Annotated in this window: 55 protein-coding genes and 2 pseudogenes (2 of these 57 running past the window's edge); 34 read left to right on the forward strand and 23 right to left on the reverse strand. The window is 69.5% G+C overall.

Going from position 1 to position 56,127, the window contains the following annotated elements; genetic code table 11:
- The 5 genes in view from ACFYPJ_RS07095 to ACFYPJ_RS07115 are tightly spaced (at most 40 nt apart) and all read left to right on the forward strand, a layout consistent with a single transcriptional unit that may run on beyond the window.
- Positions 1–264, forward strand: the end of a protein-coding gene (locus ACFYPJ_RS07095) for a TlpA family protein disulfide reductase (RefSeq protein ID WP_389011782.1). Its footprint begins 327 nt before the window's first position; the window shows 264 of its 591 coding nt (coding positions 328–591); the start codon falls outside the window, past its left edge; its stop codon occupies positions 262–264.
- A 1-nt stretch (position 265) separates the two neighbouring features.
- On the forward strand, positions 266–1,039 hold the full coding sequence (locus tag ACFYPJ_RS07100; protein ID WP_389011785.1) for a cytochrome c biogenesis CcdA family protein: 774 nt from the start codon (positions 266–268) through the stop codon (positions 1,037–1,039).
- A 3-nt stretch (positions 1,040–1,042) separates the two neighbouring features.
- Entirely contained in the window at positions 1,043–2,773 is a 1,731-nt protein-coding gene (locus ACFYPJ_RS07105; RefSeq protein WP_389011787.1) for a cytochrome c biogenesis protein ResB, read from the forward strand.
- Positions 2,770–3,870, forward strand: coding sequence for a c-type cytochrome biogenesis protein CcsB (gene ccsB, locus ACFYPJ_RS07110; RefSeq protein WP_389011790.1), 1,101 nt, complete (start codon positions 2,770–2,772; stop codon positions 3,868–3,870). Before ACFYPJ_RS07105 ends, ccsB begins: the two co-directional genes overlap by 4 nt.
- Positions 3,871–3,910: 40 nt before the next feature.
- Complete coding sequence (locus tag ACFYPJ_RS07115; protein ID WP_389011793.1) at positions 3,911–4,351, forward strand: SRPBCC family protein; 441 nt, start codon at positions 3,911–3,913, stop codon at positions 4,349–4,351.
- Between the two features lie 46 nt (positions 4,352–4,397).
- Here ACFYPJ_RS07115 and ACFYPJ_RS07120 read toward each other — a convergent pair whose 3' ends face one another.
- Together ACFYPJ_RS07120 and ACFYPJ_RS07125 are read right to left on the reverse strand one after the other, a co-directional pair.
- Positions 4,398–5,363, reverse strand: coding sequence for an isopenicillin N synthase family dioxygenase (locus ACFYPJ_RS07120; RefSeq protein WP_389011796.1), 966 nt, complete (start codon positions 5,361–5,363; stop codon positions 4,398–4,400).
- Entirely contained in the window at positions 5,356–5,823 is a 468-nt protein-coding gene (locus ACFYPJ_RS07125) for a nucleoside deaminase (protein WP_389011799.1), read from the reverse strand. The genes ACFYPJ_RS07120 and ACFYPJ_RS07125 overlap by 8 nt, the downstream gene beginning before the upstream one ends.
- A 287-nt stretch (positions 5,824–6,110) precedes the next feature.
- Between ACFYPJ_RS07125 and ACFYPJ_RS07130 the strand changes: the two genes are divergently transcribed.
- Positions 6,111–6,878 carry a CDP-alcohol phosphatidyltransferase family protein gene (locus ACFYPJ_RS07130; RefSeq protein ID WP_389011802.1) on the forward strand — a complete coding sequence of 256 codons (768 nt, stop codon included), beginning with the start codon at positions 6,111–6,113 and terminating at the stop codon, positions 6,876–6,878.
- Between the two features lie 75 nt (positions 6,879–6,953).
- Here ACFYPJ_RS07130 and ACFYPJ_RS07135 read toward each other — a convergent pair whose 3' ends face one another.
- Complete coding sequence (locus ACFYPJ_RS07135) at positions 6,954–7,346, reverse strand: PLD nuclease N-terminal domain-containing protein (protein ID WP_389012929.1); 393 nt, start codon at positions 7,344–7,346, stop codon at positions 6,954–6,956.
- 88 nt (positions 7,347–7,434) lie between these two features.
- On the opposite strand from ACFYPJ_RS07135, the gene ACFYPJ_RS07140 reads away from it, so the two are divergent.
- From ACFYPJ_RS07140 to ACFYPJ_RS07175, 8 genes are all read left to right on the forward strand, one after another.
- Positions 7,435–8,892: a menaquinone biosynthesis decarboxylase gene (locus ACFYPJ_RS07140; RefSeq protein ID WP_389011805.1), complete on the forward strand. Its 1,458-nt coding sequence runs from the start codon at positions 7,435–7,437 to the stop codon at positions 8,890–8,892.
- Positions 8,893–8,971: 79 nt separating this feature from the next.
- Positions 8,972–9,874: a menaquinone biosynthesis prenyltransferase MqnP gene (mqnP, locus tag ACFYPJ_RS07145; protein WP_389011807.1), complete on the forward strand. Its 903-nt coding sequence runs from the start codon at positions 8,972–8,974 to the stop codon at positions 9,872–9,874.
- A 122-nt stretch (positions 9,875–9,996) separates the two neighbouring features.
- The gene (locus tag ACFYPJ_RS07150) at positions 9,997–10,680 is read left to right on the forward strand and encodes a UbiX family flavin prenyltransferase (RefSeq protein ID WP_389011810.1); all 684 of its coding nucleotides are present in this window, start codon (positions 9,997–9,999) and stop codon (positions 10,678–10,680) included.
- Positions 10,681–10,808: 128 nt separating this feature from the next.
- On the forward strand, positions 10,809–11,264 hold the full coding sequence (locus tag ACFYPJ_RS07155) for an Lrp/AsnC family transcriptional regulator (protein ID WP_389011813.1): 456 nt from the start codon (positions 10,809–10,811) through the stop codon (positions 11,262–11,264).
- A gap of 57 nt (positions 11,265–11,321) precedes the next feature.
- Positions 11,322–12,485, forward strand: coding sequence for an aminofutalosine synthase MqnE (gene mqnE, locus ACFYPJ_RS07160; RefSeq protein ID WP_389011816.1), 1,164 nt, complete (start codon positions 11,322–11,324; stop codon positions 12,483–12,485).
- Positions 12,486–12,572: 87 nt separating this feature from the next.
- Positions 12,573–13,097 (forward strand): GNAT family N-acetyltransferase, encoded by a 525-nt coding sequence (locus ACFYPJ_RS07165; RefSeq protein WP_389011819.1) that lies wholly within the window; start codon positions 12,573–12,575, stop codon positions 13,095–13,097.
- Positions 13,098–13,224: 127 nt separating this feature from the next.
- A complete protein-coding gene (locus ACFYPJ_RS07170; RefSeq protein ID WP_389011823.1) occupies positions 13,225–13,536 on the forward strand; it encodes a DUF4229 domain-containing protein in 312 nt (103 codons plus the stop codon).
- 148 nt (positions 13,537–13,684) lie between these two features.
- Complete coding sequence (locus ACFYPJ_RS07175) at positions 13,685–14,437, forward strand: TetR/AcrR family transcriptional regulator (RefSeq protein WP_389011825.1); 753 nt, start codon at positions 13,685–13,687, stop codon at positions 14,435–14,437.
- Here ACFYPJ_RS07175 and ACFYPJ_RS07180 read toward each other — a convergent pair.
- Both ACFYPJ_RS07180 and ACFYPJ_RS07185 read right to left on the reverse strand, forming a co-directional pair.
- On the reverse strand, positions 14,425–15,258 hold the full coding sequence (locus tag ACFYPJ_RS07180) for a MaoC family dehydratase (RefSeq protein WP_389011828.1): 834 nt from the start codon (positions 15,256–15,258) through the stop codon (positions 14,425–14,427). The two genes, ACFYPJ_RS07175 and ACFYPJ_RS07180, sit on opposite strands and share 13 nt — an antisense overlap.
- A complete protein-coding gene (locus ACFYPJ_RS07185; protein WP_389012932.1) occupies positions 15,258–16,580 on the reverse strand; it encodes a 3-oxoacyl-ACP reductase in 1,323 nt (440 codons plus the stop codon). Before ACFYPJ_RS07185 ends, ACFYPJ_RS07180 begins: the two co-directional genes overlap by 1 nt.
- Before the next feature lie 126 nt (positions 16,581–16,706).
- Between ACFYPJ_RS07185 and ACFYPJ_RS07190 the strand changes: the two genes are divergently transcribed.
- Together ACFYPJ_RS07190 and ACFYPJ_RS07195 are read left to right on the forward strand one after the other, a co-directional pair.
- A complete protein-coding gene (locus ACFYPJ_RS07190; RefSeq protein WP_389011830.1) occupies positions 16,707–18,026 on the forward strand; it encodes an acetyl-CoA C-acetyltransferase in 1,320 nt (439 codons plus the stop codon).
- 230 nt (positions 18,027–18,256) lie between these two features.
- Positions 18,257–20,203, forward strand: a complete 1,947-nt coding sequence (locus ACFYPJ_RS07195) for an AMP-dependent synthetase/ligase (RefSeq protein ID WP_389011833.1) — start codon at positions 18,257–18,259, stop codon at positions 20,201–20,203.
- Between the two features lie 245 nt (positions 20,204–20,448).
- On the opposite strand, the gene ACFYPJ_RS07200 is transcribed toward ACFYPJ_RS07195, so the two are convergent.
- Positions 20,449–20,652, reverse strand: coding sequence for a cold-shock protein (locus ACFYPJ_RS07200; RefSeq protein WP_003974443.1), 204 nt, complete (start codon positions 20,650–20,652; stop codon positions 20,449–20,451).
- A gap of 285 nt (positions 20,653–20,937) precedes the next feature.
- Here ACFYPJ_RS07200 and ACFYPJ_RS07205 point away from each other — a divergent pair, with 285 nt between their 5' ends.
- The gene (locus ACFYPJ_RS07205; RefSeq protein ID WP_389011836.1) at positions 20,938–21,783 is read left to right on the forward strand and encodes a menaquinone biosynthetic enzyme MqnA/MqnD family protein; all 846 of its coding nucleotides are present in this window, start codon (positions 20,938–20,940) and stop codon (positions 21,781–21,783) included.
- Positions 21,784–21,993: 210 nt separating this feature from the next.
- Here ACFYPJ_RS07205 and ACFYPJ_RS07210 read toward each other — a convergent pair whose 3' ends face one another.
- Entirely contained in the window at positions 21,994–26,556 is a 4,563-nt protein-coding gene (locus tag ACFYPJ_RS07210) for an FtsK/SpoIIIE domain-containing protein (protein ID WP_389011839.1), read from the reverse strand.
- Positions 26,557–26,897: 341 nt separating this feature from the next.
- Here ACFYPJ_RS07210 and ACFYPJ_RS07215 point away from each other — a divergent pair, with 341 nt between their 5' ends.
- Positions 26,898–27,200, forward strand: coding sequence for a WXG100 family type VII secretion target (locus ACFYPJ_RS07215; RefSeq protein ID WP_376530006.1), 303 nt, complete (start codon positions 26,898–26,900; stop codon positions 27,198–27,200).
- Positions 27,201–27,464: 264 nt separating this feature from the next.
- Here ACFYPJ_RS07215 and ACFYPJ_RS07220 read toward each other — a convergent pair whose 3' ends face one another.
- The 8 genes from ACFYPJ_RS07220 to ACFYPJ_RS07255 all read right to left on the reverse strand — a co-directional run bounded on the left by ACFYPJ_RS07220 (position 27,465) and on the right by ACFYPJ_RS07255 (position 33,480).
- On the reverse strand, positions 27,465–28,055 hold the full coding sequence (locus ACFYPJ_RS07220) for a hypothetical protein (RefSeq protein WP_389011841.1): 591 nt from the start codon (positions 28,053–28,055) through the stop codon (positions 27,465–27,467).
- The gene (locus tag ACFYPJ_RS07225) at positions 28,052–28,690 is read right to left on the reverse strand and encodes a hypothetical protein (protein ID WP_389011844.1); all 639 of its coding nucleotides are present in this window, start codon (positions 28,688–28,690) and stop codon (positions 28,052–28,054) included. The genes ACFYPJ_RS07220 and ACFYPJ_RS07225 overlap by 4 nt, the downstream gene beginning before the upstream one ends.
- Complete coding sequence (locus ACFYPJ_RS07230) at positions 28,677–29,060, reverse strand: hypothetical protein (protein WP_389011846.1); 384 nt, start codon at positions 29,058–29,060, stop codon at positions 28,677–28,679. Before ACFYPJ_RS07230 ends, ACFYPJ_RS07225 begins: the two co-directional genes overlap by 14 nt.
- A 49-nt stretch (positions 29,061–29,109) precedes the next feature.
- A complete protein-coding gene (locus ACFYPJ_RS07235; RefSeq protein WP_389011849.1) occupies positions 29,110–30,462 on the reverse strand; it encodes a hypothetical protein in 1,353 nt (450 codons plus the stop codon).
- Positions 30,459–30,767, reverse strand: a complete 309-nt coding sequence (locus tag ACFYPJ_RS07240) for a hypothetical protein (RefSeq protein WP_389011852.1) — start codon at positions 30,765–30,767, stop codon at positions 30,459–30,461. Before ACFYPJ_RS07240 ends, ACFYPJ_RS07235 begins: the two co-directional genes overlap by 4 nt.
- A gap of 173 nt (positions 30,768–30,940) precedes the next feature.
- Positions 30,941–31,942, reverse strand: coding sequence for a hypothetical protein (locus ACFYPJ_RS07245; RefSeq protein WP_389011855.1), 1,002 nt, complete (start codon positions 31,940–31,942; stop codon positions 30,941–30,943).
- 29 nt (positions 31,943–31,971) lie between these two features.
- Complete coding sequence (locus ACFYPJ_RS07250; protein ID WP_389011858.1) at positions 31,972–32,628, reverse strand: hypothetical protein; 657 nt, start codon at positions 32,626–32,628, stop codon at positions 31,972–31,974.
- Between the two features lie 555 nt (positions 32,629–33,183).
- Positions 33,184–33,480, reverse strand: a complete 297-nt coding sequence (locus ACFYPJ_RS07255; protein WP_389011861.1) for a hypothetical protein — start codon at positions 33,478–33,480, stop codon at positions 33,184–33,186.
- 160 nt (positions 33,481–33,640) lie between these two features.
- Between ACFYPJ_RS07255 and ACFYPJ_RS07260 the strand changes: the two genes are divergently transcribed.
- Positions 33,641–33,931: a GntR family transcriptional regulator gene (locus ACFYPJ_RS07260; protein WP_389011864.1), complete on the forward strand. Its 291-nt coding sequence runs from the start codon at positions 33,641–33,643 to the stop codon at positions 33,929–33,931.
- Between the two features lie 63 nt (positions 33,932–33,994).
- Here the strand turns inward: ACFYPJ_RS07260 and ACFYPJ_RS07265 are convergent, their stop codons facing one another.
- From ACFYPJ_RS07265 to ACFYPJ_RS07290, 6 genes are all read right to left on the reverse strand, one after another.
- Positions 33,995–34,735: a hypothetical protein gene (locus ACFYPJ_RS07265; protein ID WP_389011866.1), complete on the reverse strand. Its 741-nt coding sequence runs from the start codon at positions 34,733–34,735 to the stop codon at positions 33,995–33,997.
- Between the two features lie 38 nt (positions 34,736–34,773).
- Positions 34,774–35,685: a hypothetical protein gene (locus ACFYPJ_RS07270; RefSeq protein ID WP_389011869.1), complete on the reverse strand. Its 912-nt coding sequence runs from the start codon at positions 35,683–35,685 to the stop codon at positions 34,774–34,776.
- Between the two features lie 105 nt (positions 35,686–35,790).
- Positions 35,791–37,041, reverse strand: coding sequence for an enoyl-CoA hydratase/isomerase family protein (locus tag ACFYPJ_RS07275; protein WP_389011872.1), 1,251 nt, complete (start codon positions 37,039–37,041; stop codon positions 35,791–35,793).
- Position 37,042: 1 nt separating this feature from the next.
- On the reverse strand, positions 37,043–37,342 hold the full coding sequence (locus tag ACFYPJ_RS07280; protein ID WP_389011875.1) for a hypothetical protein: 300 nt from the start codon (positions 37,340–37,342) through the stop codon (positions 37,043–37,045).
- Between the two features lie 73 nt (positions 37,343–37,415).
- Positions 37,416–38,240, reverse strand: a complete 825-nt coding sequence (locus ACFYPJ_RS07285) for a hypothetical protein (RefSeq protein WP_389011877.1) — start codon at positions 38,238–38,240, stop codon at positions 37,416–37,418.
- A gap of 209 nt (positions 38,241–38,449) precedes the next feature.
- Entirely contained in the window at positions 38,450–39,043 is a 594-nt protein-coding gene (locus ACFYPJ_RS07290; RefSeq protein WP_389011880.1) for a hypothetical protein, read from the reverse strand.
- 575 nt (positions 39,044–39,618) lie between these two features.
- Here ACFYPJ_RS07290 and ACFYPJ_RS07295 point away from each other — a divergent pair.
- The 14 genes and pseudogenes from ACFYPJ_RS07295 (at position 39,619) to ACFYPJ_RS07360 (ending at position 53,644) form a co-directional block, all read left to right on the forward strand.
- Positions 39,619–40,338 (forward strand): hypothetical protein, encoded by a 720-nt coding sequence (locus ACFYPJ_RS07295; RefSeq protein ID WP_389011883.1) that lies wholly within the window; start codon positions 39,619–39,621, stop codon positions 40,336–40,338.
- Positions 40,339–40,355: 17 nt separating this feature from the next.
- Positions 40,356–41,234 (forward strand): annotated as a pseudogene (locus ACFYPJ_RS07300) (hypothetical protein); the annotation flags it as partial.
- Positions 41,235–41,404: 170 nt separating this feature from the next.
- A complete protein-coding gene (locus ACFYPJ_RS07305) occupies positions 41,405–42,712 on the forward strand; it encodes a CpaF family protein (protein ID WP_389011886.1) in 1,308 nt (435 codons plus the stop codon).
- A gap of 89 nt (positions 42,713–42,801) precedes the next feature.
- Entirely contained in the window at positions 42,802–43,797 is a 996-nt protein-coding gene (locus tag ACFYPJ_RS07310; protein WP_389012934.1) for a type II secretion system F family protein, read from the forward strand.
- Positions 43,794–44,714: a type II secretion system F family protein gene (locus ACFYPJ_RS07315; RefSeq protein WP_389011889.1), complete on the forward strand. Its 921-nt coding sequence runs from the start codon at positions 43,794–43,796 to the stop codon at positions 44,712–44,714. The genes ACFYPJ_RS07310 and ACFYPJ_RS07315 overlap by 4 nt, the downstream gene beginning before the upstream one ends.
- A 149-nt stretch (positions 44,715–44,863) precedes the next feature.
- Positions 44,864–45,115 carry a hypothetical protein gene (locus ACFYPJ_RS07320; RefSeq protein WP_389011892.1) on the forward strand — a complete coding sequence of 84 codons (252 nt, stop codon included), beginning with the start codon at positions 44,864–44,866 and terminating at the stop codon, positions 45,113–45,115.
- A 155-nt stretch (positions 45,116–45,270) separates the two neighbouring features.
- On the forward strand, positions 45,271–45,732 hold the full coding sequence (locus ACFYPJ_RS07325; RefSeq protein ID WP_389011895.1) for a TadE family protein: 462 nt from the start codon (positions 45,271–45,273) through the stop codon (positions 45,730–45,732).
- Entirely contained in the window at positions 45,733–46,146 is a 414-nt protein-coding gene (locus ACFYPJ_RS07330) for a TadE/TadG family type IV pilus assembly protein (protein ID WP_389011898.1), read from the forward strand.
- Positions 46,143–46,604 (forward strand): TadE/TadG family type IV pilus assembly protein, encoded by a 462-nt coding sequence (locus ACFYPJ_RS07335; protein ID WP_389011901.1) that lies wholly within the window; start codon positions 46,143–46,145, stop codon positions 46,602–46,604. Before ACFYPJ_RS07330 ends, ACFYPJ_RS07335 begins: the two co-directional genes overlap by 4 nt.
- 276 nt (positions 46,605–46,880) lie before the next feature.
- The gene (locus ACFYPJ_RS07340; RefSeq protein ID WP_389011903.1) at positions 46,881–49,865 is read left to right on the forward strand and encodes a BTAD domain-containing putative transcriptional regulator; all 2,985 of its coding nucleotides are present in this window, start codon (positions 46,881–46,883) and stop codon (positions 49,863–49,865) included.
- Positions 49,862–50,731, forward strand: coding sequence for a prepilin peptidase (locus ACFYPJ_RS07345; RefSeq protein WP_389012937.1), 870 nt, complete (start codon positions 49,862–49,864; stop codon positions 50,729–50,731). Before ACFYPJ_RS07340 ends, ACFYPJ_RS07345 begins: the two co-directional genes overlap by 4 nt.
- Positions 50,732–51,191: 460 nt before the next feature.
- On the forward strand, positions 51,192–52,391 hold the full coding sequence (mqnC, locus tag ACFYPJ_RS07350; RefSeq protein WP_389011906.1) for a cyclic dehypoxanthinyl futalosine synthase: 1,200 nt from the start codon (positions 51,192–51,194) through the stop codon (positions 52,389–52,391).
- A 34-nt stretch (positions 52,392–52,425) separates the two neighbouring features.
- A complete protein-coding gene (locus ACFYPJ_RS07355) occupies positions 52,426–52,872 on the forward strand; it encodes a hypothetical protein (protein WP_389011909.1) in 447 nt (148 codons plus the stop codon).
- 76 nt (positions 52,873–52,948) lie between these two features.
- Positions 52,949–53,644 (forward strand): demethylmenaquinone methyltransferase, encoded by a 696-nt coding sequence (locus tag ACFYPJ_RS07360; protein ID WP_389011912.1) that lies wholly within the window; start codon positions 52,949–52,951, stop codon positions 53,642–53,644.
- A 169-nt stretch (positions 53,645–53,813) separates the two neighbouring features.
- On the opposite strand, the gene ACFYPJ_RS07365 is transcribed toward ACFYPJ_RS07360, so the two are convergent.
- The gene (locus ACFYPJ_RS07365; protein ID WP_389011915.1) at positions 53,814–54,125 is read right to left on the reverse strand and encodes a PASTA domain-containing protein; all 312 of its coding nucleotides are present in this window, start codon (positions 54,123–54,125) and stop codon (positions 53,814–53,816) included.
- Between the two features lie 278 nt (positions 54,126–54,403).
- Positions 54,404–54,883 (reverse strand): annotated as a pseudogene (locus ACFYPJ_RS07370) (GNAT family N-acetyltransferase); the annotation flags it as partial.
- A 47-nt stretch (positions 54,884–54,930) separates the two neighbouring features.
- Between ACFYPJ_RS07370 and ACFYPJ_RS07375 the strand changes: the two are divergent.
- On the forward strand, positions 54,931–56,127 hold the 5' portion of the coding sequence (locus ACFYPJ_RS07375) for a geranylgeranyl reductase family protein (protein ID WP_389011918.1). It continues 138 nt past the right edge of the window; the window shows 1,197 of its 1,335 coding nt (coding positions 1–1,197); its start codon is at positions 54,931–54,933; its stop codon lies beyond the right edge, outside the window.

The following is a 56,127-nucleotide window of genomic DNA, read 5'->3' on the forward strand; positions in this document are numbered from 1 at the left end:
GTCCAGTTCGTCGGGATCAACACCCGGGACACCAGCACCACTCCGGCGATCGCCTTCGAGAAGGACGAGGGGATCACCTATCCCAGCCTGTACGACCCGGACGGCAGACTGATGCTCCGGTTCAAGAAAGGCACGCTGAACCCCCAACTGATTCCCTCCACTCTCGTCCTCGACCGGGACGGGAAGATCGCCGCTCGTGCCTTGCAAGCCCTCGACGAGGGGAACCTGCTCAAGATGATCAAGCCGGTCCTCGCGGAGAAGTGACGTGAGCGCGCTCCTGACGCTCGCCGAGGAGACGGGCCGGAACCAGACGGTCCTCAGCGGGGCCCTGCTCATCGCCGTGCCGATCGCGGTGCTCGGGGGCCTCGTTTCCTTCTTCTCCCCGTGCGTCCTGCCCCTCGTCCCCGGCTATCTCTCCTATGTCACCGGGGTCACCGGAACCGATCTCGCCGAGGCCCGACGGGGCCGGATGGTGGTCGGAGCCTCGCTGTTCGTTATCGGCTTCACGGCCGTGTTCGTCTCCGGCGGAGCGCTGTTCGGCTTCTTCGGACAGACGCTCCAGGAATACAAGGGCACCCTGTCCAAGGTGCTCGGGGTGTTCATGATCCTGCTGGGCGTCTTCTTCATGGGGATGATGCCCTGGCTGACCCAGCGTGAGTTCCGCTTCCACCGGCGGCCGGCCGCGGGCCTGGTGGGCGCACCCGTCCTCGGCGCTCTGTTCGGGATCGGGTGGACCCCCTGCATCGGTCCCACCCTCGCCTCCGTCGTCGCCCTCTCGTCCCAGCAGGCGAGCGCCGGGCGCGGCGCCATACTGACGATCGCGTACTGCCTCGGCCTCGGCGTGCCGTTCGTACTCACCGCGGTCGCCTTCCGCAAGGCGCTCGGCGCCTTCGGCTGGGTCAAACGCCACTATGTCTGGGTGATGCGCATCGGCGGCTCGATGATGATCGTCACCGGTGTGCTCCTGCTGACGGGCGCCTGGGACCGTCTGGTGCAGGAGATGCAGACCTGGACCAACGGCTTCACTGTGGGGATCTGATCGATGAGCACGACTTCGAAGACCGAGCCCGGCGACTCCCCGGGCGGACCGGAGGACCAGGGGCTCGGGGACGCCGGCGCCCAGTTGTCCACCGCGCCGCGCGACGAACCGGTGAACCTGCCCGGTCTGGGCGTCATCGGCTGGGCCCGCTGGTTCTGGCGGCAGCTCACCTCCATGCGGGTCGCGCTGCTGCTGCTCCTGCTGCTGTCCCTCGGCGCGATCCCCGGTTCGCTGATCCCGCAGAGCGGCGCTGACGCCAGCAAGGTCGAGGACTTCCGTAAAGCGCACAAGACGCTCGGGCCGGTCTACGACAAGCTCGGCCTCTTCCACGTCTACAGCTCGGTGTGGTTCTCCGCCATCTACATCCTGCTGTTCGTCTCCCTCATCGGCTGCATCGTGCCCCGCACCTGGCAGTTCGTGGGCCAGCTGCGCAGCCGGCCGCCGGCCGCGCCCAAGCGGCTGACCCGGCTGCCCGCCTATACCACCTGGCGCACCACGGCCGACCCCGAGCAGGTCCGCACGGACGCGCTCGCGTTGCTGAAGAGTCGCCGCTTCCGGGTCCATGCCGTCGGGGACGCGGTCGCCGCCGAGAAGGGCTACGCCCGTGAAGTGGGCAACCTGATCTTCCACATCGCGCTGATCGTGCTGCTGGTCGCCTTCGCCACGGGCCAGTTGTACAAGTCGGACGGCACCAAGCTGGTCGTCGAGGGCGACGGGTTCTCCAACTCGATCCTCCAGTACGACGACATCCAGTCCGGCAGCCTCTTCACCAACGACGACCTGGTGCCCTTCAGCTTCGACCTGAAGGACTTCAGGGGCACCTACGAGCTGACCGGTCCGAACCGCGGCACCCCGCGCACCTACGAGGCGAAGATCTCCTACAACAAGGGCGCCTACGGCAAGGAGCGGTCGACCACCGTCCAGGTCAACAAGCCGCTGGACATCGACGGCGCCAAGGTCTACCTCGTCAGCCACGGTTACGCGCCGGTCTTCACCGTCCGGGACGGCAATGGCAAGGTCGTCTTCCACGACGCGGTCCCCCTCCTGCCGCTGGACGGCAACGTCACCTCGTCCGGTGTGGTCAAGGTCATGAACGGCTACAAGAACCCGAAGGGCGTCAGCGAGCAGCTCGGCTTCCAGGCGTTCTTCCTGCCCACCTACGGCGGCAAGGGGAGCACGATGCTCTCCCGGTTCCCGGCGCTGCTCAACCCGATGCTCGCGCTGAACGCGTACCACGGCGACCTGGGCGTCGACTCGGGCATTCCGCAGAGCGTGTACCAGCTGGACAAGAGCCATATGAAGGAGTTCAAGGACTCCAAGGGCGGTCTGCTGAAGCAGCAGCTCACCCCGGGGCAGACCATGACGCTCCCGGATGGTGCCGGCTCGATCACCGTCGACAAGGACATCAAGGAGTGGGCCGGCTTCGAGATCGTCCAGGAGAGCGGCGGCAGCTGGATGCTCGGCGGTGCCTTCGCCGCGATCTTCGGTCTTGCAGGGTCCCTGTTCATCCAGCGCCGCCGCGTCTGGGTGCGGGCCGTGCCCGGCCCCGACGGCGTCACCGTCGTCGAGATGGCCGGCCTCGGCCGCAGCGAGTCCGCCAAGGTGCCCGAGGAACTGGGCGACCTCGCCGGCCTCCTCTATGACCAAGCCCCCGGGGCCCCCGAACCCTCCGACGATCCCTCCCCATCTCCCGACTCCCCAGCCGTACTTGCCGAAGGGGCTGAGAAGCAGTGACTTCCGCCGCCGCAATCGATCTCGCCGTCGCGACCAACGAACATCTCGCGAGTCTCAGCAATACGCTGATCTACTCGTCGATGGCCGTGTACACGCTGGCTTTCTTCGCCTATATCGCGGAGTGGCTGTTCGGCAGCCGCAGCAAGGTCGGCCGCACGGCCGCCGCGCTGACCGCCGACGCCTCGAAGCAGGCGGCCGCACCCGCCGTCACCGTGCAGAGGGCCGGCGGTACCGCCGTGCTGGAGCGGCCGAAGGTCGTCGTCCGGGCGGCGGCCGGTGCCCGGGACGTGCCGGACGGCCCGGGCGCCCACGGCGGTGACGAGCAGGGCGATCTGTACGGGCGGATCGCCGTCTCGCTCACCGTGCTCGCCTTCCTGGTGGAGCTGGTCGGGGTCATCACCCGCGCGGCCTCCGTGGAGCGGGCGCCGTGGGGCAACATGTACGAGTTCAACATCACCTTCTCCACGGTCGCCGTCGGCGTGTACCTCGGCCTGCTGGCGCTGCGGAAGAACGTCCGCTGGCTCGGGCTGTTCCTGATCACCTCGGTCCTCCTCGACCTCGGCCTCGCTGTCACTGTCTTGTACACCGCCAGCGACCAGTTGGTTCCCGCCCTGCATTCGTACTGGCTGTACATCCACGTCTCCACCGCGATCTTCTGCGGCGCGGTGTTCTACGTCGGCGCGGTCGCCACGATCCTCTACCTCTTCAAGGACTCGTACGAGAACAAGCTCCAGACCGGCGGCAGGCCGGGCCGGTTCGCCACCTCGGTGCTGGAGCGGCTGCCCGCCTCCGCCTCGCTCGACAAGTTCGCCTACCGGATCAACGCGGCCGTCTTCCCGCTGTGGACGTTCACGATCATCGCGGGCGCGATCTGGGCGGGCGACGCCTGGGGCCGTTACTGGAACTGGGACCCCAAGGAGACCTGGTCCTTCATCACGTGGATCGGCTACGCCTGCTACCTGCACGCCCGTGCCACGGCCGGCTGGAAGGGCCGCAAGGCCGCCTACCTCGCGATGATCGCGTTCGCCTGCTGGCTGTTCAACTACTACGGCGTGAACATCTTCGTGAGCGGCAAGCACTCGTACGCGGGCGTCTGACCCGCGTGCGGAACCCTTCCCGCCGGTCCAGGCTGGTGTCATGGCCGGATCCATCGAACAGGGCAGCAGCCAGACCTGCGGGAACAAGCACATACTCCACTTCCTGGTACGGCTTCCGGGGCCCATGGAGACGGTCTGGCCCGCGCTGACCACGCCGGACGGCCTCGCCCGCTGGCTGACCGCCGCCGACGTCCTCGAACCCCGGCTCGGCGGCGCGGTCACGCTGCGCGGCCTCGGCACCGGCCGGGTGAGCGCCTGGGACGTGGACCGGGTCGTGGAGTACCAGGTGGAGGGCCGCGGCCGGATCCGGTTCCACCTGGAGCGGGGCGGGCCCGACCGGAGCGTGCTCCGCTTCACCCACGAGTACCGGGGCGGGACGGCGGAGGAGTCGCGCTGGCGGGCCCGCTTCGAGCGCCTGATCGAGGTCCTGGCGTCGGCCCCGCAGCGGAGCGGCGACCTCACGGAGGGCCGCGGCCGGTAGGAGAGGCGCAGCGGGGGAGGCGGGCCGGCGGTGGTGGCCGGTCCGCTCAGCCGACGGTGATCGAGTCGAGCTTCTCCCGCAGGTAGACATGGGAGTCGACGGGCGGGTACGCCACCCGCCCCACCGGCGCGGGCACCGACTCGACCAGCGTGCCCGGGGTGCACTCACCGAAGTAGACCAGCGACGTCAGCTCCTCGGCGGGCGCGTCCGCGGGCGGCGGCAGCACCCGGTGCCGTCCCGACCGCCACCGGTCCCCGGTCCACCGGGCCATCAGGTCACCGATGTTGACGGTGAACGCGGCGGGGTCGTAGGGCGCGTCCGCCCAGCCGTCGTCGTCCGTGCAGACCTGCAGTCCGCCCCGGCCCGCCTGCCGGTCCAGGACGGTGACCGTCCCGAAGTCGGTGTGCGGCCCGATGCGGAACTGCCCCGGCAGCGGCTCGCCGGTCACCTCCCGCCCCGGATACCAGTTGATGTTGAAGCCGTACGTCGGATGGTCCAGGTGCCGGGTGAAGAAGTCCGGTTCGAGGCCGAGGGAGTGGCCGAGCAGCGCCAGCAGGTGCCGCTGCAGGACGGCCATCCGCGCGAGGTACTCCTCGCACAGCGGCCGCAGCCGCGGGACCTCGGCGGGCCAGACGTTCGGCGCGTACCACTCGGCGTTGACGGCCGGGTCCGCGAACGGCTCGTGGGTCGCGAAGGTCAGCGACTCCTTCAGGTCCGGCGGCGTCTCGGTCCCCTCGGAGTACCCGTTGGCCTCGGCGCCCGGCCCGAGCCAGCCGCGCCCGCCGACCCGCGCCGCGTAGGCCCGCTTCGCCTCGGCGGGGAGCAGGAAGAACGCGCGGGCCGCGGCCCGGATCCGGGTGCGCAGCCCCGGATCCACGCCGTGCCCGGTGACGAGCAGGAAGCCGGCCCGTTGCAGGGCCCGGTCGACGGTGCGTGCGAGGTCCGCGCGGGCCCCGGGGTCGCCGGAGAGCCAGGGCAGCAGGTCGATCGTGGGGATGCGGGCGTCAGCCACCGATGTCCTCGTTCCACAGAGCCGGATGCTCCCTGATGAAGTCGCGCATCAGCCGTACGCACTCGGCGTCGTCCAGCAGCACGATCTCCACTCCGTGCCCGGCCAGCCAGTCGTGTCCGCCGTGGAAGGTGACGGCCTCGCCGATCACGACCCGCGGGATGCCGAACTGGCGCACCAGACCGCTGCAGTACCAGCAGGGCGACAGCGTGGTCACCATCGTCGTGCCCCGGTACGTCCGCTGTCGTCCCGCCGCGCGGAAGGCGGCCGTCTCCGCGTGCGTCGAGGGGTCGTCGTCCTGCACGCGGCGGTTGCGGCCGCGGCCGAGGAGGGTGCCGTCGGGGCCGTAGAGAGCGGCGCCGATCGGGATGCCGCCCTCGGCCCGCCCGGCGCGGGCCTCGGCGACGGCGGTGGCGAGCCAGTCGCGGGCCTGCTCCGGGTCCAGGCCATCGGCGCGGTCCATGCGTCGACCCTCCTTCAGCCGTACAGCCTTCGGTCCGTCAGTTGTTCGGCCGTCGGCACCCAACCGGGGCGACGCGCGCGGAGCAGCCGTCGGGAGCCGGGGAGCCGAGAGAGCCGACCGGCCCGCTGACATTCTGCCCGGAGGCGGGCGGCGGACCCCGTCGGACGCGGTTACCAGTACCTGACGTCCCGTGGTGGCCTCGGTAAAGCGAACGGAAACGCACTCTGTACGCTGGCCCGATCGTCGCCGCGCAAGCGGCAGTTGGGCCCCCGGTGGGAGGAACGGTCATGGGTGCTGCTCCGGTTCTTCAGGAGCTGCGAGAGGTCTGCCAGCCGCAGGCCAAGCTGGCGAGCCGCAACGGTGAGCACTGGGCCGGGCGACTGTACATGCGGCGTATATCGCTGCGGCTGACCCGCCAGCTGGTGCGCACCCCGGTCACCCCGGACCAGCTCACCTGGACCATGGTGGTGTGCGGGGTCGCGGCGGGCGCCGCCCTGCTGATTCCGGGCCTGCCCGGTGCCGTCCTGGCGGTCATCCTGATGCAGCTGTTCCTGCTGTTCGACTGCGTGGACGGCGAGGTCGCCCGCTGGAAGGGGCAGAACAGCGCCACCGGCATCTACGTGGACCGGCTCGGCGCCTATCTCGCGGACGCCGCGCTGCTGGCGGGCGCCGGGTTCCGGGCCGCCGAGAACGGCTTCGGCGGCTGGCTGTCGGTCGGGATCGCCACCGCGCTCGGCGTCGTACTGCTGAAGGCGTCCACCGACCTGGTGGACGTGGCCCGTGCCCGGCGCGGACTCGGCGTGGCCGACGACGAGTCGACCCGGCCGCGTTCCGAGGGGGTGGCCGCCGTGCGGCGGCTGGCGGCGGCGTTCAAGATCCACCGGGTGACGAACGGGATCGAGGCGTCGCTGGTGCTGCTGGCGGCGGCCGTCGCGGACGCGGCCACCGGCGGGCCGGAGCCCACGCGCTGGGTGCTCGGCGCGCTGGCCGTGATCACGTGGGTGATGGTCCCGGCCCACCTGCTGTCGATCCTGTCGTCCTCCCGGCTGCGCTGAGCCGCTCGCTCAGGGACGGGACGGCCGACGGACCCTCGGGCGGGGGACCCGCACCCCGCGCGGACGCGGTCCGGCTCAGCCGTCCTGCGGTTCCTCGCCCTTCTCCTTGCGGCGCAACTCCTCCTCGCGGCGGCGCAGATCGGCCTCCCAGTTCTTCAGCAACTGCTCGTCCCGCTTGTTCTCCTTGGCGAGGGACTGCAGGAACTCGGGGTCGTCGTCCGGGGCGGTCTGCTGCTCGAAGCGGTGGTCGCGGTGCCATTCGGACGGCGTTCGGCCGCCGGTGGGCGGGACGCGGACCTTGCCCGTGGCCAGCCAGACGATGGGGCCGACGATCCAGAAGAGAAGGATGATGAAGACCCAGGCGATCTTGGGCAGGTGCCGTGCCTCGTCCTCCGGGGTGTTGAGGCAGTCGATGAGCGCGAAGATCGTCAGTGCCAGCGGCACGAGGTATATCAGCACCCTGAGCATGTCGGAAGTCCCCTGGAAGACGATGGAGGGGTTCCGCACCGGCCCCCCGTGACCGGGACAGAGTAGCCGCTCGGGGATACTGGACCCCATGGCTTACGACGATCTTCGCTCCCTGCTCAGGGCCCTGGAGCGCGAGGGCGACCTCAAGCGCGTGAAGACCGAGGTCGATCCCCATCTGGAGGTCGGGGAGATCGTCGACCGGGTGCAGAAGTCCGGTGGTCCGGCGCTGCTGTTCGAGAACGTGCGCGGCTCGCGCATGCCGCTCGCCATGAACGTCTTCGGTACCGACCGGCGGCTGCTGAAGGCCCTCGGCCTGAAGTCGTACGGCGAGATCTCCGACCGGATCGGCGGGCTGCTCCGTCCCGAGCTGCCGCACGGCTTCGTCGGCGTGCGCGAGGCGTTCGGGAAGCTCGGCGCGATGGCGCACGTGCCGCCGAAGAAGGTCAAGCCGGACAACGCGCCGGTGCAAGAGGTCGTCCTGCACGGCGACGACGTCGACCTGCACGCCCTGCCCGCGCTGTTCACCTGGCCCAAGGACGGCGGCTCCTTCTTCAACCTGGGGCTCACCCACACCAAGGACCCGGAGAGCGGGATCCGCAACCTCGGCCTGTACCGCCTCCAGCGCCACGACAGGCGCACCATCGGCATGCACTGGCAGATCCACAAGGACAGCCGGAACCACTACCAGGTCGCCGCCCGCCGGGGCGAGCGGCTGCCGGTCGCCATCGCCTTCGGCTGCCCGCCCGCCGTGACCTACGCGTCCACCGCCCCGCTGCCCGGTGACATCGACGAGTACCTCTTCGCCGGGTTCGTCGCGGGCCGGCGGATCGAGATGGTCGACTGCAAGACCGTGCCGCTGCAGGTGCCGGCGAACGCGGAAGTCGTCCTGGAGGGCTGGCTGGAACCGGGCGAGATGCTGCCGGAGGGTCCCTTCGGCGACCACACCGGCTTCTACACGCCGCAGGAGCCCTTCCCGGCCCTGACCATCGACTGCGTCACGATGCGCAAACGGCCGCTGCTCCAGTCGATCGTCGTGGGCCGGCCGCCGACGGAGGACGGCCCGCTCGGCCGGGCGACGGAGCGTTTCTTCCTCCCCCTGCTGAAGATCATCGTCCCGGACATCGTGGACTACCACCTGCCCGAGGCAGGCGGCTTCCACAACTGCGCGATCGTCTCGATCGACAAGAAGTACCCGAAGCACGCGCAGAAGGTCATGCACGCGATCTGGGGGGCGCACATGATGTCCCTCACCAAGCTGATCGTGGTCGTCGACGCCGACTGCGACGTGCACGATCTGCACGAGGTCGCCTGGCGGGCCCTCGGCAACACCGACTACGCCCGTGACCTCACGGTCGTGGAAGGCCCGGTCGACCACCTCGACCACGCCTCCTACCAGCAGTTCTGGGGCGGCAAGGCGGGTATCGACGCGACGAAGAAGTGGCCCGAGGAGGGCTACACGAGGGACGGGGGCTGGCCGGACATGGTCCTGTCGGACCCCGGTACGGCGGCCCTGGTGGACCGTCGCTGGAAGGAGTACGGACTGTGAGGAACACCGCCACGACGGCACGCGGCAGCGTGGGGACGAGACTTCCCCGCCGCCGCGGAGGCGAACCGGAGTACGGCCTGTGAGCAGCGCATCCGCCGCGATCCCGCAGCCGGGACGCACCCGGGCGTTCCTGCGCCTGGTGATGATCGAGCACTCCGTCTTCGCCCTGCCTTTCGCCTACATCGCGTCACTGACGGCGATGTACGACTGGGACAGGAACATCCACTGGGGCCGGCTGCTGCTGGTCACCGTCTGCATGGTGGGTCTGCGCACGTTCGCGATGGCGGTCAACCGGATCATCGACCGGGAGATCGACGCGCGCAATCCGCGCACCGCCCACCGTGAGCTGGTGACCGGTGCGATGTCGGTCCGGCACGCCTGGACCGGTGCCCTGATCGCGGTGGTGGTCTTCCTCGGCGCGGCGGCGCTGCTGAACCCGCTGTGCCTGGCCCTCGCCCCCATCGCGGTGATCCCGATGGTGGTCTACCCCTACGGCAAGCGCTTCACGAACTTCCCGCAGGCCATCCTGGGCCTGGCGCAGGCCATGGGCCCGGTGGGCGGCTGGCTGGCGATCAGCGGCGAGTGGTCCTGGAACGCGGTGATCCTGGGCCTCGCGGTCGGTATCTGGATCGGCGGCTTCGACCTGATCTACGCCTGCCAGGACGTGGCGACCGACCGCGCGATCGGTGTCCTGTCGGTCCCGGCCCGGTTCGGCATCCCCGCGGCGATCTGGGGCGCCCGGGTGTGCCACACGATCACGACGGCCCTGTTCGCGTGGTACGCGGTGGCCACGGGGGCGGGCGCCTTCTTCTGGCTGGGCCTGGTGATCGTCGCGGGCGCGTTCGTGTACGAGCACACCATCGTCCGCCCGCACGACCTGTCCCGGCTGAACCGGGCGTTCTTCAGCGTCAATGGGTTCATCGGCATTGCCCTGTTCGTGTGTGCGCTGCTCGACCTTCTCGTACGGGGGCTGACCGTCTGAGACGGCGGCAGCCGTGGACACCCGTTTCGGGCGTCCCACCGTCGACACGTCCCGGCTCCCCACCGACCCCGAGGCCCCCCACCCGGCCTGAACACCTCCGGTCCCACCGGTACGCTCAAGGTGTGAACCCAGGAGAATCGCAGCGCGCGCCTTGGATCGTGGGGGTGTCCGGAGCTTCCGGCACCCCGTATGCGGCCGCCGTGCTGCGGGCGCTGCTGGACGCGGGGGAGCAGGTCGACCTGGTCGTGTCCCGCGCCTCCCGGCTGACGCTGCTCGACGAGACCAAGATCGCCTTCCGGGACTCGCACTGGCGCGAGGACCTGCGGGAATGGCTCTCGCGTGGAGCCGACGGCAAGCCCGGTACGTTCCCCGTGGCCGACGCGGACATCGAGCGGGTGCGGTACTGGCGCGCGGGCGATCTGGCCGCCGGGCCGTCCTCGGGTTCGTACCCCGCGCGGGGGATGCTCATCGTGCCCGCCTCAACCGCCTGTGTGGCCGGTGTGGCGCTCGGGCTGTCCAAGGATCTGCTCCAGCGGGCGGCGAGCGTCACCCTCAAGGAGCGCCGCCCCCTGGTCGTGGCCGTGCGGGAGACCCCGCTGAACGGCCAGACGCTGCGTCACCTGGTCGCCCTGGACGACGCGGGCGCGAGCGTGGTGCCGGCCTCCCCGGCCTTCTACGCGGGGGCCACCCACATCCAGGACCTGGTGGACTTCGTCGCTGGACGGGTCCTGGACGCGGCGGGCGTCGCCCACCGGCTCTACCGCCGGTGGGCGGGCGACCTCGGCGGCGGTTCCCGGACCGAGTGAGCAGCGGGCGGCCCCGGACCGTACTCGGGCACTTCAGCACTCAGCACTTCAGCACTTCGGCACTTCGGAAAACGTCAGGAACTCTGCAGATCTCTCTTCGGATCTCATCAGCGGAAGGCTTCGATCGCATGGACGCGGTGGACAGACAGCTCATTCAGGCCCTGAGGGAGAACGGCCGGGCCTCCTACGCCGAGCTGGGGCGCCTCGTCGGCCTGTCGGGCCCCAGCGTCACCGACCGCATCAACCGGCTGGAGACGGCCGGTGTCATCACCGGTTACCGGGCCACGGTGGACGCGGCCTCGCTCGGCCTCGGCGTCACCGCCCTGATCGGCATCTCGCTGTCCGACGCCGTCGACCACGAGGACGTGGCCCGTCGGCTGAAGGACCTGCCCGAGATCGAGGACTGCTGGTTCATCGCGGGCGAGGACTCGTACATGCTGAAGGTGCGGGCCGCGGACGTGGACGGCCTGGAGCGGATCATCCGCCGGCTGTCGGGGACCAAGGGCGTCTCCCGCACCCGTACCACCATCGTGCTGTCCACCAAGTGGGAGAACCGGGTGGGTGAGCTGCCCGAGGAGGTGTAGCTCCCGGGGCGTACGGTGGGGCCACAACCGTCGAGTCGCCGAGAGAGAGGCACGGACATGGACGTCGGGCTCAAGCGCGAGCTGGAGGAGAAGGTGCGCTCCGGCGAGCGGCTGACCCGCGAGGACGGCATCGCGCTGTACGAGTCGGACGACCTGGCGTGGCTCGGCGGCCTCGCCCACGAGGTGCGCACCCGCAAGAACGGCGACGTCGTGCACTTCAACGTCAACCGGCACCTCAACATGACGAACGTGTGCACGGCGTCCTGTGCCTACTGCTCCTTCCAGCGCAAGCCCGGCGAGAAGGACGCGTACACGATGCGCGTCGAGGAGGCCGTCGAGCTGGCCAAGGCGATGGAGCCGGAGAGCATCACCGAGCTGCACATCGTCAACGGCCTGCACCCGAACCTGCCGTGGCGCTACTACCCGCACGCGCTGCGGGAGTTGAAGGCCGCGCTGCCGAACGTCTCCCTGAAGGCGTTCACGGCGACCGAGATCCACCACTTCGAGACCGTCTCCGGGCTCGACGCGTCCGAGATCCTCGACGAACTGATCGATGCCGGCCTGGAGTCGCTGACCGGCGGCGGCGCCGAGATCTTCGACTGGGAGGTGCGGCAGCACATCGTCGACCACCGGACGCACTGGGAGGACTGGTCGCGCATCCACCGCCTGGCGCACGAGAAGGGGCTCAGGACCCCGTGCACCATGCTGTACGGCCACATCGAGGAGCCCCGCCACCGGGTCGACCACGTGCTGCGGCTGCGTGAACTCCAGGACGAGACCGGCGGTTTCCAGGTCTTCATCCCGCTGCGTTACCAGCACGACTTCGTCGACATGAAGGACGGCAAGATCCGCAACCGGCTGCAGGCCCGGACGCAGATGGCGACCGGCGCCGAGGCGCTGAAGACCTTCGCCGTCTCCCGGCTGCTGTTCGACAACGTCCCGCACGTCAAGGTGTTCTGGGTGATGCACGGCGTGCGGACCGCGCAGCTCGCGCTCCAGCACGGTGCCGACGACGTGGACGGCTCGGTCGTCGAGTACAAGATCACTCACGACGCGGACGAGTTCGGCACCCCGGACAAGCTGACCCGCGAGGACCTGCTGGACCTCATCCGCGACGCGGGTTTCCGCCCGGTGGAGCGCAATACGCGCTACGAGATCGTCCGCGAGTACGACGGCCCGGACCCGCTGCGCCGCGAGTCGCCGCAGCCGATGCGTCTGTGAACGGGCCCCGGCCGACGCGGCCGCCGGGTGGCCGTACCGCGCCGGAGGGCCGCCCGGCAGCATTGACGTAATAGGTACGATGCGTGCATGTCCCTTACATTCATCCTCGATCCGGCCGTCGACCGGGCGCTCCGTGACGGCGTCCTGGACCTGTGGGCCGACGTCTCCGACGCGGGCGGCGCCGTGGGCTTCGTGCCGCCGGCGTCGCGGGAGCTGATACGGCCGGAACTGGTCCGGCACCTCGTGGCGATGGCCGAGGGGCGCACCCGGCTGCTGGCCGGGCACGACGCGGCGGGCGAGGTCGCCGCGACGGCCTTCCTGTCCTTCAACCCGCACCGGCTGATGCGGCACTGGGTGTGGCTGAACACGGTGATGGTGCACCCGCGCCACCAGGGCCGCGGATACGGACGTGACCTGCTGGCCGCCGCCGCGGACGCGGCCCGCGGCTTCGACGGCATCGACGCGATCCGGCTCACCTGCCGGGGCGGACTCGGCCTGGAGCGGTTCTACGGCTCCTGCGGGTACAAGGAGGTCGGCCGGGTGCCCGGCGCCATCCGCGTCGCCGACGGGGACGACCGCGACGACATCACGATGCTGCTGCCGCTCACCTGACACCCGCCCCCCGCCCGCAAGATCGAGCGGGCGGCGTGCTTCACTGGATGGTGCCTCTTTGGGGTGTTCCGACCTCCCTCGACTCCATCGAGCGGGGTGACCGCCAGAAACGGAAGAGTGGATTGCGATGCTCCGCTACACGCTGATGCGCCTCGGTATCTTCGTGGGCTGCTTCCTCGTCGTCTGGGGCCTCGTCTCCTCCGGCATCTTCCCGCGCGGTTTCGGCGACTCCAACCTCCTGTGGGTGCTGCTGCTCGCGCTGGTGCTCTCGGCGCCGATCAGCTTCATCGTGCTGCGCCGGGAACGGGACCGTGCCTCCGTCCAGATCGTCCGCAGGGTCGACCGGGCCAAGGCCAACCTGGAGGCCAACCGCAGCGCGGAGGACCTGGCCGACGACGCCGCCCGCACCCAGGGGCACGCGCAGAGCCAGCCGTCCTGACCCGACGCGCCGCCCGCACCCGGGGCCACGCCCGGAACCGCTCGTCCTGACACGAAGCCCACGCCTGCGCCCGTCCTGACACGGCCTCGCCGCACCGCGGACGAGCGACGGAGCCTGCCCTCGCCGGCGGAGCGCTTACGCTGGCCCCATGGGTGCCGGGAAGACCAAGCGGATGCCACGAGCGGTCCGTGAGCAGCAGATGCTCGACGCCGCCGTACGGATCTTCGGCCGACGGGGGTATGCGGCCGCTTCGATGGACGAGATCGCCGAACTGGCCGGTGTGTCCAAGCCGCTGGTGTATCTCTATCTCAACTCCAAGGAAGACCTGTTCACGGCGTGCATCCGCCGTGAGGCCAAGGCGCTGACGGACGCGGTGCGCTCCGGTGTCCGGCCCGGGCTGCCCGCCGACCGGCAACTCTGGGACGGCCTGCGGGCGTTCTTCACCCACACCGGCGAGCACCCGGACGCCTGGTCCGTGCTGCACCTCCAGGCCCGCACCCACGGCGCGGCCTTCGCCGCCGAGGTCGCGGCGCTGCGGGAGGAGATCGTCGCGTTCGTGACCGAGCTGATCGCCGTCGCGGCCCGCGACGCGCACCGCAACCGTGACCTGCCCGAAGGCGAGGTCGCCGGCCTCGCCGTGGCTCTGGTCGGCGCCGCCGAGTCCCTCGCCGCCTGGGCCAACGCCACCCCGGGCGTCACGGCCCGGCAGGCGGCGACGACCCTGATGAACTTCGCGTGGGCGGGCCTCGGCGACCTCATGGCGAACCACCCCTGGACACCGCCCGAGGAGCCCGCCGAGTCTGCGGCGTCGCCCGAATCCGCGGAGTCGGGCGACGCCGTCGGGTCCGCCGGGCCCGGGGGTTCCGACAGGCCCGGTGAGCCGGTGGGTCAGCTCGGGTAGACCGCGCCGGTCAGATGGAGCCGGCCGCCCTCGCCGCGCAGTTCGAACCGCCCCCCGTCCGCCGCGTACGTCACCGCTCCCGGCAACAGCACCGGCGCCCGGAACCGAGCCCGCACCCGTACCGCCTCCGGGCTGCCGTGGGCGGCAAGGCAGCGGGCCACCGTCCACATGCCGTGTGCGACGGTCCGCGGGAAGCCGAACAGGCGGGCGGTGAGCGGGTGGAGGTGGATGGGGTTGCGGTCGCCGGAGGCGGCGCCGTAGCGCCGGCCGATGTCGGCGGCCAGCCGCCATTCGGCGAGCGCGGGCAGCGGCCGGTGCTCCGGCCGTTCGGCCGCGGCGGCGCCGGAGGTGCGGTGGCGCGCGAGATAGGTGCTCCGCGACTCCCACACCAGCTCGCCGCCGGCCCGTACCTCGGTGGCCACGGACGCCTCCGTACCGCGCCGGTGCGGCGCCAGCCCCTCCACCTGGACGGCGAGTTCGTACTCCCCGGTGGTGGTGAGCGCCCGGTGCCGGGTCAGCTCGACCGACGTGTGGACGAGCCCGAGCAGCGGCAGCGGGAAGGCGCGGTCGCTCATCAGCCGCATGGCCAGCGGGAAGCCCAGCACCTGCGGGTAGGTCAGGGGCAGGGCGTCGTCGCCGGTCGCGAAGCCGCACACCCGCTCGTAGCGCGCCAGCCGAGCCAGGTCGATGCGCTGCGCGGGCAGCACGAGCCGGTCACGGGGGAAGTCCGCGTCCGGGCGGGGCCGTTTGAAGGGGGACAGCAGGGCGCCGCGGGCCAGCAGCGGCGCGAGCGCGGGGGCCTTTGCGAGGACGACGGACATCACGCCCCCAGCAGGCTCTGCCCGCAGACCCGTACGACCTGCCCGTTGACCGCGCCCGAGGCCGGGTGGGCGAGCCAGGCCGTGGTCTCGGCGACGTCGGCGGGCAGTCCGCCCTGGGCGAGGGAGTTCATCCTGCGGCCCGCCGCTCGGATGAGGAGCGGGATCGCGGCGGTCATCGCGGTCTCGATGAACCCGGGCGCGACCGCGTTGACGGTGACCCCGTGCGCGTCCAGCGCGCGGGGTGCCAGGGAGCGGACCAGGCCGACGATGCCCGCCTTGCTCGCGCCGTAGTTCGTCTGCCCCGCGTTGCCCGCGAGCCCGGCGATCGAGGTGGTGGCCACGACGCGCCCGCCGGGCCGCAGGGTCCCGCGGGCGAGGAGCGCGTCCGTGGTGCGCAGCACGCTGCCCAGATTGACCTCCAGCACCGGACTCCAGCGCTCCGCGGGCATGTTGACCAGCCGTCGGTCCCGGGTGATGCCCGCGTTGTGGACGAGCACGTCAAGGCCGTCCGGGAGCGCGGCGGCGATCCGCTCGGCCGCGTCGGCGGCGGTGATGTCGAGGGTGAGCGCGCTGCCGCCGAGCCGTTCGGCGACCCGGCGGGCGTCCGCCTCGGCGGCGGGCACGTCCAGGACGAAGACGTGCGCCCCGTCCCGGGCCAGGGTCTCGGCGACGGCCTCGCCGATACCGCGTGCGGCACCGGTGACCAGGGCAGTGTGCCCGGCCAGCGGCCGTTCCCAGTCGCCGGGCGGCCGGGCGGGGCCCGCGCCGACGTGGATCACCTGGCCGCTGACGTAGGCGGACTTGGGGGAGAGCAGGAAGCGGAGGGTGGACTCGGCGGCGGACGCGTCGCGCAGCCGCAGCAGGTTCACGGTCCGGCCGCGGCCGATCTCCTTGCCCAGCGACCGGGCGAAGCCCTCCAGGGCCTGCTGGGCGGCCGACTGATGGTGGTCGGCGGGGTCGAGCGGTGCGCCCAGCACCAGCACCCGGCCGCTGTCGGCGACCGACCGGACGACGGGGTGCAGGGCGGAGTGCACCTCGGCGAGCGCGTCGACGTCCCGCACCCCGGTGGCGTCGAGGACGACGGCGGCGGGGTGCGCCCGGCCGGCGGCGCCCCCTTCCTCTCCGAAGGCGATCCCCGTGCGGGCCAGTACCGGCGCGAGAGCGAGGCCGGAGGTGCCCGCCGTCAGGTGGAGCAGGTCCCCGTCGAGCGCCGGGGACCCCGGTGACCAGCGGTGCAGCACCGCCGGGCGGGGCAGGCCGAGTCGCTGGGTCAGGAAGCGGCCGGGTGCGGTGCCGGCGAAGCTCAGATAGCGGTCGGCCATGTCTCCCACTTCCACGGGGTTACGGGGCGGCGCCCGGAGCAGGTGTCCGGAGCGGTGCCCAGCTGACTTACTCTGGAGTAAGGTTACCGGAGGTAAGCCTACGTCGGGGTGGAGGAGCAGATCGAGATGAGTCCCCTTGAGTCGCCGCGGGTCCGCCGGGTCGCGGTGATCGGCGGCACCCGCATCCCGTTCGCCCGTTCCGACGGCGCCTACGCCACCGCCTCCAACCAGGAGATGCTCACCGCCGCCCTGGACGGCCTCGTGGAGCGCTACGGTCTCGAAGGACCCGGCGCAGTGGACGAGTTCGTGGCCGGTGCGGTCCTCAAGCACAGCCGGGACTTCAACCTCGCCCGCGAGACGGTCCTCGGCTCGACGCTGGACGCCCGCACCCCGGCCTACGACATCCAGCAGGCCTGCGGCACCGGCCTCCAGGCCGTCATCGCCGCCGCCAACAAGATCGCCCTCGGCCAGACCGAGGCGGCGATCGCGGGCGGCGCCGACACCGCGAGCGACGCCCCGCTGGGCGTCAACGACGGACTGCGCCGCATCCTGCTCACGGCCCGGCGGGCGAAGTCGGCCGGGGCCCGGCTGAAGGCGCTCGCGAAGGTACGGCCGGGCCACCTCGTCCCCGACATCCCGCGCAACGCCGAGCCCCGCACCGGCCTGTCCATGGGCGAGCACGCCGCGGTGACGGCCCGGGCCTTCTCCGTGCGCTCGGCCCCCTCCGAACAGGGCGGCCCCCTGTCCCGCGCCGCACAGGACGAACTGGCCGCGACCAGCCACCAGCGGCTCGCGGCGGCCTACGAACGCGGCTTCTTCCAGGACCTGGTGGTCCCGTTCCGGGGCCTTGCGCGCGACCAGAACCTGCGCCCCGGCTCGACGGCGGAGAAACTGGCCGCGCTCAAACCGGTGTTCGGGCTGGCGCACCCCGACCCCACCATGACCGCGGGCAATTCGACACCGCTGACGGACGGCGCGGCCGTGGTGCTGCTGGCCTCCGAGGAGTGGGCGCGGCAGCGGGACCTGGAGCCGCTGGCCTACCTCACGGCGTACGAGACGGCGGCGGTGGACTTCGTCCACGGTGATGTGGCGGGCGGCGAGGACGGCCTGCTGATGGCGCCCGCGTACGCCGTGCCGCGCATGCTGGAGCGGGCCGGCCTCGGCATGGCGGACTTCGAACTCGTCGAGATCCACGAGGCGTTCGCCTCCCAGGTGCTGGCGACGCTGGCCGCCTGGGAGAAAAGGGGGCTGGCGCCGGTGGACCGCGCGCGGCTGAACGTGGCGGGTTCCTCCCTGGCCACCGGCCATCCCTTCGCGGCGACCGGCGCCCGTATCGTGGCCACGCTGGCCAAGCTGCTGGCGCAGCGGGAGGGACCGGCCCGCGGGCTGATCTCCGTGTGCGCGGCGGGCGGCCAGGGCGTCACGGCGATCCTGGAGCGACCGTGACACGCCTTCACACAATCCCCGAGGTTGCACACCCCCGGTGCTGGATCCCTCCGGAAAGCGCACATCCCCACCACAGCGGGGCCGTACGATCACCTGCCTGATCGCTGTCCGGCCGTCGGTGACGACGCTCCCGCGGCCCGTCGGCCCACCGCCGGCGAACGCCTCGGTGCGCGAGGCACGTACGTCATGCAGCAAGCCGTCCGCCGCTGCACGCCCGAGGAGCCGCCCCCGTGTCCAGCCTGTACCCGAACGCCTCCGCCTCCTTCGGCCAGCCGGTCACCGCCACCGACTACGACGGCGCACCGATCCTCGTGGAGCCCGAGATCCGGCGCCTGGACGGTGCCGTGCGCGAGGTGTCCGTACCGCCGTTCAGCCCGCCGGTGCGGCGCGGGTCGCTCGCCGACCTGCCCTTCGACAATGCCGCGGCGGTCCCCGACGCCGTCGTCCTCAGCCGCCGTACGGCGGACGGCGAGTGGACGGAGGTGACCACCGCCGCCTTCGCCGACCAGGTGCTCGCCCTGGCCAAGGGCCTGCTGGCCCAGGGCCTGGCACCGGGCGACCGGATCGCCGTCATGGCCCGCACCCGCTACGAGTGGACCCTCCTCGACTTCGCCGCCTGGGCGGCCGGCCTGGTGACGGTCCCCGTCTACCCCACCTCGTCCGTCTTCCAGACCCGCTGGATCCTCCAGGACTCCGGCGCGGTCGCCCTGGTGACGGAGACCGCGGCCCAGGCCGCCGCCCTCGGCCCGGAACTCGACCGGGTACCCGATCTGCGGCACCTGTGGGTGATCGACAAGGAACACCTGGAACGGCTCGCCGAACACGGCGCCGAACAGGTCCCGGACGCGGAGGTCGACGTCCGCCGGGGCATGCTCGGCCCGGACACCCTCGCCACCCTCATCTACACCTCCGGCACCACCGGCCGCCCCAAGGGCTGCGCCCTCTCCCACGGCAACTTCTTCGCCGAGGTCGACAACGCCATCGAACTGCTCTACCCGATCTTCAAGGCGAGGACCGTCGAGGAGCCGTCCGTCCTGCTGTTCCTCCCGATGTCCCACGTCTTCGGCCGCATGGTGGCGATCGCCTGCGTCCGCGCCCGGGTACGCCTCGGCCACGCGCCGAGCCTCAAACCCGAGGACCTGCTGCCGGACCTCGCGGCCTTCCGGCCGACCTGCCTGCTGACCATCCCGTACATGCTGGAGAAGGTCTTCAACACCGCCCGGGCCAAGGCGGAGTCGGGCGGCCGGACCACCTCGTTCGACCGCGCGGCGGCCGTGGCCAGACGCTACGGCGAGGCACTGGAGGCCCGGCAGACCGGCAGCGGCAGCGGCCCCGGCCCCGCTCTGCGCACGGCCCGCGCCTTCTACGACCCGCTGGTCTACCGCCGCATCCGCAACGCGATGGGCGGCCGGGTGCGGTACGCGATCTGCGGCGGCTCCCCCCTGGGCAGCCGCCTGGCCGCCTTCTACGCCGGGGCGGGCATCGAGATCTACGAGGGCTACGGGCTGACCGAGACGACCGGAGCCTCCACCGTCACCCCGCCGCTCAAGCCGCGCCTCGGCACGGTGGGCTGGCCCATGCCGGGCACGAAGGTCCGGATAGCCGCGGACGGTGAGATCCTGATCGCGGGCGATCACGTGCTGCGCGGCTACTGGGACCCGCAGGCGGGCGGGGTGGTCCCGGCGACCCGGGAGGGCTGGCTGCCCACCGGCGACATCGGGCACCTGGACGACGAGGGCTATCTGACGATCACCGGCCGCAAGAAGGAACTGCTGATCACCGCGGGCGGCAAGTCGGTGGCACCGGCGCCGCTGGAGAACTGGCTCCGCTCGCACCCGCTGATCTCCCAGGTCATGCTGGTCGGCGACGCCCGCCCCTATGTCACCGCCCTCATCACCCTCGACCCCGACGGCATCACGCACTGGCGCCGGATGAACGGCAGACACCCGGTCCCGGCGGAACTCCTGGTGGACGACCCGGACCTGAACGCCATCCTGCAACGCGCGGTGGACGAGGCGAACCGCCTGGTCTCCCGCCCCGAGTCCATCAGGAAGTTCACCATCCTCCCGACGGACTTCACCGAGCGGGCGGGTCACCTGACCCCCTCGATGAAGCTGCGCCGCGCCGAGATCATGCGCGACTTCTCGGACGTGGTGGAGGCCCTGTACGCGGGATAGCCCTGTACGCGGGATAGCCCGGTACGAGGAGTAGCGGGCGCCTCTGCCCCCTGCTGCCGCCTCTGCCTCTGCTGCCCCCGGCTGTCCCTGTTTCCCCTGTTTCCCCTGTTACCCCTGTTACCCCTGTTGCTCCCGTGACGGTCGGCGGCCGGTCACCGACCAGGAAAGGCAGGAGCCCCGTCGCCGGAAGGCGCGGGGCTCCTTGGGTACTTCTTTTCAGGCTGCGATCAGGTCGCTGCTCAGACTCAGACGGGGGTGACGTTCTCCGCCTGCGGGCCCTTCGGGCCCTGGGTCACGTCGAAGCTCACCTGCTGGTTCTCTTCGAGGGAACGGAAACCCTGAGCGTTGATCGCGGAGTAGTGGACGAATACGTCGGGGCCGCCGCCTTCCTGGGCGATGAAACCAAAGCCCTTTTCGGCGTTGAACCACTTCACGGTTCCGGTAGCCATAAGCCCTCCTTGGGCCCACAAAGGGTTGCCCTGCTCCAGAACCTGCAAGTGTGAAACCGTGCCGCACAAGTGCATATGTCTGAAAACGACGAGAGCCCGCGGTTACATGCTCCGCAGGCTCTGTACTGCAAGGGAAACCAAACTGCAACTTGCGGCGAGCCTAGCACGCAGGCAGCCCCGAGCAATAGGGGTCAAGATCACGTCACCCGGAAGTTTGAACACCTGCTGGGCCACTTGACGTAGGGCGGTCTCGGAAGCCTACTCCAGGGGGTCTAGTCTCGCGATGTGGACATTTCTCGCACCCGGCCGCGCGTCGGCCACATCCAGTTCCTGAACTGCCTGCCCCTTTACTGGGGGCTCGCGAGGACCGGCACCCTCCTCGACTTCGAGCTGACCAAGGACACCCCGGACAAGCTCAGCGAGCAGTTGGTGTGCGGGGACCTCGACATCGGGCCCATCGCCCTCGTCGAGTTCCTCAAGAACGCGGACGACCTGGTCGCCTTCCCCGACATCGCGGTCGGCTGCGACGGCCCGGTGATGTCCTGCGTGATCGTCTCCCAGGTCCCCCTCGACGAGCTGGACGGCGCCCGGGTCGCCCTCGGCTCGACGTCGCGCACCTCCGTACGCCTCGCCCAGCTGCTGCTCGCCGAGCGGTTCGGCGTACGGCCCGAGTACTACACCTGTCCGCCCGACCTCAGCCTGATGATGCAGGATGCGGAGGCGGCCGTACTCATCGGGGACGCCGCCCTGCGGGCCAACCTCCTCGACGGGCCGCGCTACGGGCTCGCTGTGTACGACCTGGGCACGCTGTGGAAGGAGTGGACGGGCCTGCCGTTCGTCTTCGCGGTCTGGGCGGCCCGGCGCGACTACGCGGAGCGCGAGCCGGTGATCACCCGTCAGGTGCACGAGGCGTTCCTGTCCTCGCGCAACCTCTCCCTGGAGGAGGTCGGCAAGGTCGCCGAGCACGCGGCCCGCTGGGAGGCGTTCGACGAGCAGGTCCTCGCGCAGTACTTCACGACCCTCGACTTCCGCTTCGGCGGCCCGCAGCTGGCGGCGGTCGCCGAGTTCGCCCGCCGGGTCGGCCCCACGACGGGCTTTCCGGCGGACGTGAACGTGGAGCTGCTGGGGTAGGCAGTGCCGGGGTTCAGGGAGCGCTGACATAGGGAGGGGCAGCGCCCTCGCACAGCATGGCGAGGACACCCCGACCTCCCGCTTGCCGAAGACCGACCAGCACGCGTCGCCCCGCGACCGAGGCCCCAGTCCCTGTCACCCCCGTGACCGAGGCCCTGGGGCTGCGCCCGCATGTCTCCGGCCCCCGTGCCCGAGGCCCGGTGCCCCGCCTCAGCCCGGTACGACCACCGTGCGCAGTTCGCCGTTGCCCAGGTGGAGCATGCCCTTGCCGGGGGCGATCTGGCCGCCCACCAGGCTGCGGGACAGGCGCACGCCGATGAGGTCGCCGCTGGAGGACTCCTGCGGGGACAGCAGGATGCCGCGGCGGGCCTTCTTCGCGTCCACCTGCCAGCCCGAGAAGCCGCTGCACACGTCCTCCTCGTCACCGGCGATGACGAGGGCGAGGCCCTGTTCGGCACCGCGGGAGACGATGCGCTTCATCTGGGAGGCGGCGTCGCAGTCCTCCAGGATCTCCCCGTCGTCGACGAGCACGGCGATCGGCTCCTCGGGCGACGCCGAGTCGATGACCTCCTCGAACTCGTCCTCGTCTATGTCGTCGCCGGTGAAGACCTTCAGCACGCCGTCCCTGCCGTCGAGCTGCCGCAGCGGCGACTGGCGCGGGGCCGCGACGACCAGCCGTACGCCCTGGGTGAGATAGGACTGGGCGAAGTTCAGCAGGACCGTCGAGCGGCCGGACTTCGCCGGGCCCGCGATCACGAACGACGGGACGCCGTCCGCGAGATCCGGGCCGAAGCCGACGATCTCGTCGCCGCCGATGCCCGCCAGCGCCCACAGCCGCGAACGGGAACCTTGCGGGTCGCGCATCTCCCACGCCTGAGGGAAGGAGATCCGGCTCGGCAGGCTGTCCACCCGGAACGGCCGGCGCGAGCGCGGCACGTCCGTGTCCCTGGCCGCGGCCGCCTCGCCGATCGCCGCGATCGCCGCCGCCTGCCCCTGCCCGGTCGTGTCCTCGGCGAGCAGCGCGAACTGCGTCTCCGTACCGGACTCGTTGCGGAACGCGCGGCCCGGCGGGATCTCCTCGGGCACCTTGCGGGCGGGGATGCCGAGCGTGGTGAAGTCGCTGCGGTCGGCGAGCCGCAGCCCGTACTTGTCCTCGGTCAGCGTCGCGATCCGGCCGACGAGCAGCGTACGGTCACCGGTCAGCACCAGATGGATGCCGACGCTCGCGCCCTCGCGCATCAGCGTCGTCAGCTTGTCCGTCAGCGAACCGTGGTCGATCTCGCCGAGCGTGGGTACCCAGCCCTCCCAGCGGTCGAGCAGCACGACGATGTGCGGCAGCCGATCCTCCTCGGGGGACGCGGCCCGCTGCTCGCCGATGTCGGCGAAGCCCTTGTCCGCCAACAGGTCCTGGCGGCGGGAGAGTTCGCCCTTGAGCCGGTTGACCAGGCGGACGACCCGCTCGGTCTGGTTGCGGCCGACGACCGCGCCGCAGTGCGGCAGCCGGGTCAGCGCGTTCAGGGCGCCGTTGCCGCAGTCGATGCCGTAGAGATGGACGTCGGCGACGGAGTGCGTACGGGCCAGGGAGCCCGCGATGGTGCGCAGCACCTGCGACCGGCCGCTGCGCGGGGCGCCGCCGATCATCAGATGGCCGAAGGACGCGAAGTCCACGACCACCGGACGGCGTGCCTGGTCGGCGGGCAGGTCCTCCACACCGTACGGCGCGGGCGCCAGCCGCCCCGGCGGGAGCGTCGCCACCGAAGGCGTCTCGATCTCCGCCAGCAGCAGCGTCTCGGTGAGCGCGGGCAGCCACGGGCTGTGCTGGGCCGGGATGCGCAGCGCGGCGTTGGCGTCGCGGACCGCGTCGACCAGCACCTTCAGGTCGGTGATCTCCTCGTCCTCGCGCGCCTCGGCCTTCGGTTTCACCAGTGCGGCCCGGCCCAGGTCCGCCCAGGCCAGCCCGCTCACCCAGGGGGCGAGCACGGTCGGGTCCGCGGCGCCGGGCCGGCGCCCGCCGACCCGCCCCGACTGGAACGGTACGAGGGAGGCGTGCCCGAGCCGGACATACGCCCGGCCCGGGGTGTTCTTGGAGATGTGCCCGGCTTCCGGCGAGTCGATGACGTCGCTGGACTCGCCGCCGTCCGTCACACGCAGCGCGATCCGCAGGTTGGTGTTGGCCCGGATCTCGGGGGAGACCACGCCGCTCGGCCGCTGGGTGGCCAGCAGCAGGTGGATGCCGAGCGAACGGCCCCGCTGGGCGATGTTGACCAGACCGGTCACGAAGTCCGGCAGGTCGCGCACCATCGACGCGAACTCGTCGATCACGATGAGCAGCCGGGGCACCGGGGCGTGCGAGGGGTCCCTCCGCACCAGGTCCTGGTAGTCCTCGATGTCCTTGGCGTCGGCGGCGGCCAGGATGTGCTCGCGCCGCTTCAGCTCCGCGCCCAGCGACTCCAGGGCACGTTCGACGAGGTGGGCGTCGAGGTCGGTGACCATGCCGACGGTGTGCGGCAGCTGCACACAGTCCTTGAACGCGGAGCCGCCCTTGTAGTCGACGAGGACGAAGGTCATGTTCTCCGGCGTGTTGGCCACCGCCAGCGACGCCACGATGGTCTGTAGCAGCTCCGACTTGCCGGAACCGGTGGTACCGGCGATCAGCCCGTGCGGGCCGTCCTTGCGCATGTCGATGCCGAACGGGCCGTCGTACGACTCACCGACCACCGCGAGCGTCGACTGCCCGCCCATCCGCCAGCGGGCGGTGATCGCGTCACCGGTCGGCGGCTCCAGCTGGAGCACGTCCAGCAGCCGGCTCGCGGCCGGCAGCGCCGAGTCCTCGGTCTCCCCGCTGATGTCCCGCAGCGCGGACAGCGAGCGCGCGAGCCGCAGGCACCAGGGGGCGGACACGAAGTCCGGCCGTACGTCCTTGATGCGCTCCGCGCCCGCCTCCTCGACCCGCAGCCGCAACTCCTGTGCCACCGCGGCCTGTTCGGGCTCCGGTTCGCCCGTCGCATGCCACGCCTGGAACGACGGGAACCCGCCCGCCGCCTGCTGCGGGACCGCCTGCTGGGCCGGGCTGTCGTACTCCCGCGCCTTGGGTTCGGCGACCACGTACGCCTGGCACTCGCCAGGCAGGAACCGCTCCTCCGCGTCCAGGCACACCGCGTACATCGACACCGCGGGCCCCTCGCGCAGCAGTCGCACCACTCCCGGCAGCGACCGCAGCCGCCGCGACCCGTCCCACACGACGACGATGTCCGGGTCGCTGAACGAGGTGCCCTGCCCGCGGTTCTGCTCGGCGGTCTTCTTCCGGGCGTCGAGGATCTGGGTCAGCTCGCCTATCCGGGCGCCCACCGTCTCGGCGTCGGTGCCGATGAGGACGTTGGCGTCCTGCCCGCCGGTCGGCCGGGCGTGCGGCAGCCAGCGCACCCAGTCCCAGCTGTCCTGCGCACTGCTCTCGCTCAGCACGTACACCTGGACGTCCATCGGGCTGTGCAGCGCCGCGGACTGCGCCAGCGCCCAGCGTCCCAGCGCCCGGGCGGAATCACCGGGGCCCGCCATGCCGATGACGCCGAGCGAGCGCAGCGAGAGCGCGACCGGCGCGTCCTCGATGTCCCAGGTGACCTGGCGCCGGTGGTCGTCCTGCTCGGGGTCGTCGAGGACGACCTCCGACGGCAGCCGCCCCGTCCCGACCCGTACCACCAGATGGTCCCGGTCGGTGCGCCGCCGCTCCCACAGCCGGGTGCGCGGACCGGTGCCGAGCGACAGCACGGCGGCCGGGTCGGGCACCGCGTTGCGCCGGTCCTGCCGCTCCGCGACCAGCGCGTCCTGCGCGTCCTTCTCGATCCGCTCCTTCTGCTCCTTGTACTCCTTGAGCTGCTTCGCATGGGACTTGCGCCCGTGCTTCTTGTCCATGAAGTAGTTGGCGAACAGCATGATGGGACTGAGCCCCGCCATGATCAGGTAGTACCAGCGGTGAAAGATCAGCACGGAGACGACCGACGCCACGAGCGGCGTCAGCGCCATCAGCCAGGGCAGCGGCCGGGCCTCGTACTCCCGGGGCGGGCTCGGCAGCCGGAACTTGGTCTGCCGGTCCGGCGGACGCAGCCGGGGCGGCCGGTTGTAGTCGAGCCCGACCCCGTCGTCCGACCACTTCAGCGCGGCGTTGGGCGGGCTGTAACGCCCCAGTTCGAGCAGCGAGTTGCCGACGGCGATCTGCCCACCGAGCGGCCAGACCCCGGCGCCGTCGCCCTCGGAGATCTTCTTCCCGTCGAGGGTGACGGCGTCCTTGTCGGCGTGCACGGCGACCTGGCAGGTGCCATCGGTTGCAACTGACAAGGTGAGGGCACGGGCGTCGAGTTCGGGATCGTCGATACGGATGTACGAGGCCGGCCCGCTGCCGATGTCGTACCGCCCCACCCCGAGCCGGTGCACGAACCCGGCGACCGGCCCGCCCACCACCCGCAGTTCCACCAGGCCGGTCGGCTCGCCGGGCAGGCAGCCGGCGGGATCCTGAAGGCTGACGACGGCCCCGTCCCGCAGCGGCGAACCGACCACGGTGGCACCGGGATCGACGCCGTACCCGTCCACGTACACGAGCGGCGCACCGCCCGCCGGAACCGCTTGATGCCCGATCGGAATGACCTGCGCACCACTGACCCCGACGTGCTTGGCCAGTTCCACGGCGATGTCCCCGACGCTGGACTCGGGGTCGGCATCGAGTACGACATCGGCGGAATCCCCGCCGAACGGATCGACGACGGTCAGAGTCAGGCGCACGCTTGTCCTCCCCAAGCCCCCCGTGCCCGCTTCCCTCCCGCAGGTCACAGTCGAAGTGACGATATCCGCTCGGCGCCCGGACGGGGCAATGGGGAAGCGAACCCTTCCCGATGGCAACGCGCCACGCCCGAGCCCACCCGGCCCCGCTCCCGGATCGCGTTCCGGATCCGCTCCGGGATTCGGTTCCCGATTCGGGGATGTGGCCGCTCAGTTGACCCCCGTAAGCTGCAGTCGCAAGAGCGGACGATCGCACCGGCGGAACCATGTCTACCAGCCGTCTCGTCCGCACACAGGGAGCCACGGGGGTTGGCCCTGCGGCGTTTTGAAGAGGGAGCAGCTTCATGGCCAAGGACCTTGACGTCACATACCAGGACATGCGGGATGCAGCCAAGCATGTCGTCAAGGAGAAGGAAAAGCTCCAGGAGAAACTGGACGGCCTGCGCAAGTACATCGCGAACCTGGTCGAGTCCGGCTATGTCACCAAGAGCTCGTCGAAGGCGTTCGACGAGAACTTCGACGAGTTCGTACGGGGGACGAAGGACACGCTGGACGGCCTGGACGGCATGGGCGACTACCTGACGACGGCTGCGGACAAGTTCGAGCAGATCGACGAGGAACTGGCGAAGTCGGCCAAGAGCAGGTAGGTCTCACCCCGCAGCGGTATGGCTCGGTGCGGCGCGTGCCTCTGGGGACGCGCCGCGTGCCATGCCTTGCAGCTTCTCGGTGTTGCACCCTCGCCTCGTCCAGGTCACCAGTCGGCGGTCTGCCGAGCAGAAACGGCGCGAGATGCGCAAATCCTCGGTTCAGAAAGGCTCCTCCGACCGGCAAGACAACGTCTTCAGGGCGCAAAAACTTCTGAAATCCGTAAATGGGCTGCTGACATACGCCGCTGTGTCGTGTCAGGCCCGTCAGACGGTTTTGCTGGGCCGGATGCTACGGGCGAATTCGTCGATAGCCTCGAAGGATGCTTCGAGGAGGGCCGGGTCGTCGTAGTGCCCCTTGAGTAGCAGATCGATGTTGTGCGTCGGGTCGTTCCACGCGTAGGCGACAGAAAGCATCAGGCCGCCGCCAGGGCCGGTCCAACTGCGCAGACAGCGCAGTCCTTCACCGAAATGAGGCGAGGTGAAGGGCACGGTTTCAACGCGGTCACTGGCTGCGGCAGTACTGGGGTCAGGCTCGGCCAGCATGCTCAGATGCAGGTCCGTGTGCTCCTCGTCGCAGGCGACCTGCTTGGTGAAGAGGACTAGCGGTGCCGCCTGGGGCGGAATCGGACCGAAAAGAAATGCCTGATCGGCTTCGATGCGGTTATGCAGCATGTCTGCCGATCCTTCAAGAAATTTCTTCATCTGGCGCTTTTCACGCCAGCCAAGCTTGCGCTGGTGCAGCCGGGCGCTTGCTTCTAGTTGCAGATCCAACCAATGCGCGAACTCTGACTTGTTGCCGGTCAGAGGCATGTGGAACCAGTGTGCCGGGTCCGAATCGGTCTCAACAATTATCATGCGTAACTCCAGCGAAATGTAGTCATCACGGCATCGAACAACTCGACGAGGGTTTCGGCGAACTTGATATCCATATCGGGTACGATCAACGTACTGAAGGTGAATGTCATCAATCTCGCGGGGGTGCTGTTGGGAATCGGTACGACGTACTGCACCCGCCAGGACGGAACTTCAACTCCCTTGTCCGGGGCGGGGGGAAGCTTCTGCAGGGTGCGTACGGCCGCTATTTCGTCGAGTTCTCGAGCCGATGAAATATCCGCGTTCTGGGCAATATTGATTAGCAAATCCCTAGAGTCTACGTCGCCGACTTGCGCGTGTAATGGCTCTGACGCGACAAATGAAGCCGGGATGATCATTCCGTGGATTCGCTCGATGGGAAGATAGAGCGACAGGCCGTTGGACTTGCGTGCCTGCCGAACTGTTTCTTTCAACTCTTTGATGAGTCGCAATCGCGCCTTGGGAATATCGTCTTTCGGGAACCCCGGCGGTAGCTGTAGAACGGATTTATTGACGATTTTTCGAATCGCCTCGTCTGTTCCGTTCTGGAGAGGAATAATATCCCATCCTGGAGGAGGAACGACATTGAATCCCGTCGGAACGCGGGCCAATTTAGCGGAGCTCTCAGGAAGCGACACTTCGGTTCCGAATCTTTTCTGCGACCCAGGTCGCGCCGACGAGCACAGTGAGCAGGGGAGCACCGATGATTCCCGGCCAGAACGAACTGATGAGGCTGGGTAGCAGGAGGGCCCAGCCCATGGCAAGGTCTCGCGTAAGAAGCGGTGGGCGCTTGCTGGGCGTGGGGTTCTTGATCAAGATCCAAAGGAGATAGAACAAACAACCAGACAGCAGGAACCGATAGATCCAGAATAGGATTTGGCGACTTGAGTCTGGGATCAGGAACGAAATCAAAATAAATGGGAGGATGGATACGAGGGCACCGATGATGGTAACCCGTACCCTGAAATTCGGACCAGTGCCCAACTGTTCTTTTAGGGATTCGGCCATTTGCCCTGCTCCTTCTGCCATGTTTGCTGCCGTAGCCAGCGGGTGCGGGTCACCAGTGGGTGTCCGGGGCAGGCATCCAGCCGCTGCCCTTCCACGTGTTGTAGTCCTCGTTGTAGGGCTTGTCGCCAGGAAGCAGGCCATTCTCGGCCAGCCAGCCGATGGAATCACTCTGACTCAATGCCTTGTCGACAACATCGACGCCCATGCCGCCGTATGCGGCCGTCATCGCCGCCGCATAGCCCGCATGTCCGACCTTGGAGGCTTCGCCGGCCACGGCATCAGGGAAAGCAGTCCTGTTGGCGCGAAGCTGTCCGAACAGGCCAGCGGCCTCGTCGTCCCCCAGGTGTATCCATTTGGACATCGTGGATACCTCAGTCGGCCCCTTTGCGACCAAGCCGACATCTCTGGAGATCTTCTTCAAGGTGTAATTACGCAGGTCCGAGAAAAATCTCCGGGACACATCGTCCTGGGAATTTGCCATGGCCTTGCTCAGATCGTCCAGTGCTGGCTTATGTGCCCTAAGCCCCGCCTTGAGTCCGGCGGTTCGGGTGGTTTGGGCGGCAGCACTCGTTACCTTGTTGGCGCCTTTCAGCGCAGATAGGCCACCGCGACCGACACCCATCAGGAGCAAGCCACCGACGTCGAATGCCAGGTCGGTCCATGACGCATCGCCGGTCGCAACCAGCATGGACCTGGCCAGGATGGTTACAATGGCGATCCCCAGCACTAGGAGGTTCAACCCAGGAATCCAGATGGCAACAATTCCGGCGATCGTCGCCACCCAGCCCAGTGCGTCGAGGACGATCTTGATTTCTTTCGCGTGATCGTGGACCCATCCTTTGACGTTGTCCCACGTGCTGTCCTTGATGCCATCGCCCAACTGCTCGCCGATTTTGCGCGCATAATATGCTGCGCGATCATCACGGTCTCCCACGATACGGTCCAACTGGTCGCGGAATATCCGCAACGGGTCGCCTTCTGTTCCACTCTCCGAAGGGTGTGGTACATCTTTGGGATGGGACTCTTTCTTGGCTTTTTCAGCCTCTATCTCTTCCTGTTCCTTTTTCGCGTTGGTCAGGACCCTATCGGCGTCCGACTGCAATTCCTCTAGCTCAGTTGCCCACTTGGTCAGGTGGCCGTGTACATGTTCGTAACGCTCGGCAACCTCACCTAAGTGCTTCTCCAGTACTTGCGATTCTTCACGCAGCTTGTCGGCGTACTTGCCCCTTAGTTCGTTGTCGTTCTTGATTTCGCCAAGCAGCTTGGCCTGCGCGCGTAGGCTCTGCGCGACTGAGATCATGTGCTTCACTTCATCGCGGATCTCCTCCGGATCACCCGGCACTGGATCGGAATCGGCGAGTGGGTGCCAGTCACGGGGACGAGGCTTCGACGTAGCGCTCACTTCTTCGCCCTCCTCGCCTTACGCAGCTCATTGGCGAGTTGGGCATCCAGACCGGTGAAGCCGTCGATCGTGGACTTCACCAGTTCTCCTACAGTTTTGATGCTCTCCAGCATTTTCGTCCGGTAGTCGTCCCAGTTTTCCACGAAATCGTCCATTTTGTCGGCGATTTCTCCGCTACCCCAGTAAGGGTGCATGTCATCTTTCCGGTGATCGAGGTTCTTGAGTTCCTTCTGGATTCCCTTTAGCCGGGACTCTGATTCGACCAGTAGATCGACGTTGACGATGAGGTCCGAGTCGTCTGCCATGTGGGTGGTTCAGCCTCCCTGCGCTGCACCTGAGGAAGGGTCAGCAGCGACCGGCGAAGAGTGCGTTGTGATTAGCTCCCCGTGTCACAAAGACTCGGGCAAGCGTCCAAAGGTATCGGGTTGGTTACCGCTTCGCCAGAGCGAGTCGGCAACGCGTGTGACGCCAACCCTAGTCAGCGGTTGACGGACTGGATCTCTTGGACGGTGACAGCCTGAGTCGACCCGAACGTGCCGTTGGGCAGGTTGCCGCCGACACCTCCGGTTCCGGTCCAACTGACCTCCCAGGTGATGGTTGCCCGTAACTCGAAGGTGCCGTTTCCGGACGAGCGCAGATATTTGACACCGCAGGACGGGATCTTGTCAGCTTTTCCCTTCGCGTACGGTTCACCAATGGAATTGTCGTCGTTCATGACACACTCGCCGGAAGGTGGGTAGAGCTCAACGTCCCCGGTACCAGGCTCCAGCTTGAGAGAGATGGGTTTGGCCGTGGTCGTGGCTTGGATGTTCACACCGCCGACATCGAGCGAGGCCGTGACCGAGACTTCGTTGAACTTGGCCTTGTCGAGCCATGCCCAGGTTGCGAGGTTGACCTTTGTGATTTCCGCAGGGGCGAGCTTGATTTGCGTGTCGGGAACGTTGATCCGATTGTAGGCGAGCTCGGCCAGGATTTCCGGGGTTACGGCATTCTCTACCGTGGGTGTCTTTCCGTTCTCGACCCAGAAGGTTGCCGTGTCACAGGCGAAGGCAGCCGGATCTCCTGATTCCTCCCGTTTCTTGTCTCGGACCGCGTCCCACCAGAGGCCCTTCCCGGTCTGAGACTTGTTGAAGTCCTTGTATGGTTGGCCATTGATGTAATGGTCTTTTGCCATCGCGTAGGCTTCGCCGACGCCACTGGCATGCGGGATGTCCCACTGACTCCGGAACGCCTCGGAGAATTGGGCCGGATTCCATTTGGGCTCGTACCAGCAGGCAGGCGGGGACCAGTCGCCAACGGGCGTAAATCCGTTGGAAGTGTGTCCTGTGCTCCCCTTAATCGAACCGCTGTAGACGATGTGTGACTCTAGAGTCTTACCTCCGTTCTTTTCATTGTTGCCTCCGACGTCGAACTGCGAGCCGCCGGGGTCTTTGGCGAAGGCTACGGTAGGTGCGGCGAGTACGCAGGTGGCAGCGAGCATGCAGACTGAAATAACCGGGCGTAAGTTAATCACTGGACGCACGACTTACTCCCCCTGACGGATGTGCCATCGGTCGTCTGCCAGATGCCATGCTCGGTCTTTTCCAGCCGGGTGTTGTACAACACGTACGAATCGTCATCTGCTGGCGACTTGTCGACTACGTCGGTCTTGCGGTTCTTGTTGTATGCCTTTGATTCGTCAGAACAGAACGAGACGCCTGCGGACTTGCTGTCGAACAGATCGACCTTCGGATTGAAGTAGCGTGTGGTGCCGGTGTAGGTGAGGCCGGCATCCAGCCATTTCTGGACCCATGCCACTGATGACGTCAGAGCCTTGCCCTGGTAATAAAAAGTCAGACCTTGTGTGTCCGTCTTGCCTTTGACGATGGCGTCGTTCATCGCGGTCTGTGCCCTCGCGGCATCGGCGAGGACCGCGTCCTTGGTCGTGTCGCCCGTGCGCCAACTCTCAAAGACGTCGCTGACGCCGTTGGGCAACGTCAGATCTGGGCGCTTGACCGTGTCCGAGGCGCTCGGGCTTGGCGTGGTCGACGTCTTGGCGTCGCCGGTATCGGCGCCGGCGATCTTGTCGTTTGCCTTCGTTCCGTCGTCATTGCCGCCACATGCGGTCAGAAGAAGGACTGTCGTCGCGCCAATCGCGACAGCAACTGGCAAGGTGCGGCGCTTCACTGTGGCTCCCCGTGAGACAAAATTCCAGTCAAGAGCCCAACGGTATCGGTAGGGTTCCCGCTTCTGCCAGGACGAACTTCCCCACGCTCATGGGCAATTCAGGCGTAAGGGATCCTTCCGGGAGTGCCTCGTGGCTTGAATGTGCTCGAACGGATGACAGCTCCGGGCGTGGTCGAGTGCCATGTCCGGAGCTGTCGTTGGTCGCTTGTTCGTTTTGCTATCGCGCAGCTGTGCATCTCGGGCAGGAGCACGGTGGATACGCCGATGTGAATGGCACCGGTTCCCCGTGACCGCCGGCCAAGACCTCGACCCTGCCGCGGTCGTCGGTCACTGTGCCCTCAGTGTTGATCCTGTAGACCCGGAGGGTGAGGCGGGAGCGGCGATGTGTGGGATCCAGGAGTTCGTGCGTGTCTGCCCCGGGTGAGTAGCGGGCAGCGCATTCCGGGCATGCGTAGACGTTGAAGCCCGGGCCCGTTGGGGCGTGGACCTCGTGGATCAGGACCGGTTCGTCCGTCGAGCGGTCGCAGCGCGCGCACATGCGCATGGCGGGGCGCGTCATTGGCCGGCCGCTGGTACGCGTACGCCATGGATGTGCTTCGGGCCTACGTCGATTCCGAGGGTGGCGAGGCTGGCGGCCCGGCGGCGTTCGCGTTGGCGGTGGTGTTCGGCGGGGTCCAGGACGTAGGGGCGTACGAGGCGGGATGCGTTGCCGTCGAGGGGATCGGTGAAGCGGGGAGGCGGGACGGGGATGAAACGCAGGGGCGGGGGTGCACCACGGCGGTGGCGGCCCTGAGGGCTTGGGGTGCAGACGCTCAGCGCCCAGGTGAGGAGGCGGACGATAAAGTCCGGCATGTCGACGCTCCGATTCAGCGTTGGCCGTGCCCCGGGACGGCTTCCCTCCGTCGCCGGGGTCTGTGAGGGGACCACGCTACAGGGTGCATATGGGAGGTGTATAGCGGTTAGCCGCACTCCACTGATCCGTGGGACTGAGTGGTGTCGTACGTTGTTCGATATGACGCCGGATTCAGGGCAGTCGCCGATCGACCCGAACAAGATCGCGTACGTCTACATGCAGATGGCCGATCACATCGCCGAGCGGATTGCCAGGGGAGAGCTACGACCTGGCGCCCGATTGCCGGGCGAGCGTGATCTCGCCGCGGAATACGGTGTCGCGCACCTGACCGCCCGTCGTGCCACGCGTGAACTCCGTGAACGCGGCCTCGTCGTCACTCTCCCGGCGAAGGGCACCTTCGTCGCGTATCCGGAGGTCGACGTGTCGCCGGACAGTGAGGGGCCGGAGTAGCAGGGGGCGCCTGCCCTGCTTGCACACCGGGATTCCGCTTCATGGCCGGCGTCGCTCCGGCTCTCAGGCTTCCTCGGCCGACGCAAGGAGCGCCAAGTCCTCCGTGGGATCCGCGAAAGAAACCGTCTGAAGAATCCCCCCCATCATCTCGACGAACTGGCTCCACTGATCCACGGAGGCGGTGAAAAGCGTGAAGACGGCTGTGAACGGGCCCGTCGGGAACGGTATGTGGACCTGGATCTGGGCGGTGACGAGTTCCGTGGCCTCGCCGCTCGCCGTCATGGCGGGGTTGAGGTTCAGCTGACGCCAGCTGACGCATGACACGGCCGGGCCGCAGGGGAGGTCGAGCCAGTCGACCTCGTTGTACCGGTCCGCGGAAAGGGCCGCGAGGATTCCCTGTGCTACGACATCGGTGTCGGCCTCCGCCTGGTCCGTGGGTATCGCGGCCAGGGTGAAAGCGCACTGGGCAGCGCCGCCGGAGAGGTCGTGCCTGGCTATGTCGCCCTCTGGGGTGCGTTCCTCCTCGGAGGTGGAGAACAGGCCCATCGCGGCGTAGGAGACGCCGGTGTCCTGCATGAGTTCGGCGATGGCCGAGTAGTACGGGGCGGCGGGTCCCCAGACGGTTTCGTCGCCGCGGGAGTAGAGGTCCCGCACGAAGGAGTGCGCTCGAGCCGCACGCTCGTCGGGGCTGTCGGCGAGGGGTAGTGCGAAGAAGCCCTCGGGGGCCAGGAACCAGACGGGCGGTGGATCCGTCGAGGGAAGGGGCGCGGGAAGGAGAGCGGTGGGATCGGCAGAGGGAGACATGGGGTGCGGGCCGTTTCGAGTGTGGTGTGCCGGTGGGTTCAGAGGTCTTCAGGGTGGTATTCCCTGGGGTCGACTTCCTGACCTTTTTCGTCCATGACGAGGCTCTGTTCCGAGGCTCCGAAAATGGAAGTGAACCGACTCGGCAGCAGGATGTCGACGATGTAGTGTCCGCATGGATTGCGCGTGATGATAGGAGACACGGAATCCGGCATGTTGACCTCGGCCGCGAACGCCGAGACAACTGTTCGCTGTTGTGAGGTAAGGGAATCAAGTGGGAGCAGCTCAGGAGTGATCTCCAGGTAACGTGTCAGCTTCCTGCGTGAAGTGGACGTTAGTCTGGACCATGAGCCGTCCATGAAGACGACTTTGAAGTCGTGGCCGTCCCTGAAGTCCTTGAGTTCAATTTTGCTGATGTCGGTGCGTGGGCACTGCCAGAGGACCTCGTCGTCGATCGCCTCGTCGTTCTTCTTGTCGTAGGGCAGTTCGACGACGACGAGTCTGCGGTCGGTGACGATCGCGTGGGTGAGTTGGTGTTTCTGGTCGGTGCGTCCGGGGTCGAGTTGCCAGGGCAGGGTGCGGGCGATGCTGCCGGGTGCGGCCCACATGACCGGGAAGTCCTCGACCTCGTCCGCGGGTTCGTCCGGCGTGTCGGAGCCGGAGTTGTCTGAGGGGCCCGCGATGTTGCCGCCCGCAGCGCTGAGGAGGGCCATGAAGGCCGTCCCCACCACCATTCCGGCCCCCTTGAGAGACTTCAGGGCTGCTGTGCCGCCTGCCGAACGGGCTGCGTAGGAGGGGCCTTCGGGCCAGCCGGGAAGCTCGTGCTGGATGTCATTGCGGTCGGTGTCACGGAACCAGCGCATGCCTCGGACGCTCATTGCGGCGCCCGTTGCGTAGGTGACGGGAGCGCGGGCGAGCAGTGTTTCCCCCGGTTCGGGCTGCCAGATGTTCATCTCGGTATGCACTCCCTGCGTTCTGACCCAGTGGTCCGTCTCCGTGACGCCCTCTGCCGTCCATGTTCCGGTGCGTGGTCACGGTCTGGCTTCGGAGGTGTAAGGCTAATCGCCGGAGACGGCGTCCTTGATGTTGGTGATGACTTTGGGGGCGATTTTGAGGCTGCCGTCGATGGCCCTGCCCATGTTGCCTATCGGATCCACGTGAAATTTTGTCAGGGTATTGATTCCCTTGGTGCCGATCCACTGCCCTTCGTGGTAACCGGCGCTGACGAGACCCCCCATGCGTGATGCCAGGCCACTACTTGCATGTGCAACCTCGTAGGTGAATTCTGACTTTCCGCCGATCTTTACCAAGCCGGCCAGCCCAAATCCCTCCTTGAGGTCCTTCGAGGCTGCCCCCATGGACATCAGGATGCGTGATTTACCGAGATTTGTAACCTGGAACCCCTTGCCCAGCAGGGCGGCCTTGGCCGCCGCAGCACCACGGGCACCCTTGGCGGTCGCACCGGCGACCTTGACCCCCTTCCCGAACATCCCGATTCCCGGCATCAATCCGAGGGCATCGGTCCCCAGCGTCATCCAACTCACATCCGCCCCGGCGGCCATGGCGACGCCATGGGCAGCCAGGGCCAGTCCGCTGCCGATGAGGGCGGCCGTGCCGAAGATGGCGGCGAGTGGGGGGAAGGGGAGGGTGGCGATGGCCAGCATGCCCAGTACCGCGGACGCGTTGCTGAGGACGTCGCCGATCGTTTTGATCAGGTCGGCGTGGTCCTTCAGCCAGTCGCCGGTGGCGTCCCAGGCGTCCGCTATGCCCTTGCCGAGTTTGTCCCAGAAGCCGGGCTCGTCGGGGGCTATGTCCGCGGCCTTGTCGAGTTCCTTGCCTATCTTGTGGGCGGCTTGCTTGTAGCGGTCTTCGAGATCGTGGACCTTGGTGATGACCTCGTCGACGGCGCCGGAGGCTTTGCCGAGTTCTTCGCTGCCGTCGCTGCCGGCCTCGCCTTTTGCCTTGTCCTGGGCGTCGAGTTTTTCACCGGCGAGCTTTTCGAGCCGGTCCGCTTCGTCCTGGAAGTCCTGGAGCTCTCCCGCCCATCGGTAAAGGGCCCGGGACGCCTTGTCGAACGATTCGTAGCTCTTGCGGATGAGAGGGGTGACGTCCTCGCCGATGTACTCGGTGAATGCGACCGCGGTCTTGCCCTTCCAGGCGCCGCATTCGATGCGTTCGAGTTCGTGTACCGCGGTGCCGAGTTCGCCGGCCAGGTTGCCGAGCCGCTTGGCGAGTTCCCGGGTGTCGATCACGTCCCCGGGGGTGGGGTCCCAGCCTATGCGCGGGAAGGAGGGCCGCTTGCCGGTCACGTCACTTGCCCTTCTTCTTGACCTTGAATGATTCGGCGAGTTCCTGGTCGAGCTTGTCGAAGGTGTCGCCGATCGTGTTGATCATCTTCACGGCGCCCTGGGTGTGCTTGCCGAGCTGTTTGATGCCGTAGCCCCAGTCGTCGGCGAAGTCCTGCACGTCGTCGATGAGTTTGCTCTCGCCGACGGCCGAGGCATCGGTGCCGCGCAGGCTGCGGCGGGCGTCCTCCATGCGGTCGCTGATGGTGGAGAAGGTCTTCTTCAGGTGTTCGAAGACGGTGTCTTCGAGGCGCAGGTCGCTCATGTCGTCTTCCGGTCTTCGCTCTCCGGTCACGGGCCCGTCGTGTGCCGACGTCGCCCAGCTGGTGGGCAGGTCCTCAGCGGTTGACGGACTGGATCTCCTGGACGGTGACGGCCTGGTCGTTGCCGAACGTGCCGTCAGGGAGCCTCTTCGGGCCGGGGTTGCCCGTGCCCGTCCAGGTGATCTGCCAGGTCACCGTTGCCCGTAGCTTGTAGGTTCCGTTCCCGGAGGACCGCAGGTAGGTGACGCCGCAGGGCGGGGTCCGGTCGGCCTTGCCCTTCGCGTAGGGCTCTCCGACGGAGTCGTCGGCGTTGAGCGTGCATGCGCCCGAATCTGGGTGGGTCGTAGCGTCCGGAGTGCCGGGTTCGAGCCTGAGCGCGACTGGTTTCGCGGTGGTCGTGGCCTGGATGCGAATGCCGCCGACATCGAGGGCGGCGGTCACGGAGACCGGCCTGAACGTGGCTTTGTCGAGCCAGGCCCAGGTGGGCAGATTGACTTTGGTGGTGCCCTGCGGCGCCAGGCTCACCTCGGTGGCGGGGAGCTGGACGCGGTTGTAGGCGAGTTCGGCGAGGATCTGGGGGGTGATCGCGTTGTCCACGGGCGGCGTGTCGCCGTTCTCCACCCAGAAGGGCTGCTTGTTGCAGTCCTGGGCTGCCGGTTCCATCCACCGGTCCTCGTCGACGACGGCGACCCACCAGTTGCCCTCGTCCTGTATGTCGAGGTTGTAGTTCTTGTACGTGCCGTCCTTGTAGTCGTTGCGGAACATGCCGACGGACGCCTTGGCGTAGCTGTGCTGTCCCGGCGTATTGATCGTTTCCGTGTACATGTTCTCGACGTACTTCGAGAAGTCCGCGGCGCTTCTCGGCTCGTACCAGCATGCGGGTGGGCTCCAGTTCGTCACTGGCCGCACGTGCGCGTTGCTTCCGGTCCCGCGTACCGAACCGGAGTAGGTGACCCTGGAGGTCAGGCCTCCTCCGTCGGTGCCTCCGGACTGCTCAGTGTGCCCTTGTGTGCCGCTGCTCGGGGGCCAGTCCGCGAAGGCGGTTCCTGGTGCAGTGAGCATGAGGGACCCGGCGAGGAAACCCACCGTCGCGATCCTGCTGCATGAGATCACGGAGTGCATGACTTGTGGCCCCTCTGGGAAGTCAGCTTGGTTGCCTGCCAGACACCCTGTTTGTTCTTTTGCACCCTGGTCGAGTAGAGGACGTAGGACTGGTCGGTCACTGCGGTCTTGTGGACCTTCCCGGATTTCCGGTCCTTGGCATACGCCCTGCTCTGGTCCTCGCAGTAGACGACACCTGCTGAAGTGGAGTCGAAGACCTCGATCTTTGCGTCGTAGTAGCGATTTGTTCCGGTGATGGAGTAGCCGTCCTTGGCGATGGACTGAACCCAGTCCTTGGCGTCGGCCAGGGCGGTGCCGCTGTAGTAGAAGCCGAGCTCCGGCTGCTCCGCATTGCCCTGGGTGATGGCGTAGTTGGTGGCGTCGATCCGCTGTGCCACGTCGGCCAGGACCGCGTTCTCGGTTGCGTCGCCCGTCTTCCACCCCTCGAACGCGTCCTGCAGATCGTTCGGGAGTGTGATCTTGGGACGGCCGGCGGCGGCGTCCGCGCTCGGTGCTGCGGACGTCTTCGAACTGCCCGTGTCGGCCCCCGCGATCTTCCCCCCGCCCGTGCCTGAACCACCCCCACCACACCCCGTCAGCAACAGACTTGCGGTTGCGGTAACCGCGGCGGCAATTGGCGCAGAGCGGCGCATCACTGTGGGCTCCCCGTTGAGACATGAAGACTGTCAAGGGCACTGACGGTATCCCTGGGGTTGGAGGTTCCGCCAGGTTGGAGCGGCGTCGGGCGGTGGAGTGACGTGGGCCGGCGGAGGTTCTCCGTACGGATGGTGGGGTATCACCCGAACCTCGCGTGAGTGAAACGTGCAGGCATCGTGTCTTCCAGGTGAGCGCTTGTCCGGCGGTGGGATTGTCGGGTGTTCGCCCGTGCACAGGCAGTAGGCTCCGTAGCCCCTTGGTTCAACTGCTGTGCGTTCGACGGTCGTTGCGGAGCGCAACCGTGTTCCGGGCGGGTTCGCGCACGTGGCGAGTGCCTTGAGGGGCTTATGCACGGCTGATACGGTGCGTTCGCTTGACACTCACTCTGGTGCTGGGTAATTGCCCGGCTGGGGCGGTGCGTTCAGCACGTCTCGCGTTTTTCACGCGAGCGTCGGGGGTGAAGTGTCCGCGTTTGTTGGCAACTTGGCAGACATTTCTTGCACGTACGGGGAGCGGTTGCGTGAAGATCCAGGAGCGTACGGGGGCGGGCGCGGGTCGTGCCGCTGCTCCGGCTCAGCCGTCGGTCGGTGACCGGCTGCCCACTCCGCCTCGTGAGCGCAAACCGGCGTTGGCCGCGCTCGCCGTACTGCTGATCCTGCTGGGCGCGCTGGGTGCCACGACGCTCGTGCTGCGTGCCGGGGACCGGATCGAGGTCATCAAGGTGACCAAGGAGATCGCGGCCGGCGAGTCCGTCAAGGACGGCGGTGTGACCTCCGTGATGGTCGCCGCCGACGACGGCATCGACTACGTCCGCTGGGACCAGCTCGACACCCTCAAGACCCTCAAGGCCAAGTCCACCATCTACCAGGGGTCGGTCGTGGTGGGGCAGATGTTCGCCGCGGGTGACTCCCTCCCCAAGGGGAAGGCGTCCGTCGGCGTCTCCCTCAAGCAGGGCCAGTACCCGGCCGACATCAAGGCCGGTGACACCGTCGCCGTCTACAGTGTCCCCTCCGGCGGCTCGAACCCGGGCAACTCGGCCGACTCGGCCGGGAGTTCCTCCGACGGGCTCATCGTCGGCAACGCGCGGGTCAGTTCGAAGTCCGACGGCAGCGACGCCACCGTCAGCACCGGCAACCTCTCGCTGACCCTGCTCGTCGACGAGGCCGACGCCGCCGCCGTGGCACGTGCCGCGTCCGCCAACGCGGTGGCCGTCGTGCGAGTTCCCGGCACCGGCAACTAGAAGGCGGCACCCACCCCATGGCGCTCATCGCAATCGCCGCCGACAAGGGTTCCCCCGGCGTCACCACCGCCGCCGTCGCGCTCGCGGCCGTCTGGCCGAGGCGCGCGCTGCTCGCCGAGGCCGACCCGGCCGGCGGTGACCTGGTCTACCGCAGTGCCGCCGCGCACGGCGGGCCGCTCAACCCGAACACCGGCATGCTGTCCATAGCGGCCACGGCCCGGCGCGGGCTCGTACCCGACCAGCTCTGGGACCATGTGCAGCCGCTGAGCGGGGGGCTCGAAGTGCTGGTCGGGCTCGGTATCGCCGAGCAGGCCGCCGGGCTGGCCGGGCTGTGGCCCACCCTCGGGCACGCCTTCGCCTCCCTGGCCGACTCCCCGAACGCGCCCGCCGACGTCCTCGCCGACTGCGGACGCATCAGCGGCGACACCCCGGCCGTGGAACTGTTCCCGCACGCGGCGCTCGTCCTGCTCGTCGCGCGCACCGAGCCCGAGTCGCTGGCCCGGGTCCGGGACCGCGCCGCCGCACTCTCCGTCAAGCTGCACGGCGGTCCGCGCGGCGCCGCGACCCTCGCCACGCCGCTCATCGGCGTCGTCCTGATCGCCGACCCGAGCAGTTCCGCAAAGCTCGCCGGCCAGGTCAACGACATGCTGGTGCACGCCCAGACCGGCGCCCGGGTCGTCGGCACGCTCGCCGACGATCCGTCCGGCGCCGAGCAGTTGGCCGGCCGCAAGCGGGGGCGTCTGGACAAGTCGCTGCTGATCCGTTCGGCCCGCAAGGTCACCGCCGACCTGTACCAGCAGTACGGCGCCGCGTGGGCCGCCTCCGCCCAGGCCCAGCAGGCGCACCAGTCCCAGCAGCAGGCCCAGTATCAGGGCCGGCCGCCCCAGCACCAGGGTCAGCAACAGCAGCATCAGGCCCAGCACCAGCAGTATCAGGGTCAGCAGCAACCGCATCAGGGCCAGCAGGGTCAGCAGCAACCGCATCAGGGCCAGCAGGGTCAGCAGCAACCGCATCAGGGCCAGCAACAGGGTCAGCCGCCCCAGCAGGGTCACGCGGGGGCCGGCCGGTGACCGCTGTCGACCATCAGTTGGTCAAGCGGTTCCGGCAGGACGCCGGCGACCGCATCGCCGAGCAGCGCCGTCAGGACCAGGTGAACGGCGTATCGCCGATGTCCACGGAGGACGAGCGGCAGTACGCCCGCGCGGTCATAGCGCAGATCCTGGAGGAGTACGCCCGCACCGAGATCAACGCGGGCCGTACGCCGCTGGACGCCGAGACCGAGGAGCAGTACGCGGCCGCCGTGCACGCCGCTCTCTTCGGCGTGGGCCGGCTCCAGCCCCTGCTGGACGACCCCGATGTCGAGAACATCGACATCAACGGCTGCGACCAGGTCTTCGTCGGCTACTCGGACGGGCACGAGGTCAAGGGCGAGCCCGTCGCCGAGACCGACGAGGAACTGATCGAGCTGATCCAGGTGCTGGGCGCCTACTCCGGTCTGTCCTCCCGGCCCTTCGACTCCGCCAACCCGCAGCTCGACCTGCGACTGCCCGACGGCTCCCGGCTCTCGGCCGTCATGGACGTCGCCCGGCGGCCCGCGCTGTCCATCCGTCGGGCGCGCATGGGCAAGGTGTTCATCTCCGACCTCGTCGGCAACGGCACCCTGGGCCCGGAGCTGGGCCACTTCCTCGCCTGCGCCGTCCGCGCCCGCAAGAACATCATGATCGCGGGGGCCACCAACGCGGGCAAGACGACCCTGCTGCGCGCCCTCGCCAACGAGATCCCGCCGGGCGAGCGGCTCATCACCGTCGAACGCGCCCTGGAACTCGGGCTCGACACCTTCACCGACCTCCACCCCAACGTGGTGGCGTTCGAGGAACGACTGCCCAACTCCGAGGGCCAGGGCACCATCAGCATGGCCGAACTGGTCCGCCGCTCGCTGCGCATGAACCCGTCCCGGGTGATCGTCGGTGAGGTGCTGGGCGACGAGATCGTCACCATGCTCAACGCGATGTCGCAGGGCAACGACGGCTCGCTCTCCACGATCCACGCCAACAGCTCCAGCGAGGTCTTCAACCGTATTTCCACGTACGCGTTGCAGGCGTCCGAGCGGCTGCCCATCGAGGCCAGCCAGATGCTGATCGCGGGCGCCGTGAACTTCGTCGTCTTCGTCCAGCGGCGCAACAACTTCCACACCGGCGGCCGGCTCCAGCGCGTGGTCACCTCGGTCCGCGAGGTCAACGGCGTCGACGGCCGGGTGCTGTCCAGCGAGGTGTTCGCCGAGACGCCCGACGGCCGGGTCGTGCCGCACGCGCCCATAGCCTGCCTGGAGGACCTGATGGCCTACGGCTACCAGCCGCACGGGGCGTGGGGGTGACCATGACCTATTTCAGTGCCACTGCCACTGCCACCGCCGCGACTGCCGGCGACGCCGTCACCCGTACGGCCCTCGGTTCGCTCGGCTCCATGGGCGGCCTCTTCTCCACCACCGTCCTGTACTCGATCGGCAGCGGCGTCGCCGTCGGCGGTGGTCTCGCGCTGCTGATGCTCGCCGTACGCGGCCTGCCCGCCAAGCCGGCGCACGAGAAGCAGAAGGCCAACGAACGGGCCGCCGAACTGATCCGGTTCGCCGGGCAGCGCGGCTCGCTCGCCGCGATCATCGGGCTCGCCGTCCTGCTGCTGACCCGCTGGGCGGTGGCCGGTCTCGCGGCCGGCGTCCTCGTCTTCTTCTGGGACCGGCTGTTCGGCGGCGCCGGGGAGGAGCGGGCGGCCATGCGCCGGGTGGAGGCCCTGGCCTCCTGGACGGAGTCCCTGCGCGACACCATCGCCGGCGCGGTCGGCCTGGAGCAGGCCATCCCGGCGTCCGCACGGGCCGCGGCCCCCGTCCTGCGCCCCCACCTCGACGCCCTCGTCGACCGGCTGCGCTCCCGTACGCCGCTGCCGGAGGCGCTCCAGGTGCTCGCCGACGAGATCGACGACGCGTCCGCGGACATCATCGTGGCCGCACTGATCCTCAACGCCCGGCTGCGCGGCCCCGGCCTGCGCCAGGTCCTCGGTGCGCTCGCCAAGTCGGCGCGCGAGGAGGTCGACATGCGCCAGCGCGTGATGGCCCAGCGTGCCTCCACGCGCCGCTCGGTGCAGATCGTGGTCGCGGTGTCGATCGCGTTCGTCCTCGGACTGGCCATCTTCAACCGCGACTTCGTCTCGCCGTACGGCAGCCCGGTCGGCCAACTCGTCCTCGCCGTCGTCTGCGCCCTGTTCGCGCTCGGCTTCTGGTGGCTGCGCAAGCTGTCCACGATCGAGACGCCCGAACGCTTCCTGGTCCGCGACGAGTCGTCGGTGCAGTTCGTACGGCCCCGCGGCGCGGCCACGAGTACCCAGCAGCCCGGCCAGCAGGCCCCACTGCCGCACCAGTCCCACGCGTCGCAGCCGTTCCCGTCGGAAGAAGGTGTACGCCGGTGAACCTGACGATGCCGATCCTGATCGGCGTGGTCTTCGGACTGGGCGTCTACGCCCTCATCCGCGCCCTGATGCCGTCCAGGCGGAGCGCGGTCGCCCAGGTCGCGCGGATCGACGCGATGCGGGCACGGGGCGCGGCGTACGAGTCGGCGCGGCAGTCGAAGGACACGGGACGCTTCGGCGCGCTGCGCGCCGAGATCGGCGCCCGCGTCTCCGAGTTCTATCTGCACCAGGGCTGGGAACAGCGCTCGCTCCGTGCCGACCTCGCCGTCCTGGACCGCAGCTGGGAGAAGTTCCTGGCGACGAAGGTGCTGCTGGCCACGGCCGGGCTGTTCTTCGGGCCGTTCCTGTTCGCGGTGGTCTACACGCTGGGCTTCGGCCGCAGCCCGGTCATCCCGGTCTGGCTGGCCCTGATGTTCGCGGGACTCTTCTTCTTCCTGCCCGACCTCGAAGTACGGCGGGACGCGGCCGACAAGCGCCGGGACCTGCGACGGGTCATCGGGGCGTATCTGGACCTGGTGTCGATGAGCCTGGCCGGCGGCCGGGGTCTGCCCGAGGCGCTGATGGCGGCGGCCGAGGTCTCCGACGGCTGGGCCAACCAGCGCATCCGCAGCGCCCTGTCCGATGCCCGGATCACCGGCATCAGCCAGTGGCAGGCGCTCGGGCAACTCGGGGAGGAGCTGGGCGTGGAGGAACTCAAGGACCTCTCGGCCTCGCTGGCGCTGGTCGCGGACGACGGCGCGAAGGTGCGCGAGTCGCTCGCCTCCCGCGCCGAGACCATGCGGCACCGCGAACTCGCCGAGATCGAGGGCAGCGCGGGCGAGAAGTCCCAGTCGATGCTCGTGGCGCAGCTGCTGCTGTGCGCGGGGTTCCTGGTGTTCCTGATCTTCCCTGCGGCCGTGCGGGTGTTCCAGGTGTGAACTCTCCGACCGGCGACGACGAGTCCTACGACCCGAATCCAGCGCCTTCACCTGGCTACGCAACCACCTGCTTCTTCGCTGCTTCCGTTCCATTGTTTCCACTGCCCAGACCGTCAGCCGAGTCGAGCTGAGTCGAGAGGACGACCTCCATGACTGAACGCACCGTCCGCACCGGAATCCCGGCGGTGGACTTCCTGGTCACCTTCTTGCAGGGCCGGGTGCAGCGCGCCCGCTCCGGCGAACTGGACCGTGGCGCCTCCGCCGTCGAGTGGGTCATCATCTCCGCGGTGGTGGTGGCGATCGTCGGTGTGGTGGCCGCGATCATCAACACCGCGCTGAGCGACGGCGCTAACAAGGTCGGCGACTGCATCAGGGGCGCGGACGCGGGCAAGACCTGCTGACCGCGCGCACGGGGCGGGGCCACACCGCAGGACGTGACACGACGACACGGCGCGACGTGAAGGTCCGGTGCGACGTGGAGACACGGTGCGACAGGACGATACGGCGCGACGTGGAGACACGGCGCGACACGACGATACGGCGCGACACGACGGGGATGACGGGGTTGTTTGTGGGCGTGGGCAGATGGGCGCGTCGCCGTGCGCGGGCCGCGCGCGGCGAGACCGGTGACTCGGGCATGACCGCGATCGAGTTCGTGCTGCTCACCCCCGTCCTGTTCTTCATGATCTTCGCGACGGTGCAGTTCGCGCTGTACTTCTTCGCCGACCACGTGGCCCAGGCGGCGGCGCAGGCGGGCGCCCGCAAGGCCCGCGCCACCGCCGACGAACAGCCCGGCGCCTGGCGCGGCGAGGCCCGTGACGTCGTCGACTCCTACATCAGCCAGCTCGGCCCGCAGCTGGTGGTCGCGCCCGACGTGAAGCTGCTCCAGCCGGATGCGGGCACGGTGGGCGTGGAGATCTCGGCGCGGATCCCCACGGTCTTCCCGGGCCTCGACCTGACCGTGCACGCGCAGTCCTCCGGACCGGTGGAGCGGTTCGTGCCGGAAGGGGGCAACTGAATGCGCGGCCGTGACGCCGTGGGCGACGACCGGGGGCTGTCCACGGTGGAGGTCGTGATCCTCGCGCCGGTGATGATCCTGTTCATCCTCGTCCTGGTCGCCTTCGGCCAACTGGTCGACGGCCGGGGCGCGCTGGACGGCGCCGCGCGGGACGCGGCCCGCGCCGGTTCGATCCAGAAGGACCACGGCACCGCCATGGCCGAGGCCCGCAGGGCCGCCGAGGCGGACCTGGCCGATATCTGTTCCGGCCCGGTCGCCGTCGTCCAGACCAGCCAGGGCTTCGTGTCCGGCACCATCTTCACCGTCGAGGTGAGCTGCCAGGTACGGGGCCTGGCCATGCTGGGCCTGGACATCCCGACCCGGCTGGCGTCGAGCTTCAGCTCGCCGCTCGACCCGTTCCGGAGGTCGGCGTGAGCACAGCCGTACGTGCCTGGTGGTCCGCGCGCCGGACCGGGCTGGACGACCGGGGTTCCGGCGCCGGCGCGGTGATCATCTTCGCCCTCGTCTTCCTCTCCTTGTCCGCCTTCGTGATCGACGGCGGCATGTCCATCTCCAAGCGGGAACGCGCCGCCGACATCGCGGAACAGGCGGCCCGCTACGCGGCCCAGGACATAGACAAGGAGAACCTCTACGAGAACGCGGGCGGCGCGGCGCCGATCAACTACCAGAACTGCGACGCACGGGTGAAGACCTTCGCCCGCGAGATGAACATGACGGGCGCCGACACCGCCGCGACCCACTGCGTGCTGGCCGACGCCCAACAGGTCGAGGTCGAGGTGCAGTTGACCTACCAGCCGGTGTTCACCGGAATGTTCTACGGCGGGAACGTGGTCGTGCACGGCCGGGCGGCGGCGCGGAACGAGGTCGGCTGAGGCCGGGGTGCGTCATGACGTTCGTACGGGGAGAAGACGTGGCGCGGGAGACCGATGACGACCGCCGGGGGCGGCGCTCGGGGACCGGTGCTCCGGTGAACGGGACCGCCGGTGCGCCGGGTTCGGCCGCCGCGGACCTTCGCCGGTGTCGGTCCCAGTCAATAGGATCTCCCTAGGATCCACCCGCTCGACCCGCCCCGCCTCGTTCCTCCCAGCCACGACCACCCACGACCACCCACGACCACATACGACCACCCACGACCCAGGACACCCGCCATGGCGCGACGCAGCACATCAAGCTCGACGGGAAGCCCGACGGGCCCGAGGAATCGGACACCGCAGCCGGTACGCGTGCGGCGGCGTACGTTCGGGGACTTCGTCAAGGCGTTCTTCGCGTTCCTCGCCCTGCTCGTGCTCGTCGTCGGCGTGCCCGGCGCCCTCGCCGTCACGGTCGGGTGGCCGCTGCCGCACGGGGCGCCGAGTCTTCAGTGGCTGCAGCAGGAGATCACCGTCCAGACCTTCCTGCATGTGCTGACGGTGATCGTGTGGCTCGCCTGGGCCCAGTTCACCGCCTGCGTGCTCGTGGAGGCCAAGGCCGCGCTGTCCGGCGTGGGACTGGCCGGACGGGTGCCCGGCGCCGGGCCCAGCCAGCTGCTGGCCAGGCAACTCGTCGCCGCGCTGCTGCTGATCGGCGCCACCGCGGCCAGCCTCACCCCTGGCCTGTCGCAGCTCGGGCACAGCATGGAGGGCAACCAGAAGGGCACGGTGGCCGCCGCCCAGCAGACCCCCGGACTCTTCGCCCAGCAGCAGGAGCAGGCCTCCGGCACGGCCGCCGCCCTCGCCGAACAGGCCGCGCAGGCGGCACAGACCGGCGTCCATGCGGACGGCGGCGGCGCGGTCGCCAAGGACGCCGGGACGAAGTACTACCGGATCCAGCCGCCCGAGGGCCGCCACCACGACTCCCTCTGGGAGATAGCGCAGCGGCACCTCGGCGACGGCCGCCGGTACAAGGAGATCTACGAACTCAACAAGGACCGGGCCCAGCCCGACGGTTCGCGGCTGTCCGAGGCCAGCCTCATCCGGCCCGGCTGGATCATGGAGATGCCGGCCGACGCGCGCGGCGGCGAACTGGTCGAGATGCCCACCGCCCAGGCCGCCCCGGACGTCCAGCAGCAGATCCAGGACTATGCGCGCAGCGGAGGACCGGACGCGGGAGCGCACCAGCACGCCCAGGGGCCTGCCCAGCAGGGCGGCGGCTCGGGTGTCACCCAGGTCGCGCTGCCCGCGCAGCAGACCGGCGCGCACGGCGGCGGGGCCGAGCAGGGGCAGCAGCACGCGATGCCCGCCGCGTCCGGCAGCCAGTCCGCCGGCCACGCCTTCGGCCTCCCGGAAGCCCTCATCGGAGCGCCGCTGCTGGCCGCCGGCCTGCTCGGCGCGCTCGGCCGGCGGCGCCGGCAGGCGCTGTGGCAGTCGGCCCTCGGAGCCGTCGGCGGCCGGCGCGGCATGGAGCCGCCCACGCCGACCGGCGACGCCCAGGACGTGCAGGACGCGCTGCTGGTCGGCGCCGACCCCGAGGGCGTACGGCTGCTCGACCGCTCACTGCGCGGCCTGGCCGCCTCGCTCACCGCCGAGTCCCGCCCGCTGCCCGTCGTCTACGCCGCCTGGCTGACCAGCGGCGACCTGCACCTCCAACTCGCCCAGCCCGCCGGGAAACCGCCCGCGCCCTGGCAACTCGGGCAGGACCAGACGTTCTGGCTGCTCGCCCGCGCCGACGCCGAACGGTACGAGGACGTGGACACCGCCGCCCCCTACCCCGGCCTCGTCAGCCTGGGCACCATGGACGACTCCCGGCTGCTGCTCAACCTGGAAGCGGTGCCCGGCATCGTCTCGCTCGGCGGACGCGAGGCCGACCGGGCCGCCGTGTTCGCGTCGGTCGCCGCCGAACTCGCCACCAACGGCTGGTCGGACCGCATGACCATCACCCTCGTCGGCTTCGGCGAGGACCTGACCGCGCTCGCCCCCAACCGGCTGCGCCACCTCGACGGCATCGAAGCGCTGATCGAGACCATGGCGGCCGAGACCCGGCAGCGGCGCGGCGCCCTCGGCGCCGCCGGGCACGACTCCGTCCTCACCGGCCGGACCGGGCCCGCCCAGCACACCCGTTGGGCGCCGCACCTGGTGCTGCTGGCCACCCAGCCCTCGGCCGAGGACGCCCTGCGGCTCGCCGAACTCGCCGCCGACGCCGGCCGCCTCGGCCTCGGCTACCTGGTCGGCACCGAGACCGGCGACCTGCCCGGCGCGGCCTGGGAGATGGAGATCACCGCCGAGGGCAGGCTGCTCGCCCCGCTGCTCGGCCTGGAGCTGGACGCCCAGGTGCTGCCGGTGGCCCAGCAGCGCGCCGTCGTCGAACTGTTCGTCGACGCCGACCCGGAGCACGATCCGGACGGTCCGGTCAACGTCCCGCCGTTCCTGGTGGACATCAGCGAGCAGGGCCGGCCCGCGGTCTACGCCCGGCTCGTCGGACCGTACGAGATCATCGGCCTGGACACCCCGGACGGCGAGCGCAGCGCACTGCTCCACGAGGCGCTGGCCCTGCTGCTCCTGCACCGGGAGGGCGTGCATCCCCGGGTGCTGGCCTCCGCACTGTGGCCGCGCGGCGTCACCGAGGACGTACGGGACGCGCTGGTCGAGCGGCTGCGCGGCTGGCTCGGCAGCGACCCGGACGGCACCGGCCGCCTCGCCGCCGACGCGACCGGCCGGCTCACCCTCGCCAAGTCCGTCGTCTCCGACCTGGACGTGCTGCGCTCCCTCTACCACGAGGCCACGCAGGGCAAGGGCGTGGACAGCCGGGCCGTCCGCGGGCGGCTGCTCACCGACGCGCTGGTCCTGGTCCGCGGGCCGCTGCTCGCAGACCGTCCCGAGGGCCGTTACCGCTGGCTCACCCACGAGATCATCGACGCCCAGCTGCCGCTGCTGGTCGCCGACATCGGGCTCGCGCTGTCCGCGTTCCACCTGGAGAAGGACCGCGCGGAGAAGGCGATCGAGGCGCTGGACGCGGCGCTGCGCACCGCGCCGTCCGACGAACGGCTGTGGAACGAGTCGCTGCGCGCCGCCCACGCCACCGGCGCATCGGACCGGCTCCGGGCCCGCGCCGCCGACCTGCTCACCCGCAGCGGCGCCCGCGGACTGCCGCCGCGCACGGAAGCGCTCCTCGACGAGCTGCTGCCGACGTGGCGCGACGGCGTCGCGGCGGCGGGATGAGCGACCTCGCGCTGATCGTCGTCGCCGCGCTGTGGGGAGCGGCGGCGGGTGCGCTGCTGCCCCGGGCCGCCTACCGTTTCGCCGCCCCGGCGGGTGAGCCGTGGCGCGAGTCCTGCCCGGCCGGGCACCCGGTACGGGGCTGGCTCGGACCGGGCCGCTGCGGGCAGTGCGCCGGGCGCCCGGCAGGGCCGGAGCCCCGGCTCCCCGATGGGCCGCCCTCTGACGGCTCGTCCCCCGAGGGCCCGCTCCCTGACTCCCCGCCCGCCGACGTCCCGCCCCGGGACGACCGGGGCGTGCGGAGCGCCGGGGGGCGGGGAGTCCGGTACGGCCCGCGGGTCCTGACCCTCGCGGCCGTCACCGCGCTGGTCTGCGCCGCTCTCGCCGCCACCACCGGGACCCGGCCCGAACTCGGCGTCTGGCTGCTGCTCGCCCCGCCGGGGGTGCTGCTCGCGGTCGTGGACTTCCGGGTGCAGCGGCTGCCGGACCCGCTGACCCTGCCGCTGGCCGCCGCCGCGCTCGGCCTGCTCGCCCTGGCCGCCGCCGTGCCCGAACACGCCGGTGACTGGCTCACGGCGCTGTACGGCGCCCTCGCGCTCGGCGGCGGCTACTTCGTCCTGTTCCTCGTCAACCCCGGCGGCATGGGCTTCGGCGACGTGAAGCTGGCCCTCGGCGCGGGCGCCGCACTGGGCTGGTACGGCTGGCCGACCCTGCTGCTCGGCACCTTCGCCGGATTCCTGTCCGGGGCGCTGTACGCCGGCGGCCTCGTGGTGGCCCGCCGGGCCGGCCGGAAATCGGCCATCGCCTTCGGGCCGTTCCTGATCGCGGGTGCGTACGTGGGGCTGCTGATCGGCGGGTACGCGGCCTGAGACCGGCGCGCTCGTGGCCTGCGACGGGGCTGGTCGTACGTACGCCGCGTCCGGGCTCGTACGGAGGCTGCGTCCGGGGGCGCATGGAGGCTGTGTCCGGGCTCGTACGGAGGCTGCTTCCTGGTCCGTATGGAGGCTGCGTCCGGGGCCGTACGCGGTCGGTGGCCGGGTGGGTGTGGGGGGTTGGACTACGGGCCTGCGGCCGGTGGCCGGGCGGGAGTGGAGCCTGCACTACCGGGTCACGGCCGGTGGCCGGGCGGGGTGCGCGCCCTGTGTTCCGGGCTCGCGGCCGTCGGCCGGGCAGGTACGCGGCTCGGGATCCGGCCGTGCGGAGCCTGCGGCCGGGGAGGCGAACGGGCTGGCGTACGCTGGTCCGGTCTGTCCGCCCGCCGCCCACCACCACCGTTCACAGCGCGCTTCGCGCGCACCTTTTGATTTCGTCGACGAAAGGGACGCCCCGGTGACCGAGAAGGCCGACCTCCAGTCCGTCCTCGACCGTGCGGCCGCCGGAGGGCGGGTCACCCCCGAGGAGGCGCTCGACCTCTACCGCGACGCCCCGCTGCACGCGCTGGGCGCCGCAGCCGACGCGGTACGCCGGCGCCAGTACGCGGGCATCGAGCACATCGCGACGTACATCATCGAGCGCAACATCAACTACACGAACGTGTGCGTGACCGCGTGCAAGTTCTGCGCCTTCTACGCCGCGCCCAAGGACACCGCCAAGGGCTGGACCCGCGACCTCGACGACATCCTGCGGCGCTGCGCCGAGACCGTCGAGCTGGGCGGCACCCAGATCATGTTCCAGGGCGGGCACCACCCGGACTACGGCGTCGAGTACTACGAGAAGCACTTCCGGGCCATCAAGGAGGCGTTCCCCCAGCTGGTGATCCACTCGCTGGGCGCGTCCGAGGTCGAGCACATGGCCCGGATCTCCGGCGTGCCGGTCGAGGAGGCCATCACCCGGATCCACGAGGCCGGCCTCGACTCCTTCGCGGGCGCGGGCGCCGAACTGCTGCCCGAGCGGCCGCGCAAGGCCATCGCCCCGCTCAAGGAGAGCGGCGAGCGCTGGCTGGAGATCATGGAGACCGCGCACCGGCTGGGCGTCGAGTCCACGTCGACGATGCTCATGGGCACCGGCGAGACCAACGCCGAGCGGATCGAGCACCTGCGGATGATCCGCGACGTACAGGACCGCACGGGCGGCTTCCGGGCCTTCATCCCGTACACCTACCAGCCCGAGAACAACCACCTGAAGGGCCGCACCCAGGCCACGCTGTTCGAGTACCTGCGGATGATCGCCGTCGCCCGCGTCTTCCTCGACAACGTCCGGCACATCCAGGGCTCCTGGCTGACCACGGGCAAGGAGGCCGGCCAGCTGTCCCTGCACTACGGCGCCGACGACCTCGGCTCGATCATGCTGGAGGAGAACGTGGTCTCCTCGGCCGGCGCCAAGCACCGCTCCAACCGGATGGAGATCATCGACCTGATCCGCAAGGCGGGCCGGGTCCCGGCGCAGCGCGCGACGACGTACGAGCACCTGGTCGTCCACGACGACCCGGCGAACGATCCCGTCGACGAGCGGGTGATGTCGCACATCTCCTCCACGGCCATCGAGGGCGGCACGGCCCACCCCGAGCTGAAGCTGCTCGCGTCGAACTGAGCGGTCAGCCGAACCGAGCGGTCGAGGGGGCGAGTTGGAGACCATGCACGCGGCCGACCAGGTCTATGTCACCTGGGAGTCCGCGCCGGTCGCGGACGGCGCCGTCGTGGTGGGGCGCGACGGGATCGGTGCCGTGGGGACGTTCGCGGAACTGCGTGAGCGGTTCCCCGGCGCGCGGGTGCGTCGCTGGCCCGGCCGGCTGGGACCCGCCCGCGTCCACGAAGGGCCGCTCCCGGCCGCCCCGAGCCCCCGCGAACGGATCCACGCCGTGCTCAAGCTCGGCGCGGCGGCGGTCCTGGCGGAACACGTCGACTCACCCGGACTCCGCGCGGCCGCCGAACGCAACGACGTGGCGGTGCTGCCGGGCCCCGGGCCGACCGCGCTGCGTCCGGGCGGCCGCGCCGACCTGGCCGTCCTGGACGACACCGGCGCCTGCATCGCCACGGTGTGCGCGGGCCGCCTCGTGCACCGCAGACGGTGAGGTCCAGACGCGGCGTGGCCCGGGAAGACCGAGGCTGCTGCCGGGGCGGTCCGACCCCTCCTGCCACAATGGGTTCGTGACCCGCGCATCCCTGGACAAGCAGCCGCACGAAGTCGCCTCGATGTTCGACGACGTGGCGGAACGGTACGACCTCACCAACGACCTGCTGTCGCTCGGCCAGGACCGGGTGTGGCGCAAGGCCGTCGCCCAGGCGGTCGACGCCCGGCCCGCCCAGAAGGTCCTCGACCTCGCCGCGGGTACGGCGACCTCGTCGCTGCCGTTCACCCGTACCGGCGCCTACGTCGTCCCGTGCGACTTCTCCCTCGGCATGCTCCGGGTCGGCAAGCAGCGGCACACCTGGCTGCCGTTCACCGCGGGGGACGCGACGAAGCTGCCGTTCAAGGACGACACCTTCGACGCCGTGACGATCTCCTTCGGGCTGCGCAACGTACAGGACACGGACGCCGCGCTGCGTGAGATGTACCGGGTGACCCGGCCCGGCGGGCGGGTGGTGATCTGCGAGTTCTCGCATCCCACCTGGACGCCGTTCAGGACCGTCTACACCGAGTACCTGATGCGCGCGCTGCCGCCGGTGGCGCGGGCGGTCTCCTCCAGTCCCGACGCGTACGTCTACCTCGCCGAGTCCATCCGTGCCTGGCCCGACCAGCCCGGCCTGGCCGGGCGGCTGCGCGCGGCGGGCTGGTCGAAGGTGGCATGGCGCAACCTCACCGGCGGCGTGGTGGCCCTGCACCGGGGCTTCAAGGAGAGCTGAGCGCCGACGCCGGACGTGGGGGCGGCCCGTCCACGCGGTTCCGGCACCGGCTCCGCCGGCCTGTCGGCGTGGTGTCCGCGCGGGTCCCGCCGGCCGGTCGGTGTGGTTCCCGCACCGGTCCCGGCAGGTCGGCCGTGGCTCACCCAGCCGTGGATCACTGAGGCGTGGCTCACTGGTTGGTCATCTCGAAGGTGCCGCCCGGTTCGTCCAGTTCGCGTTGCAGTCCGCCCGAGGGCGGTCTCGGGATACGCGGCTCGCGAACGCCTCCTCCTCCGCCGTCGCCCTCGCCGAAGTCGAACCACACGTACACCATGGACTCCCGCGGCACTTCGGCACCGGGCTGCGGGTACTGGCGCACGACGTAGTCGACGACGGCGAGATGGAAGTCCGGCCGGTCGGGCGCGTTGAGAAACAGGCCCTGTGCCCGGGCCCTCTCACGTGCGTCCACGGCCATCAGACCGATCAGGCGCGGGACACGCACTTCGGGTGTTTTGGGTGTTATGCGCACAGATGTCACCCCCAGCGGTACTGGAAGGGTAACCCGGGCATGCGCCCCCCGGAAGCGACAGATGTCTTTCTGTGACAGATGACTACCGTCCGTCACAAGTCAAGGCGGTAGCAGTGCCCCTGCCGCGTCCCGGCCCCCGTCGCCCCCGCCGCCGTCAGCGCCCCCGCCGGTCCCACTGCCCCCGTTGCCCTCGTCGGTCCCGCTGTCCCCGTCGGCTTCGCCGGCGCCGCCTGCCCCGGCCGCACTCCGGCCTCCTGCACCGCGGGCGGCACCATGAACCTCTCCGCGAGCCGCATCCCCAGCCGCCGGGTGACCGCGATGGAGCGCTCATTGCGGGCGTCCACCATCGCCACCACGCTCGGCACTCCCGCCACCCGCAGCCGCTCCAGGGTCTCCAGCGCCGCCGCCGTGGCATAGCCCCTGCCCCAGTGCGCCCGCCCGAGCCGCCAGCCGATCTCCAGCTCGCCCGTCGGACCCCAGCTCCGTTCCCAGGGCTGGGCGCCGGTGAAGCCGATCACCTCGCCCGACGCGTCCAGCATCGTCCACAGGCAGAAGCCCAGTTCCGCGTCGTGCCGCCGCTGGCGCGCGGTGAGTTCCTGATAGACGGACAACTCCGCGGTCCGGCCGCCGTGGAACTCCATGACCTCGGGATCGTCGAACACCCGATGCCAGGCGAACGCGTCCTCGTGGGTGGGCACACGCAGTCGTACCGTGGGGAGGGTTCGGTTCACGGGGCAGCCCTTCAGCCGGGTGATCAGTACCGCTGAATAGACTGCCCATGTCCAGTGCCCTTCGGCACCTGCCATTCGAACCTGGGGGAGATCCCGCCGTGACCGAGCCCCTCTCCGACAACACCGCCGATGTGATCGTCGTCGGCGCGGGGCCAGCCGGCTCCACGACCGCGTACCACCTCGCCCGGGCCGGACTCGACGTACTCCTGTTGGAGAAGACCGAGTTCCCGCGGGAGAAGGTCTGCGGTGACGGCCTCACCCCGCGCGCCGTCAAGCAGCTCGTGTCGATGGGCATCGACATCTCCGAGGAGGCCGGCTGGCTGCGCAACAAGGGCCTCCGGATCATCGGCGGCGGCGCCCGCCTCCAGATGGACTGGCCCGACCTGGCCTCCTTCCCCGACTACGGACTCGTCCGCAAGCGCGACGACTTCGACGAGCAACTGGCCCGCCAGGCGCAGAAGGCGGGGGCCCGGCTGTACGAGCGCTGCAACGTCTCCGGGCCGATCGTCGACGACCGCACCGGCCGCATCACCGGGGTGACGGCCAAGCTCGGCGAGGAGAAGCGGGAAGTCACCTTCCGCGCGCCCCTGGTGGTGGCCGCCGACGGCAACTCCACCCGGCTGTCCCTGGCGATGGGCCTGCACCGGCGCGAGGACCGCCCGATGGGCGTCGCGGTCCGCACGTACTTCACCTCCCCGCGCCACGACGACGACTACCTGGAGTCCTGGCTGGAGCTGTGGGACCGGCGCGGTTCGCAGGACCGGCTGCTGCCCGGCTACGGCTGGGTCTTCGGCATGGGCGACGGCACGTCGAACGTCGGCCTGGGCGTGCTCAACACCTCCGCCTCCTTCAAGGACCTGGACTGGCGCGAGATCCTCAAGGCGTGGTGCGCGTCCATGCCGGAGGACTGGGGCTTCACCCCCGAGAACATGACCGGCCCGATCCGCGGCGCCGCGCTCCCCATGGCCTTCAACCGCCAGCCGCACTACACCAAGGGCCTGCTGCTCGTCGGCGACGCCGGCGGCCTGGTGAACCCCTTCAACGGCGAGGGCATCGCGTACGCCATGGAGTCCGGCCAGATCGCCGCCGACGTCATCGTCCAGGCGCACGCGCGGGCGACCCCGGGCGGGCGCGAACTCGTCCTCCAGCGGTACCCGCGGGTCCTCAAGGACACCTACGGCGGCTACTACACGCTGGGCCGCGCCTTCGTGAAGCTCATCGGCAACCCGAAGGTCATGCAGATC

Origin of the sequence: Streptomyces sp. NPDC006012, from assembly GCF_042871185.1 — a bacterium.
Classification (GTDB): domain Bacteria; phylum Actinomycetota; class Actinomycetes; order Streptomycetales; family Streptomycetaceae; genus Streptomyces.

Excerpts from the sequence above, each read along its gene's own strand:
- ACFYPJ_RS07105 (WP_389011787.1), top strand. The coding sequence starts at position 1,043 with ATGAGCACGACTTCGAAGACCGAGCCCGGCGACTCCCCGGGCGGACCG.
- ACFYPJ_RS07115 (WP_389011793.1), top strand. The coding sequence starts at position 3,911 with ATGGCCGGATCCATCGAACAGGGCAGCAGCCAGACCTGCGGGAACAAG.
- ACFYPJ_RS07125 (WP_389011799.1), bottom strand. The coding sequence starts at position 5,823 with ATGGACCGCGCCGATGGCCTGGACCCGGAGCAGGCCCGCGACTGGCTC.
- ACFYPJ_RS07130 (WP_389011802.1), top strand. The coding sequence starts at position 6,111 with ATGGGTGCTGCTCCGGTTCTTCAGGAGCTGCGAGAGGTCTGCCAGCCG.
- ACFYPJ_RS07135 (WP_389012929.1), bottom strand. The coding sequence starts at position 7,346 with ATGCTCAGGGTGCTGATATACCTCGTGCCGCTGGCACTGACGATCTTC.
- ACFYPJ_RS07140 (WP_389011805.1), top strand. The coding sequence starts at position 7,435 with ATGGCTTACGACGATCTTCGCTCCCTGCTCAGGGCCCTGGAGCGCGAG.
- ACFYPJ_RS07155 (WP_389011813.1), top strand. The coding sequence starts at position 10,809 with ATGGACGCGGTGGACAGACAGCTCATTCAGGCCCTGAGGGAGAACGGC.
- mqnE (WP_389011816.1), top strand. The coding sequence starts at position 11,322 with ATGGACGTCGGGCTCAAGCGCGAGCTGGAGGAGAAGGTGCGCTCCGGC.
- ACFYPJ_RS07165 (WP_389011819.1), top strand. The coding sequence starts at position 12,573 with ATGTCCCTTACATTCATCCTCGATCCGGCCGTCGACCGGGCGCTCCGT.
- ACFYPJ_RS07170 (WP_389011823.1), top strand. The coding sequence starts at position 13,225 with ATGCTCCGCTACACGCTGATGCGCCTCGGTATCTTCGTGGGCTGCTTC.
- ACFYPJ_RS07175 (WP_389011825.1), top strand. The coding sequence starts at position 13,685 with ATGGGTGCCGGGAAGACCAAGCGGATGCCACGAGCGGTCCGTGAGCAG.
- ACFYPJ_RS07180 (WP_389011828.1), bottom strand. The coding sequence starts at position 15,258 with ATGTCCGTCGTCCTCGCAAAGGCCCCCGCGCTCGCGCCGCTGCTGGCC.
- ACFYPJ_RS07185 (WP_389012932.1), bottom strand. The coding sequence starts at position 16,580 with ATGGCCGACCGCTATCTGAGCTTCGCCGGCACCGCACCCGGCCGCTTC.
- ACFYPJ_RS07190 (WP_389011830.1), top strand. The coding sequence starts at position 16,707 with ATGAGTCCCCTTGAGTCGCCGCGGGTCCGCCGGGTCGCGGTGATCGGC.
- ACFYPJ_RS07200 (WP_003974443.1), bottom strand. The coding sequence starts at position 20,652 with ATGGCTACCGGAACCGTGAAGTGGTTCAACGCCGAAAAGGGCTTTGGT.
- ACFYPJ_RS07215 (WP_376530006.1), top strand. The coding sequence starts at position 26,898 with ATGGCCAAGGACCTTGACGTCACATACCAGGACATGCGGGATGCAGCC.
- ACFYPJ_RS07220 (WP_389011841.1), bottom strand. The coding sequence starts at position 28,055 with ATGATAATTGTTGAGACCGATTCGGACCCGGCACACTGGTTCCACATG.
- ACFYPJ_RS07230 (WP_389011846.1), bottom strand. The coding sequence starts at position 29,060 with ATGGCCGAATCCCTAAAAGAACAGTTGGGCACTGGTCCGAATTTCAGG.
- ACFYPJ_RS07240 (WP_389011852.1), bottom strand. The coding sequence starts at position 30,767 with ATGGCAGACGACTCGGACCTCATCGTCAACGTCGATCTACTGGTCGAA.
- ACFYPJ_RS07245 (WP_389011855.1), bottom strand. The coding sequence starts at position 31,942 with ATGCTCGCTGCCACCTGCGTACTCGCCGCACCTACCGTAGCCTTCGCC.
- ACFYPJ_RS07255 (WP_389011861.1), bottom strand. The coding sequence starts at position 33,480 with ATGCCGGACTTTATCGTCCGCCTCCTCACCTGGGCGCTGAGCGTCTGC.
- ACFYPJ_RS07260 (WP_389011864.1), top strand. The coding sequence starts at position 33,641 with ATGACGCCGGATTCAGGGCAGTCGCCGATCGACCCGAACAAGATCGCG.
- ACFYPJ_RS07265 (WP_389011866.1), bottom strand. The coding sequence starts at position 34,735 with ATGTCTCCCTCTGCCGATCCCACCGCTCTCCTTCCCGCGCCCCTTCCC.
- ACFYPJ_RS07270 (WP_389011869.1), bottom strand. The coding sequence starts at position 35,685 with ATGAACATCTGGCAGCCCGAACCGGGGGAAACACTGCTCGCCCGCGCT.
- ACFYPJ_RS07280 (WP_389011875.1), bottom strand. The coding sequence starts at position 37,342 with ATGAGCGACCTGCGCCTCGAAGACACCGTCTTCGAACACCTGAAGAAG.
- ACFYPJ_RS07310 (WP_389012934.1), top strand. The coding sequence starts at position 42,802 with ATGGGCGGCCTCTTCTCCACCACCGTCCTGTACTCGATCGGCAGCGGC.
- ACFYPJ_RS07320 (WP_389011892.1), top strand. The coding sequence starts at position 44,864 with ATGACTGAACGCACCGTCCGCACCGGAATCCCGGCGGTGGACTTCCTG.
- ACFYPJ_RS07325 (WP_389011895.1), top strand. The coding sequence starts at position 45,271 with ATGACGGGGTTGTTTGTGGGCGTGGGCAGATGGGCGCGTCGCCGTGCG.
- ACFYPJ_RS07330 (WP_389011898.1), top strand. The coding sequence starts at position 45,733 with ATGCGCGGCCGTGACGCCGTGGGCGACGACCGGGGGCTGTCCACGGTG.
- ACFYPJ_RS07340 (WP_389011903.1), top strand. The coding sequence starts at position 46,881 with ATGGCGCGACGCAGCACATCAAGCTCGACGGGAAGCCCGACGGGCCCG.
- ACFYPJ_RS07345 (WP_389012937.1), top strand. The coding sequence starts at position 49,862 with ATGAGCGACCTCGCGCTGATCGTCGTCGCCGCGCTGTGGGGAGCGGCG.